Annotated in this window: 51 protein-coding genes, 1 tRNA gene, 1 other RNA gene and 1 pseudogene (1 of these 54 running past the window's edge); 18 read left to right on the forward strand and 36 right to left on the reverse strand. The window is 64.3% G+C overall.

Annotated elements, in window-relative coordinates; translation table 11 throughout:
• Window positions 1-336: 336 nt before the first annotated feature.
• The 6 genes from Q4E25_RS05295 to Q4E25_RS05320 form a co-directional block, all read right to left on the reverse strand.
• Window positions 337-1092 carry an ABC transporter ATP-binding protein gene (locus Q4E25_RS05295; RefSeq protein ID WP_303154832.1) on the reverse strand — a complete coding sequence of 252 codons (756 nt, stop codon included), beginning with the start codon at window positions 1090-1092 and terminating at the stop codon, window positions 337-339.
• Entirely contained in the window at window positions 1089-2147 is a 1059-nt protein-coding gene (locus tag Q4E25_RS05300) for an iron chelate uptake ABC transporter family permease subunit (RefSeq protein WP_303154833.1), read from the reverse strand. The genes Q4E25_RS05295 and Q4E25_RS05300 overlap by 4 nt, the downstream gene beginning before the upstream one ends.
• Window positions 2137-3159 (reverse strand): ABC transporter permease, encoded by a 1023-nt coding sequence (locus Q4E25_RS05305; protein WP_303154835.1) that lies wholly within the window; start codon window positions 3157-3159, stop codon window positions 2137-2139. Before Q4E25_RS05305 ends, Q4E25_RS05300 begins: the two co-directional genes overlap by 11 nt.
• Window positions 3160-3178: 19 nt before the next feature.
• On the reverse strand, window positions 3179-4198 hold the full coding sequence (locus Q4E25_RS05310) for a siderophore ABC transporter substrate-binding protein (protein ID WP_303154837.1): 1020 nt from the start codon (window positions 4196-4198) through the stop codon (window positions 3179-3181).
• 197 nt (window positions 4199-4395) lie between these two features.
• Entirely contained in the window at window positions 4396-5808 is a 1413-nt protein-coding gene (locus Q4E25_RS05315) for a M20 family metallopeptidase (protein ID WP_303154839.1), read from the reverse strand.
• Between the two features lie 50 nt (window positions 5809-5858).
• Entirely contained in the window at window positions 5859-7445 is a 1587-nt protein-coding gene (locus Q4E25_RS05320; protein ID WP_303155009.1) for an AbgT family transporter, read from the reverse strand.
• Between the two features lie 352 nt (window positions 7446-7797).
• On the opposite strand from Q4E25_RS05320, the gene Q4E25_RS05325 reads away from it, so the two are divergent.
• Complete coding sequence (locus tag Q4E25_RS05325) at window positions 7798-8349, forward strand: hypothetical protein (RefSeq protein ID WP_303154840.1); 552 nt, start codon at window positions 7798-7800, stop codon at window positions 8347-8349.
• Window positions 8350-8415: 66 nt separating this feature from the next.
• Here Q4E25_RS05325 and Q4E25_RS05330 read toward each other — a convergent pair whose 3' ends face one another.
• From Q4E25_RS05330 to Q4E25_RS05345, 4 genes are all read right to left on the reverse strand, one after another.
• Entirely contained in the window at window positions 8416-8787 is a 372-nt protein-coding gene (locus Q4E25_RS05330) for a PH domain-containing protein (RefSeq protein ID WP_303154842.1), read from the reverse strand.
• Window positions 8788-8818: 31 nt separating this feature from the next.
• Complete coding sequence (locus Q4E25_RS05335) at window positions 8819-9226, reverse strand: phage tail tube protein (protein ID WP_368502608.1); 408 nt, start codon at window positions 9224-9226, stop codon at window positions 8819-8821.
• Window positions 9151-9921, reverse strand: a complete 771-nt coding sequence (locus tag Q4E25_RS05340) for a hypothetical protein (RefSeq protein ID WP_303154846.1) — start codon at window positions 9919-9921, stop codon at window positions 9151-9153. Before Q4E25_RS05340 ends, Q4E25_RS05335 begins: the two co-directional genes overlap by 76 nt.
• A gap of 395 nt (window positions 9922-10316) precedes the next feature.
• Window positions 10317-10577 (reverse strand): hypothetical protein, encoded by a 261-nt coding sequence (locus tag Q4E25_RS05345; protein WP_303154848.1) that lies wholly within the window; start codon window positions 10575-10577, stop codon window positions 10317-10319.
• 310 nt (window positions 10578-10887) lie between these two features.
• On the opposite strand from Q4E25_RS05345, the pseudogene Q4E25_RS05350 reads away from it, so the two are divergent.
• Window positions 10888-11019: pseudogene (locus Q4E25_RS05350) on the forward strand (IS256 family transposase); the annotation flags it as partial.
• Window positions 11020-11143: 124 nt separating this feature from the next.
• On the opposite strand, the gene ssrA reads toward Q4E25_RS05350, so the two are convergent.
• Window positions 11144-11522: a transfer-messenger RNA gene (gene ssrA / locus Q4E25_RS05355) on the reverse strand.
• Window positions 11523-11844: 322 nt separating this feature from the next.
• On the opposite strand from ssrA, the gene Q4E25_RS05360 reads away from it, so the two are divergent.
• The gene (locus Q4E25_RS05360) at window positions 11845-13044 is read left to right on the forward strand and encodes a septum formation initiator (protein ID WP_303155011.1); all 1200 of its coding nucleotides are present in this window, start codon (window positions 11845-11847) and stop codon (window positions 13042-13044) included.
• 23 nt (window positions 13045-13067) lie between these two features.
• On the opposite strand, the gene Q4E25_RS05365 is transcribed toward Q4E25_RS05360, so the two are convergent.
• The 5 genes from Q4E25_RS05365 to prfB form a co-directional block, all read right to left on the reverse strand.
• On the reverse strand, window positions 13068-13427 hold the full coding sequence (locus tag Q4E25_RS05365) for a DUF488 domain-containing protein (protein WP_303154849.1): 360 nt from the start codon (window positions 13425-13427) through the stop codon (window positions 13068-13070).
• Between the two features lie 82 nt (window positions 13428-13509).
• Window positions 13510-14013, reverse strand: coding sequence for an SsrA-binding protein SmpB (gene smpB, locus Q4E25_RS05370; protein WP_303154852.1), 504 nt, complete (start codon window positions 14011-14013; stop codon window positions 13510-13512).
• Between the two features lie 82 nt (window positions 14014-14095).
• Window positions 14096-14998 (reverse strand): permease-like cell division protein FtsX, encoded by a 903-nt coding sequence (gene ftsX, locus Q4E25_RS05375; RefSeq protein ID WP_303154853.1) that lies wholly within the window; start codon window positions 14996-14998, stop codon window positions 14096-14098.
• Window positions 14999-15688 carry a cell division ATP-binding protein FtsE gene (ftsE, locus tag Q4E25_RS05380; protein WP_303154855.1) on the reverse strand — a complete coding sequence of 230 codons (690 nt, stop codon included), beginning with the start codon at window positions 15686-15688 and terminating at the stop codon, window positions 14999-15001.
• Between the two features lie 79 nt (window positions 15689-15767).
• Complete coding sequence (gene prfB / locus Q4E25_RS05385; protein WP_303154857.1) at window positions 15768-16883, reverse strand: peptide chain release factor 2; 1116 nt, start codon at window positions 16881-16883, stop codon at window positions 15768-15770.
• Window positions 16884-16943: 60 nt separating this feature from the next.
• On the opposite strand from prfB, the gene Q4E25_RS05390 reads away from it, so the two are divergent.
• Window positions 16944-17780, forward strand: a complete 837-nt coding sequence (locus Q4E25_RS05390; RefSeq protein ID WP_303154858.1) for an inositol monophosphatase family protein — start codon at window positions 16944-16946, stop codon at window positions 17778-17780.
• A complete protein-coding gene (gene hisN / locus Q4E25_RS05395; protein WP_303154860.1) occupies window positions 17773-18552 on the forward strand; it encodes a histidinol-phosphatase in 780 nt (259 codons plus the stop codon). The genes Q4E25_RS05390 and hisN overlap by 8 nt, the downstream gene beginning before the upstream one ends.
• Window positions 18553-18719: 167 nt before the next feature.
• Here the strand turns inward: hisN and Q4E25_RS05400 are convergent, their stop codons facing one another.
• A complete protein-coding gene (locus tag Q4E25_RS05400) occupies window positions 18720-19928 on the reverse strand; it encodes a S1 family peptidase (protein ID WP_303154862.1) in 1209 nt (402 codons plus the stop codon).
• 135 nt (window positions 19929-20063) lie between these two features.
• The gene (locus Q4E25_RS05405) at window positions 20064-21803 is read right to left on the reverse strand and encodes an alkaline phosphatase (RefSeq protein ID WP_303154865.1); all 1740 of its coding nucleotides are present in this window, start codon (window positions 21801-21803) and stop codon (window positions 20064-20066) included.
• A 260-nt stretch (window positions 21804-22063) separates the two neighbouring features.
• Here Q4E25_RS05405 and Q4E25_RS05410 point away from each other — a divergent pair, with 260 nt between their 5' ends.
• Window positions 22064-23857, forward strand: coding sequence for a metallophosphoesterase family protein (locus Q4E25_RS05410; RefSeq protein ID WP_303154867.1), 1794 nt, complete (start codon window positions 22064-22066; stop codon window positions 23855-23857).
• Window positions 23858-23970: 113 nt separating this feature from the next.
• Window positions 23971-24699: a DUF4232 domain-containing protein gene (locus Q4E25_RS05415; RefSeq protein ID WP_303154868.1), complete on the forward strand. Its 729-nt coding sequence runs from the start codon at window positions 23971-23973 to the stop codon at window positions 24697-24699.
• A gap of 29 nt (window positions 24700-24728) precedes the next feature.
• Here Q4E25_RS05415 and Q4E25_RS05420 read toward each other — a convergent pair whose 3' ends face one another.
• Window positions 24729-25169, reverse strand: a complete 441-nt coding sequence (locus Q4E25_RS05420; RefSeq protein ID WP_303154871.1) for a cupin domain-containing protein — start codon at window positions 25167-25169, stop codon at window positions 24729-24731.
• Between the two features lie 268 nt (window positions 25170-25437).
• Between Q4E25_RS05420 and Q4E25_RS05425 the strand changes: the two genes are divergently transcribed.
• Window positions 25438-27021 (forward strand): alkaline phosphatase, encoded by a 1584-nt coding sequence (locus Q4E25_RS05425; protein ID WP_303154874.1) that lies wholly within the window; start codon window positions 25438-25440, stop codon window positions 27019-27021.
• Window positions 27022-27165: 144 nt separating this feature from the next.
• Here Q4E25_RS05425 and Q4E25_RS05430 read toward each other — a convergent pair whose 3' ends face one another.
• The 4 genes from Q4E25_RS05430 to Q4E25_RS05445 all read right to left on the reverse strand — a co-directional run bounded on the left by Q4E25_RS05430 (window position 27166) and on the right by Q4E25_RS05445 (window position 31973).
• Window positions 27166-27588: a pyridoxamine 5'-phosphate oxidase family protein gene (locus tag Q4E25_RS05430; RefSeq protein WP_303154876.1), complete on the reverse strand. Its 423-nt coding sequence runs from the start codon at window positions 27586-27588 to the stop codon at window positions 27166-27168.
• A 143-nt stretch (window positions 27589-27731) separates the two neighbouring features.
• The gene (locus Q4E25_RS05435) at window positions 27732-28634 is read right to left on the reverse strand and encodes a Sir2 family NAD-dependent protein deacetylase (protein ID WP_303155013.1); all 903 of its coding nucleotides are present in this window, start codon (window positions 28632-28634) and stop codon (window positions 27732-27734) included.
• A gap of 120 nt (window positions 28635-28754) precedes the next feature.
• Window positions 28755-28831 (reverse strand) — tRNA-Met (locus Q4E25_RS05440).
• 172 nt (window positions 28832-29003) lie between these two features.
• Entirely contained in the window at window positions 29004-31973 is a 2970-nt protein-coding gene (locus Q4E25_RS05445; RefSeq protein WP_303154878.1) for a UPF0182 family protein, read from the reverse strand.
• A 123-nt stretch (window positions 31974-32096) separates the two neighbouring features.
• Between Q4E25_RS05445 and Q4E25_RS05450 the strand changes: the two genes are divergently transcribed.
• Complete coding sequence (locus Q4E25_RS05450) at window positions 32097-32627, forward strand: PPA1309 family protein (protein WP_303154880.1); 531 nt, start codon at window positions 32097-32099, stop codon at window positions 32625-32627.
• Between the two features lie 160 nt (window positions 32628-32787).
• Window positions 32788-33417, forward strand: a complete 630-nt coding sequence (locus Q4E25_RS05455; protein ID WP_303155014.1) for a beta-N-acetylglucosaminidase — start codon at window positions 32788-32790, stop codon at window positions 33415-33417.
• 6 nt (window positions 33418-33423) lie between these two features.
• Here the strand turns inward: Q4E25_RS05455 and Q4E25_RS05460 are convergent, their stop codons facing one another.
• Window positions 33424-34491, reverse strand: coding sequence for a PDZ domain-containing protein (locus tag Q4E25_RS05460; RefSeq protein ID WP_303154883.1), 1068 nt, complete (start codon window positions 34489-34491; stop codon window positions 33424-33426).
• 108 nt (window positions 34492-34599) lie between these two features.
• On the opposite strand from Q4E25_RS05460, the gene Q4E25_RS05465 reads away from it, so the two are divergent.
• Window positions 34600-36057, forward strand: coding sequence for a zinc-dependent metalloprotease (locus Q4E25_RS05465; RefSeq protein WP_303154885.1), 1458 nt, complete (start codon window positions 34600-34602; stop codon window positions 36055-36057).
• Between the two features lie 3 nt (window positions 36058-36060).
• On the opposite strand, the gene Q4E25_RS05470 is transcribed toward Q4E25_RS05465, so the two are convergent.
• The gene (locus Q4E25_RS05470) at window positions 36061-36573 is read right to left on the reverse strand and encodes a M48 family metallopeptidase (RefSeq protein WP_303154888.1); all 513 of its coding nucleotides are present in this window, start codon (window positions 36571-36573) and stop codon (window positions 36061-36063) included.
• Between the two features lie 108 nt (window positions 36574-36681).
• Between Q4E25_RS05470 and Q4E25_RS05475 the strand changes: the two genes are divergently transcribed.
• The 3 genes from Q4E25_RS05475 to Q4E25_RS05485 all read left to right on the forward strand — a co-directional run bounded on the left by Q4E25_RS05475 (window position 36682) and on the right by Q4E25_RS05485 (window position 39041).
• Window positions 36682-37509, forward strand: a complete 828-nt coding sequence (locus Q4E25_RS05475; protein WP_303154890.1) for a TOMM precursor leader peptide-binding protein — start codon at window positions 36682-36684, stop codon at window positions 37507-37509.
• 695 nt (window positions 37510-38204) lie between these two features.
• Window positions 38205-38483, forward strand: a complete 279-nt coding sequence (locus Q4E25_RS05480) for a hypothetical protein (RefSeq protein WP_303154892.1) — start codon at window positions 38205-38207, stop codon at window positions 38481-38483.
• 21 nt (window positions 38484-38504) lie between these two features.
• A complete protein-coding gene (locus Q4E25_RS05485; RefSeq protein ID WP_303154894.1) occupies window positions 38505-39041 on the forward strand; it encodes a hypothetical protein in 537 nt (178 codons plus the stop codon).
• Window positions 39042-39400: 359 nt separating this feature from the next.
• On the opposite strand, the gene Q4E25_RS05490 is transcribed toward Q4E25_RS05485, so the two are convergent.
• The 8 genes from Q4E25_RS05490 to Q4E25_RS05525 all read right to left on the reverse strand — a co-directional run bounded on the left by Q4E25_RS05490 (window position 39401) and on the right by Q4E25_RS05525 (window position 51905).
• On the reverse strand, window positions 39401-41455 hold the full coding sequence (locus Q4E25_RS05490) for an ATP-dependent DNA helicase UvrD2 (protein ID WP_303154896.1): 2055 nt from the start codon (window positions 41453-41455) through the stop codon (window positions 39401-39403).
• A complete protein-coding gene (locus Q4E25_RS05495) occupies window positions 41448-42167 on the reverse strand; it encodes an NAD(+) diphosphatase (RefSeq protein ID WP_303154899.1) in 720 nt (239 codons plus the stop codon). Before Q4E25_RS05495 ends, Q4E25_RS05490 begins: the two co-directional genes overlap by 8 nt.
• A complete protein-coding gene (locus Q4E25_RS05500; RefSeq protein WP_303155016.1) occupies window positions 42168-43274 on the reverse strand; it encodes a TrkA family potassium uptake protein in 1107 nt (368 codons plus the stop codon).
• Between the two features lie 52 nt (window positions 43275-43326).
• Window positions 43327-46557 (reverse strand): ATP-dependent helicase, encoded by a 3231-nt coding sequence (locus tag Q4E25_RS05505; RefSeq protein ID WP_303154901.1) that lies wholly within the window; start codon window positions 46555-46557, stop codon window positions 43327-43329.
• Complete coding sequence (locus Q4E25_RS05510) at window positions 46547-49726, reverse strand: ATP-dependent DNA helicase (protein ID WP_303154904.1); 3180 nt, start codon at window positions 49724-49726, stop codon at window positions 46547-46549. The genes Q4E25_RS05505 and Q4E25_RS05510 overlap by 11 nt, the downstream gene beginning before the upstream one ends.
• A complete protein-coding gene (locus Q4E25_RS05515) occupies window positions 49723-50502 on the reverse strand; it encodes a hypothetical protein (protein WP_303154907.1) in 780 nt (259 codons plus the stop codon). The genes Q4E25_RS05510 and Q4E25_RS05515 overlap by 4 nt, the downstream gene beginning before the upstream one ends.
• A 110-nt stretch (window positions 50503-50612) precedes the next feature.
• The gene (locus Q4E25_RS05520) at window positions 50613-51578 is read right to left on the reverse strand and encodes a DUF3152 domain-containing protein (protein WP_303154909.1); all 966 of its coding nucleotides are present in this window, start codon (window positions 51576-51578) and stop codon (window positions 50613-50615) included.
• Window positions 51579-51680: 102 nt separating this feature from the next.
• Window positions 51681-51905 (reverse strand): DUF3107 domain-containing protein, encoded by a 225-nt coding sequence (locus Q4E25_RS05525; RefSeq protein WP_303154912.1) that lies wholly within the window; start codon window positions 51903-51905, stop codon window positions 51681-51683.
• A gap of 196 nt (window positions 51906-52101) precedes the next feature.
• On the opposite strand from Q4E25_RS05525, the gene Q4E25_RS05530 reads away from it, so the two are divergent.
• Window positions 52102-53421 carry a DEAD/DEAH box helicase gene (locus Q4E25_RS05530; RefSeq protein ID WP_303154915.1) on the forward strand — a complete coding sequence of 440 codons (1320 nt, stop codon included), beginning with the start codon at window positions 52102-52104 and terminating at the stop codon, window positions 53419-53421.
• A complete protein-coding gene (locus Q4E25_RS05535) occupies window positions 53418-54656 on the forward strand; it encodes a hypothetical protein (protein WP_303154917.1) in 1239 nt (412 codons plus the stop codon). Before Q4E25_RS05530 ends, Q4E25_RS05535 begins: the two co-directional genes overlap by 4 nt.
• Here Q4E25_RS05535 and Q4E25_RS05540 read toward each other — a convergent pair.
• Window positions 54653-55150: a hypothetical protein gene (locus tag Q4E25_RS05540; RefSeq protein WP_303154918.1), complete on the reverse strand. Its 498-nt coding sequence runs from the start codon at window positions 55148-55150 to the stop codon at window positions 54653-54655. The two genes, Q4E25_RS05535 and Q4E25_RS05540, sit on opposite strands and share 4 nt — an antisense overlap.
• Before the next feature lie 494 nt (window positions 55151-55644).
• Between Q4E25_RS05540 and Q4E25_RS05545 the strand changes: the two genes are divergently transcribed.
• A complete protein-coding gene (locus tag Q4E25_RS05545) occupies window positions 55645-55905 on the forward strand; it encodes a WhiB family transcriptional regulator (protein WP_303154921.1) in 261 nt (86 codons plus the stop codon).
• 304 nt (window positions 55906-56209) lie between these two features.
• Here Q4E25_RS05545 and rsrA read toward each other — a convergent pair whose 3' ends face one another.
• Together rsrA and Q4E25_RS05555 are read right to left on the reverse strand one after the other, a co-directional pair.
• On the reverse strand, window positions 56210-56482 hold the full coding sequence (gene rsrA / locus Q4E25_RS05550; protein ID WP_303154923.1) for a mycothiol system anti-sigma-R factor: 273 nt from the start codon (window positions 56480-56482) through the stop codon (window positions 56210-56212).
• Entirely contained in the window at window positions 56482-57093 is a 612-nt protein-coding gene (locus Q4E25_RS05555; RefSeq protein WP_303154926.1) for a sigma-70 family RNA polymerase sigma factor, read from the reverse strand. The genes rsrA and Q4E25_RS05555 overlap by 1 nt, the downstream gene beginning before the upstream one ends.
• 72 nt (window positions 57094-57165) lie before the next feature.
• Between Q4E25_RS05555 and ybaK the strand changes: the two genes are divergently transcribed.
• Window positions 57166-57332: the 5' portion of a Cys-tRNA(Pro) deacylase gene (gene ybaK / locus Q4E25_RS05560; RefSeq protein WP_303154928.1), read on the forward strand. 337 nt of this gene lie beyond the right edge of the window; the window shows 167 of its 504 coding nt (coding positions 1-167); its start codon is at window positions 57166-57168; its stop codon lies off the right edge, out of view.

Below are 57332 nucleotides of genomic sequence, written 5' to 3' on the forward strand. Positions count from 1 at the left end.
ACACACCATCACAAAAAGTACATTGGCACACTATTGAGTTCTCAAACATCATCCGTACGCTCCGATTGAAACCTCAATTAAATCTCTGCGGTTTCTCTCTTGAGCGACTCGAACTAACTTAGCCAATTCATTGAGCTGTGTCAAATCCTTGACCAGAAGTTCTTGTTTGCCACCGGCCGTTAACCTCTCGGCTACCTCGCGGCGACGTGGATTAATGTAGCCCGTTTGCTCAACAATAAGCAAATCCCCAGCACAACCTTGATTTCCGCACCGCCTGGAAGGGCATGAAATGAGCTGTACTGGGGACGTCGTCAAGCACCGTCGTCATGCGGTGCGTCAGTGATAGCAGGCCAACAAGCCATCGGGGCCATCGATGACCGTAATCGGCGTGCCGAAGATGGGCGTGAGCACCTCGTCGCGCATGACCTCATCCGGAGAACCGAAGGCAACTATCTGCCCCTTCTTGGCCGCGCAAATGTAGTCGGCGTAGCGCGCGGCGAAGTTGATGTCGTGCAAGACCACGATGATGGTGCGGCCAAACTCCTGCGCGGCGCTGCGCAGATGCTTCATCATCTCCACGGAGTGGGCGATGTCAAGGTTGTTGAGGGGCTCGTCGAGAAGCACATAGTCAGTCTCCTGGCACAGCACCATCGCCACGTAGGCGCGCTGGCGCTGGCCGCCGGAGAGCTGATCCAGGTAGCGATCCTCCAACTCCTCCAGGTGGAGGAAGTCAATGTAGCGGGAGATGATCTCCTCGTCCTCGGCAGTGAGGCGGCCCTGTGAGTAGGGAAAGCGCCCGAAGCTGACCAGCTGGCGCACCGTGAGCTTGGTGATGAAGTGGTTCTCCTGGCGCAGGATGGACAGGATCCGCGCAAGATCCTGGGACTTGGTGTTGGAGACGTCGTAGCCGGCGACTTCGATGCTGCCGGAATCGGCGTCGAGAAGCCTGCCAATCATGGTGAGCAGGGTGGACTTGCCGGCGCCGTTGGGCCCGATGAGCGCGGTGACCCCGCCCTGGGGGATCTCCAGATCGACCGGGCCTATCTGGGTGTTTTCCGAGTAGGCCTTGGATACCTGCGAAAGCTTAATCACAGTCGCCCCTTTCTCATGATGACGTACAGGAAGAGCGAGCCGCCGACGAGCTCAATGATGATGGAGACCACACCCTCGGCGTAGAAGACGTGCTTCATGAGGAAGTACGCGGCGGTGAGGACGGCAAACGCGGTGGCGGCGGCCATCGGGAAGAGCAGGCGGTGATCGTAGGTCTCCGCGAACTGATAGCTCAGGGTGGCCACGAGGAATCCCAGGAAGGTCATCGGCCCCACCAAGGCGGTGGAGGTGGCCATGAGCAGGGAGATGAGCACCAGAGTGTAGACGGCGTTGAGCCTGTGGTTCACGCCCAGGCTGGTGGCGGTATCGCGCCCCAGGGCCAGCACGTTGAGCTTGCGCGAGTTGAGGTAGAGCCCCGCGCTGGCCAGCACCACCAGTGGAATGGCGATGGGATAGTAGGCGCTATCCGCGTTGTTCACCGAGCCGAAAAGCCGGGCGGTGAGGACATCGAACTCGCTCGGGGTGAGCAGGCGCTGCATGAAGGAGGACAGCGATGCCAGCCCGCCGCCGATGACGATGCCCACCAGGAGCATCGCGTGCATATTGTTGGCGCGATCCGTGAGCAGCCAGGTGTAAAGCAGCAGCGAGAGCAACACCATCAAAAGCAGCTGCAGCACGAAGGTGCCCAGATGGCGGGCCGCGGTAAAGCCGGCGGCGCCCAGCAGGAAGACGGTCGCGGTATTGATGGCGGTATAGAGGGACTCAAACCCCATGATGGAGGGGGTAAGAATCCGGTTGTTAGTCACCGTGTGGAAGGCCACGGTGGCCATGGCCTGGCACACCGCCACGATGGCCATGGCTGTCACGGCCTCCGCTCGGCGCTCGGCAATGAGCCACCACTTGCGGGTTCCGAAGTCCATGGGGTTGCCGTAGGCCAGAAGCCCCAGCGCGCAGGCGGCGCCGATGAGCACCACGATGCCCAGGATGATCCAGTACTTCCGGGCGGCGGCCTGGGACTGGAAGCTGCCTACCGCGCGGTTCTTCGCGCTGCTTGGCCCAGCCTCCTCCTGACCCACCAGCACATTCTCAGCGTCCACGGGTCGACCTCACAATCAGGTAGACAAAGACCGCCGCGCCGACGATGCCCAGGATGACTGACACGGGCATCTCGAAGGGCGAAATCACCGTGCGGCCAATGAGATCGCATACTGTCACCGTGCCGATTCCCAGCAGGCACACCCACGGCAGGTTGGAGCGTAGATCGTCGCCGCGGAACATGCTCACAATGTTGGGCACGATAAGCCCCAAAAAGGGCAGGGAGCCCACGACGACGGTCACCACGCCGGTGGCCACGGCCACCAGGCCGGTGCCCACCAGCAGCACGCGCTTGTAGTTCAGGCCCACGTTGGTGGCGATCTCCTCTCCCAAACCTGCCACGGTGAGCTTGTCGGCGTAGAAGAAGACGGCGATGACCACCAGCAGCACCACCCACAGCACCTCGTACTGCCCGGAGTAGACCGCGGTAAACGATCCCATGAACCACATGCCCAGCTGCTGCAGGGTGTCGGTGGCCAGGGCCACGTAGGAGGAGATCGCGCTGATGACCGCGCCAAGCATGATGCCGATCACCGGCACGATGAGCGAGGAGCGCAGGGTCACGCGACGCAGGAACGCGAAGAAGACCATAGTTCCTACAAAGGAGAAGACCACGGCCACGACCATGCGCACGTAGACCGGCGCGCCCGGCACCAAGATCAGCGAGCAGACCAGGCCCAGCCCAGCCCACTCGGTGGTGCCGGTGGTGGTGGGCTCGACAAAGCGGTTTTGCGTGAGAAGCTGCATGATCACACCGCACATCGCCATGGCCGCGCCAGCGAGAACCAGCGCGATGGTGCGCGGAACACGGGTGGTGAGGAATATGTGGGAGCCGTCCTCTTGGGAGAGAATGCTGTACTCCCCCACCATGAGGGAAAGGATCAGCAGGGCCACCACGGCTACCACGCCGAGTGTCAGCTTCCACGACCACAACGGCGTACGCGAGACTCGCCTCGGGGCGCGGGTGGCCGCGGTGCGAGGCGAGTGCGCGACTTTCAGTTCAGTGTGCGTCATGAATTCCTATGGAGAGGATCTAGTTGCCCTGGGCCTCGAAGGAATCGGCCAGCGCGTTGAGGATCTCGGTGTAGGTGATGATGGATTCGTTGATGTAGGTATCGCCCGGGGCGACGTAGATCTGGTTCTCCTTGACCGCGGTGACGTTCTTCAGCGCGGCGTTGTCCTTGACCAGCTTCTCGCCCGGGGTCACCTCCTCGCCTTCCTTGCTGATGGCGGCGTCGCGGTCCATGACCAGAATCCAGTCCGGGTTGGACTCAGCGATGGACTCCACGGAGATGTCGTCGCCCTCGTGGTCATCGGAGGCGTTGGCGACGGTCAGTGCGGGCTTGAGCCCCAGCAGGTCAAAGACCGGGCCGTAGGTGCGGCCGACGCTTGGCGCGATGTAGCCGATGTCACCGCCAGTAGTGGTCACGGCCATGACCTTCTTTGAAGGGTCGTAGGCCTTCTTGGCACGCTCGGCGGCGGCGTCGAAGTCCTTGATGAGCTGGGCGGCGTCCTCCTCGTGGCCGAAGACCTGGCCCAGGGCCTCGGTGTGGCGCTTGAGCTCGGCAAAGAAGTCCTTGCCTTCGCGCGGCTCGAAGTCGAGGACCGGGGTGCCCTCGACAAGCTTCTCGATGTCCTCCTGGTGCTGCTCGAAGCGCTGACCATTCCAGACCACGTCCGGCTCGGCCGCCACGAGGCTTTCCAGATCCGGCTCCTTATGGGAGCCCAGATCGACGGCGACGGTGTCGGCGTTGTAGGTATCGCGCAGCGGCTTGGGCACCAGGCGCAGGGGCGCGGCGGTGATGTCCACTCCCCACTCGGCCAGCACGGCGAAGGCGCGGTTATCCGTCACCGCCGCCGAGCCCACCGGGATGGGCACGCTCTTCTGCCCCAGGTTGTCCTCGATGGTGAGCTCGCCCTGCTCGCCGGCCTGCGAGGAGGCACTCGACGAGCTCGAGGAGCTCGAGGAGTCTTCGGCGGCAGCGCAGCCGGTCAGCACCAGCGAGGCGGCCAGAACGGAGGCACCAAGTCCACGGCGGAAACGAGAGAGCATGTCTGTTTACCTTTCTTTACGCGCACCCGCGGGGTGCGCACGTCAAATCAATACCCGCCTAGCCTAACCTAAGTTAGGCATGCCTTTCAATCATGCAGGTGTTTCCTAATTGTCCCCTCCCCCGCGCCTGCTCACGCAGAAACGCCCCACGCTGCGCTTAACTGCTGCAACGCGGGGCGTATCAACGAGAAAGCGGGCTAGCGCTCTTCCTGCATAAGCAGCTCGTCGATGCCCACCGGCCCCGCGGCGTCGAATTCCGCGCGTACCTGGCGGCGGAAGCGCTCATCGGCAAGGAAGTCAATGGCCACCTGGGCCAGCCCGATGGCGGAATCCACGGCGGCGTCGACAGCCGCGGGCGTGGCCGCCCAACGTGCGAAATCCTCGGTGTGCAAAGCGACCTCCGCCGGTGAGACCTTGACCATGGGGTGCAACCCTGGCACCAGGTGGGAGACATTGCCAAAATCAGTGGAGGCAGCCAGCGAGTCCGGCACCGTGCCCGCCGGCAGCACCGTGCGCCCGCGGCGGGCCTGGGACTGCGCCCAGCGGGCGACCAAAGTCTCGTTATTGCGCACGGGCAAGGTCATGGGATGCTCATCCCACTCAATATCCACCGCCACCCCGGCCATGAGCGCGGCGCCGCGCAGGATCTCATCAATGCGCGCGGAGAGATCCATGAGCGTGCGAGTACCCAGGGAGCGCACGTAAACCTGCATGTGCGCGGAGTCCGGAATGATGGAGGGCTGCTGCCCGCCGCGCAGGATGGCGTGCACGCGATCCGAGGGCGGCATCTGCTGGCGCATGAGCCCAATACCCTGGTAGGCCAGCGTTGCCGCGTCGAGCGCGTTGCGCCCCATGAAGGGCTGCGAGCTGGCGTGCGCAGCAACCCCGCGGAAGGTGACGTTGATGATCCGCCTGCCCACCCAGGCATGGGATCCGATGTCATAGCCAAACCCGTGGATCATGATCGCTGCGTCCACCCCGTCCAGACTGCCCTGCCGGATCATGTACTCCTTGCCGGAGTGCCCCTCCTCCGCCGGCGTTCCCTGCAGAACCACCCGCCCCTCGATGCCGGTGCGCGCCAGCGCCTCCGTGGCGATGAGGTAGGCCTCCACTCCGGCCGCAGCGATGACGTTGTGCCCGCAGGCGTGGCCGAGGCCGGGAAGGGCGTCGTATTCAGCAAGGATCGCCACCGTGGGGTGGCGCTGCACATCGTAGCCAGGGCTGGCCCACTCGGCCTCAAAGGCAGTCTCCAGCCCGTAGGCCCCGCGCAGCGTGGCGTGCCCGTGCCCCTCCACGAGGTCAGCGAGCTTTTGCATCGAGCGATGTTCCTCGAAGGCGGTCTCCGGGTGCGCGTGCAGATCCATCACAATGCGCTCCGCCACCGCCTCACGGTGGGCCTCGCCACGCTTGGCGACGTCCTCCCATACCTCCCGCTGCCCCTCATAGGCCTCCGCGCCCGAGTCACTCGCGGGCTGGCTGGCCTGCGCAGATGGTGCTTTCACCGGTTCCGCCTGTGCTCGAGCGGAGGCCACGCGCGCCTGGATGAGCTTCGTGGTGCTCTCCAGGTAGGCCGTGGAGGGCTGGAGTGCTGTGTCCTGTTCTTCCGTCACTGTCCGTGATTCACCTCGGTACTTATTTGCGCCCGCCTGCGCTTGCCTGCTTATCCGATCATGATGTTATTGCCTGGCCCCAGCGGGAGATCCGCGTAGAACCAAATGGCCAAAAGGATGGCCCAGGCCAGGAAGAAGGGGATGACGAAGGGCATCAGCCGCGACATCAACGTGCCCAGGCCGGCCCCGCGCTCGTAGCGCTGGAGGAAGCCCAGCATGACAATCATGTAGGGGTTGAGCGGGGTGATGATCTGGGTGGCGGAGTCGCCCACGCGGAACGCTCCCTGGATGAAGGCGGGCTCGTAACCCAAAAGGGCGAACATGGGAACAAAGACTGAAGCCATGAGCGTCCACATCGAGGAGCCGGAGATGATGAGCAGGTTGAGCACGGAGGCCAGCACGATGAACGCGAGGATGGCCGGGAATCCCGTCAGCCCGATGGATTCCAGGAAGGCCGCGCCCTTGACCGCGGTGTACGTGCCAATACCCGTCCAGGCAAAGAGTGCCACGAACTGCCCCAGGATGAAGGCCAGGATGAGGAAGCTCAGCATGTCCTTGAGCGCGCCGGTCATCATCTCTACCACGTCCTTAACACCCTTAACCGTTCCCACCACTGCGCCGTAGACGATGCCGAGGATGAGGAAGTACCCAAAGACCAAGAAGACGATGGAGTCCATCAGCGGGGACTTGGGCAGGAAGCCGCCTTCCTCATTGCGCCATGGGGAGGCCGGGGAAAGGGTCACGGCCAGTACAACCACGGTGAGGATGACCATGGCCACCATCGACCACACCAGGCCCCTGACCTCGGTGCGGTTGAGAGTGGCAGAGAGCTCGTTGCCCTCGGCGTCGCGATCACCGCGCTGCGCAGCTTCGGCGGGATCGATCTGTTCCTCGGTGGGGATCTCCTGGCTCCACATGCGCGGCTCAATGATGCGGTCAATGATGTAGCCGGCCAGCACGCCCAAGACGATGGAAGAGGCCACGTTGAAGAAGTAGTTAGACATCGCGGTGACATCGGCCACTTCCGTGCCCGGCAGGGTATCCATCACTGCGGTGGTAATGCCTGCAAAGAGCGCATCCAGGGAGGTCGGCACCAGCGCGGTGGAGTAGCCCGCACCGACGGCCGCGAAACCGCCGATAAGGCCGGCCACCGGGTGACGCCCCGAGGCCTTGAACACCATGGCCGCCAGTGGCGGCACGATAACGAAGGCGGCATCCGCCATGACGGAGGCGGTCACGCCGATGACACCCACCGCGTAGGGCAGCAGCCAGGCCGGTGCGCTGCCGAAGAGCTGGCGGATGAGTGCGGAGAGCATGCCTGAGCGCTCCGCCACGCCGACGGCCAGCAGGATGGGCAGCACGGTCAGCAGCGGCGGGAAGTTGATGTAGTTCGCCGCCATGGTGGTGGTCAGCCAGGTCAGGCCCTCACCGGTAAACAGCCCTTTGACGGCCTGCTCCTCCCCGCTGCCTGGCACGATGACGGAGACTCCCATGGCCGCCATGACCGTGGAGAGCACGCCCGTAATGAGAAAGAGCACGAGGAAGATGGTGAAGGGCTCTGGCAGCTTGTTGCCCACGTACTCGATTCCGTTGAGGAATTTATCCAGCACTCCCCCGTTGGAATCCTTCTTGTGCATTGAGGACCCGCCGCGCGGCGATTCCCCCTGGTTGGGCTCCAGGGTGGGCGCGGCACCCTGGGGCGAATTCTTCGACGTGCTCATGGGGTTCTCCTTCAGGTTGAGCGGAACCTCGTCGAGAGGTCCACGCACGGCGGCGTGGGTGCGATGAGGCCGACTGGGCGTCGATAATGTAATACAGACTACACAGTAGCGTGTCCCATGTCACACATTTTTCACCATCTTTTCACCTGTGGCTCACGCCCCGGTGCCTCCCCGCCGAATCACGGAATGTGAACAGTTTCATACATTTAGCCAACATTTCTACAAAGACGCTGGACACGCCTCCACCGGCCATGCATAGAATCGCGGCATGTCACGACTTCCCGCACTCATCCTCTCCCTCGGCTGCGTCAGCTGCCTCGGCCTCAGCGCATGCGGCTCCGAGGACGCAAGCACCGACAGCCCCCAAGCCGCTTTCGCCGCCGAGGACTCCAACGTCGGCGCCGCCAACGAGGCGGCCACGAACGACTCCCCCAAGGACGAAGGCCCCGGGGACGCAGACTCGAAACAGGAAGCCCCCGCCGCGGACGGTGGCGATCTTGAGTCCCTCACCGCCGCATTTGACGCACTGAAAGCCGATGGTTACGCCTGCGACACCAGCGACGCCGCCAACACCCCGCCGGAGGAGACAGCCGAAACCGGCCTGCCTCCGGTCGTTGAGACATCAGTGTGCGGCAATAATGCCGGCGCCACCATCGTGGGCTACCTCACCGACGGCCCCGTCGATGCCCTCCTTCCAGCCTACGAGGAAGAATCACCCCTCTTTGACAGCCTCGTCCACGGCACGAACTGGGTCTTCGGCTGCGACGAGGAAGAAGCCTGCCACACCATCGTCGACGCACTCGGCGGCACCGAGATGTAGAAGGCTCACCCCTCTCCTCCCCCAAAAACAAAGAAGAGGGGCAGCCAAAGAAGTGGACAGCCGGGCTTAGTGGCTCAGCACCGCAGTGGCAATCAAAGAATCAATCCGGCGCACGTCAATCTTCTTGCCCAGCTTGATCTTGATATGCCCCGCACGGGTCCACAGCTCCACCTCCGCGGAGAGGTCAAGCAGCTTTCCTGCGTTCTCAGTCGACCACATATTGATCGCACTGTAGGGCAGCGAATAGATTTCAATCTTCTTGCCGGTCAAACCTTGCGAGTCCCGGACGATGAGCCGGTGGGAGGTAAAAATGGCCGAGTCCCGGAAGGTCTTGAAAGCCGCGTACGGCTGCTCCCCCGGAACGAGTAGCTCATTCACATCGTCCGGAATTGCTACCTCTTCCACGAACATCCACTCGGTGATTGCTGCTGCCTCCATGCGTTGTCTCCTTTTCTCGCAGCCGTTCTTTTCAGCGCCCCAAGTGTACAAACATCCCCCCGCGCACGCGGCGCCCTCGCATAGATTCTTGTGACTCTTCCTCACTACAATCTTCGCCAACCCCGCCAGAACCGCGCTCACTGTAGTGAGGAAAAGTAAAAAGCTGCCGCTTGGTCAGGGTTGCGGTGAAGGTGCGCAGATCCTCACGGCCACCAGCTGTGCTGAACTTGTTGGTCGCGGTGAGCCCCATGCCCTCTTCCACATCGGTGCGCCACACACGCACATCGACGGAACCGCGGGCGCCGATCTCCTCACCGGAGACCTTGAGAAGCTCCTGGGACTTCTCCAGGACCGGCAGGTTGTTCATGATAACGAACTTGCACTCCACAGTGATGGTGAGGGAGCGGGTGACCTTAGTGGTGCCGGTCCAGCCGTCCATATCAATGGTGGTGGAGTCGGTGTCATTAGTCTCGAAATTGACCTAGAGGTCACGGACACCGCGGACGAACATGTACTTGGAGGGGTCAGCGGCGGTAACTTGGAGGGGTCAGCGGCGGTAATCTGCCCCTGCTGCTTAGTCGGTGTAGGTGTGCCACCGGAAGATTGGGCGGGCATGTTAGCCCGCATCATCGGCAGCGTGGTCAGGGTGTTGGCGATAATCTTCTCGGCCTTGTCGTCGAAATCGTCTTCTCCCCACTTGGGGAGCTTACCGGTGCCTTTGAGGTAGGGGATCAGCACATTCGGGTTAGCGCCTGTCTTGCGGGCGAGGGTGCGGAGGGTGTCGGTGGCGCCTAGCTCGTCGAGCTGCGCCTCAGCCTGCGCGGCCTTCAGCATCGCCTCCGGGTCATCGTCGGCGGCTTCGAAGCCGAGTGCTTGCGCCACCTGGCGTAGCTTCGCGGCCTGCTCCTTGGCTTCCCTGGCGGTGACTCGGCGCTCGGCGGATTCATCCTTCAGCTTGCGGTTCTCCGCGCGCATCTTCTCAAGCTCAGCGTGGAGGGATTGAATCTCCTCATTGGGCGTGCCGTCAGCTGCGGTCGGCTGAGTGGTGTCCTCGCCAGTGTCCTGCACGGTGGTGCTGTTGTCAGCTGCTACCGCGTCGGTGGTTGCCTGCTCCGAGTTCTCCGTGGTGTCCATTGCCTCCCCTTTTGTGCGCTGGTCATATGCAGTGTCCCGCGCCTTGGCGGTGACACGCGTGAGTTTCACACACGTGGGGTGGCGGTCAGTCTCTACTGGGTGCGGGCACCACGGCTAGCACACCGGATCCTTCCTCGCTGGCATCATCCCCCGCCTCATCAGTCACAGCCAGGGCGATTTCCTGCACTTCCTTGGGCCACTCATCAAAGCACGAGCCGTACATGACTGTCTCAACGGCGGTCACTACCACCGGGCCAGGGCCCAGAGCACCGCTGCTAGGCCACACGACCCACGCACCAGACGGCAGCCTATCAGCCTCACCGAATACGCCTCCGTACTCGCGCCTAGCCCTGCGTAACGCTTCATGTTTATCCATCGCTCAATTGTCCTTCTCGTCACCCGGGTAGGGTCGGATCGCCCAGCACGAACAGCACTTCCTCAGTCGGCGTCATATCGTCCAGCCGTACCACGCGGATTCTGCCAGCCTTGAACGGCCGTAATTTACTCGCGACATCTACCTCACCTTGGCCGGTCTGGAACTCGAAAAACTTGATTTCACCATCAACCTTCTCCCAGTTCCAAATATGACCATAGTCAGCCCTCTGGTACACACCATATATCACGCCGCGCGCCCCATCTGGCACATTGTCAGCCACTACCTGCACTGTTTCACGATTAACGGCGGCTTTTCTACTCCCAACCTCGGGGGCTGGAAGAAACGGCGGGTCTTACCGTCAAGGGTACGCCACCCATAGGCTAGCGCTGTACCGCCATTACTACCGCCTATTAACTTTTGCGTGCGGATGTCTACCGGCGCCGCCCCGGCACCGACGATGAGGTTATAGCCCCTGGCCTGCATCTCCGCGGCGTTACTCACCCTCACGCAATTCTGACTGTAGGCGTTTCCCAGCTCGAAGTTCGGGGTGACGCTACTAGTAGATCATTCTTCGACCTCGGCATTGCTGAGGCCAGGACCAACTCGCCAAAGTACAAACCCTGCCCCACAACGAGAACCAAGCCAACCCTGACACAGGACGACCAGCCCTCTACGACAACGCTATCGACACCAACTACACGCACTCAATCGGCATCCAAAAGGCCAAATCTAACCCCCTGCGACACGCCGGCCGGACACACATTTTGCCGTTTAACCCAGAAAGCGGCTTAAGCGAAACGAAAAGAAAGCCCCTCACCTGCATCAACAGCAAGTGAGGGGCCTCATCGGTGGAGCCGCCGGGAATTGAACCCGGGTCCTTCGCCACCTCGCCAGGGCTTCTCCGTGCGCAGTCTGCGCGGGATCTCTACTCGGCCCTCCGGCTCGGGCAAACACGCTCCGGATGATGGGCCCAGTTGCTCTGAAAGTCCCCCACCGGCGGAACAACACGCCGGCGGAGCAAGTTCCTTAGTCGATGCCAGGATCCAGGTCAGGAACTAAACCTGGGCTGACAGACACGCGTCGCTGAAATTAGGCAGCGAGGGCGTAGTCACGCTGAGAGTTCTTCTCTGCGTTTATTGGTTGCTACGACGCTTACGGTGGTCTCTAGCCTGCACCGGCACGCTTCCCCTGGCTCAGTGTACGAAGTCGAAACCAAGTCGACCCCAGTGCACTTCTGTAGAGCGGGATTGTGCCTTCTCTACAGTCCGTATAACGCTAGCCCACCACCGGGCATTCCCGCAAGAATGCGCCCCGGCGCCTCAACGCACCCCCGCTAGGGTGGCAGCAGAAACAATTGTTGAACAAAAGAGGTCTTGCTCACATCCCACCTGCTAGCATTAAGCGGTCATTATCGTTCTTGCCCCACGTTCAAAGGAGAATTCGTGGATAAAGCTCCACAGCACACCGGCGCACACGCCGAGACAGCCACCGCAGACGGGACCACCACGACGTCATCCGCGCAGCACACCTCCAACTCCGCGTGGGCGATCTCCCTCTTCGGCACCGCCGTCGGCGCCGGCATCCTCTTCCTGCCCATCAACGCGGGCAGCTTCGGCTTCTGGCCGCTGCTGGTGGCCACCATCCTCATCGGCCCCATGACCTACTTCTCCCACCGCGGCCTCGCGCACATGATCTGTGCCTCCCCGCGCCAAGGCGAGGACATCACCGCCGTGGTCACCGATTACTTCGGCAAAACCGCCGGCTTCATCATCTCCGTCATCTACTTCCTGGCCATCTTCCCCATCGTGCTCATCTACGGTGTCTCGATCACCAACACCGTCGATAGTTTCATCGTCAACCAGTTCCACGGCCCGAGCATCCCGCGTCCGCTGCTCTCCTTCCTCCTGGTGGGCATCATGACCGTGGTCTTCGCCTTTGGCCAGCGCATCGTACTCATCGTCACCCAGTTCTTGGTCTACCCGCTCATCTTCTGCCTGGGCGCGCTCTCGCTCTACCTCATCCCGCGCTGGGACATTGATTCCTTCATGCAGGTGGGCAACAACGATTGGCGCATCGTCGGCGCCGTGGCGCTGATCATCCCTGTACTGGTCTTCGCTTTCAACCACTCCCCGGCCATCTCCCAGTTCTCGCTGGCCATGGTCAACACTCACGGCAAGGAAAAGGCGTCAGCGAACGCGTCACGCACCCTGGCCATCACCGCCATCCTGCTCACCGTCTTCACCATGTTCTTCGTGTGGTCCTGCACCCTCACCCTGGGCGCCGACGGCCTGGCCGAGGCCCGCGAGCAGAACCTGCCGGTCTTGTCCTACCTGGCCAACGTCACCGGTGTTCCTGTACTGGCCTTCCTCTCCCCCATCATCGCGATGATCGCCATCATCTCCTCCTACTTCGGCCACGTGCTGGGTGCTACGGAGGGCGGCAGCTACCTCATACGTGAAATCATCCCGGGCGCCCAGGAGAAGCTCAGCGACAAGGCTGTGACCTCCATAATGCACGGCTTCATCTTCATCACCGCGTGGATCGTAGCCATCCTGGATCCCTCCATTCTGGGCCTCATCGAGGCCATCGGCGGCCCGTTCATCGCCTCCATCCTCTACCTGCTGCCGATGTACGCCATCCACAAGGTCGACGCCCTGGCCCGCTTCCGCGGCCGCGTCTCCAACTACTTCGTGGTCATCACCGGCCTAGTGGCCGTCGGCTCCGCGGTGTGGGGCCTGTTCAACTAAAGGGCCCAACGAGGCCTGTTGAGCTAGGAGCGCTCCTCCAACCACGCCTTGAGCACCGTGGCGTGGTTGATCTCCCTGTCCTTGGCAGCAAAACAGAGGGTGAGATTGGCGCGGGCAAGCTGCGCAAGCGTGGCCACATCTCCATCATCGCCCGCCTCATCCAGCTCCGCGCGGTAGCGCCGGGAAAACTCCTCGAAGCTATCGGCGTCGTGATTCCACCACTTACGCAGTCCCGGAGAGGGCGCGACATCCTTGAGCCAGTGATCGTAGTGGAAGTCCTCCTTGGATACCCCTCGCGGCCAGAGCCTATCCACCAAGACCACGGTGCCGTGCGGGGCGTCCTCCCCCTTGATCAGATCATGAACCTTTGCTGTATAGATCATGGCCCCACCCTACGCCCGCGGGCGTAGGCCTTCGACGTACTGGGTCGAGCCGTGCGGGGCACTGGGTGGGAAGTATGGCCCCCTAGGCGTTGATGCCCTTGACGCGGCGGCCGAGTTCGCGGGTAATTTCGCGGTCTTGATCGCGGCGCTTGATGGCCTCGCGCTTGTCGTAGTCCTGCTTGCCCTGGGCCAGACCCAGCTCGCACTTGGCGCGGCCGTCCTTGAGGTAGACCTTGAGCGGGATAAGCGTCTTGTTGCCGTCGCGCACCTGACCCATGAGCTTGTCAATCTCGCGACGGTGCAGCAACAGCTTGCGGGTGCGCTTGGGCGAGTGATTGGTCCACGTGCCCTGGGAGTATTCGGGGATGTGGAGGTTGCGGATGAAGACTTCGCCATCGTCGATGGTGGCAAAGGAATCCGCCAGAGAGATTTTACCCTCGCGCATCGACTTGATCTCCGTGCCCACGAGCACCATGCCGCACTCGAGAGTGTCCAGAATCTTGTAGTCGTGGCGGGCACGGCGGTTTGTGGCCAGGGTTGCATTGTTGTCCCCGGCCACCTTTTTCTTCTTTGCCTTCTTCGCCATAGTGCAGGTCATTATACGCACGCTGCGCGCAGCAGCCTAACCTGCGTGGCGGGCCCCTTGACCCCGCGCCTGGGCCCTGCCCCTAGGCCCTGACGTAAGCGCGCATGGTCACCTGCGCCGTGAGCGCGGCGATGATCAGCGCAACCACGCCCACCAGGGGCAGGGCCACCCACAGGTCGGAGCTGTGCATCGGCGCAATGAGCTGCTGGCGGTAGAGATTCTCCAGGGCGGGATCCAGCACGAAGGCCTTGCCGGCCAGTACGCCGGCGCCGGCCACCACCACGCCGATGAGCGTACCCAGCACGGCCTCAAGGACGAAGGGGGCCTGCGTGATCCAGCGGGAGGCACCCACCATGCGCATGATCGAGGTCTCGCGCTGCCTGTTGAAGGCGGCAATCTGCACCATGTTGGCGATGAGGAAGATGGCGGCAACCGCCATGACGGCCGCCAGGATGAAGGTGGCGTTGCGGATGGCGTCCAGGTTGCTCGCCGCACTGTTGACCTCGTCCTTTTGGTCCACGATGCCGGCTACGGCGGGGTCTTCGGCAATCGCGTCGATAGGCGCGGAATCCGTCGGATCCTTCAGCCGCACGTGAAAGGCCGCAGGCAGGGCGTCGGGGGAGGTCTCCTTGACCAGCTCGGGGTCAGACTCAGAGAACATCTGCACGAAGCGCTCGTAGGAGGCCTGCGCGTCGCGGTACTCCACGGACTCGACGCGATCGTCTCCCTCCAAGGTGGCGCGCAGGTCCGCGCAGGCCGGGGTGGCGCAATCGGGGTCGTTGACGGTGATGTCGTCGTTGAGCTGAACCATGACCTCCACGCTGTCAAGGTACATGTCCTTGGTGTCGCTGGTCATGGTGGTCACCAGCACGCCGGCGACGACAAGGGCCACCGAGATCGCGGTGGTGATCACCATGGCGATGGTCATGGTGAGGTTGCGGCCCAGGCCCTTGAGGGCCTCGCGCAGCACGAATCCTGTCTGCATTTAGATCGCCTCCCCGTAGAGCGCGTTGGTTTCATCGCGCACCAGCGTGCCGTTGTGCAGCTCCAGCACGCGCTGGCGCGCCTCGTTGACCGCGCGGGCGTTGTGGGTGGACATCACCACGGTGGTGCCGCGGCGGTTAATGTGGGCCAACAGCGCCATGATCTCCGCTGCGGTGGCGGGATCGAGGTTGCCCGTGGGTTCGTCGGCAAGCAGCAGCTTGGGGCGGTTGACAAAGGCGCGGGCCACGGCCACGCGCTGCTGTTCACCGCCGGAGAGCTCGTGCGGCATGCGGTGCTGCTTGGAGCCGAGGCCCACCATCTCGAGCACCTCGGGCACGGCCTTGGCAATCTTGTTCTTCTTCTTGCCAATCACCTCCAGCGCGAAGGCCACGTTTTGGTAGACGTTGAGCTTGGGCAGCAGGCGAAAGTCCTGGAAGACGTAGCCGATGGATTGCCGCAAGGCATTGATCTCTTTGCCCTTGAGAGCATTGACGTGGAAGCGATCGAAGTGGATGTTTCCGGAGCTGAGGTTGGTCTCGCGGACCATGAGCTGAAGGAAGGTGGACTTGCCCGAGCCGGAGGGACCGATGAGAAAGACGAATTCTCCGTCCTCGATTGTGAAGGAGACATCATCGAGCGCCGGCCGCGTGGAGGTCGGATAGATCTTGGACACATTCTCGAAGGTGATCACTTTAGAAACATTAGCAACATGAGTTAACAAGCGAAACCGCCGAGACGTCGCGGCCAGCCTTCCCCGCTAGTCTTCCCTGCTAGTTTTCCGCAGCCTGCTCCTGCGCCACCCGCCAACGGATACCCGCCTCGAGGAAACCGTCGATATCGCCGTCGAGCACCTTCTGCGGATCCCCCACCTCGTAGTTGGTGCGCAGATCCTTGACCATCTGGTACGGGTGCAACACGTAGGAGCGCATCTGGTTGCCCCAGGAGGCGTTGCCGCCCGCGCCCAGCGCGTCCATCTCCGCGCGCTCCTCCTGGCGCTTGCGTTCCAAGAGCTTGGCCTGCAGCACGCGCATGGCCGAGGCCTTGTTCTGGATCTGTGACTTCTCATTCTGGCAGGTCACCACGATGCCCGTGGGCAGGTGTGTCAGGCGCACGGCGGAGTCGGTGGTGTTCACGGACTGCCCGCCCGGGCCGGAGGAGCGGTAGACATCCACGCGCACCTCGGAGTCCGGCACCTCGATGGAGTCCGTCTGCTCCACCACTGGCAGCACCTCTACCTCGGCAAAGGAGGTCTGGCGGCGACCCTGGTTATCAAAGGGAGAGATGCGCACGAGACGATGCGCGCCCTGCTCCACGGAGAGCTGGCCGTACATGTATTCGCCGTGCACCACGAAGGTGGCGGACTTGATGCCGGCCTCCTCCGCGTAGGAGATGTCATAGACGTCGACCCTATGCCCGTGCTTTTCCGCCCAGCGGGTGTACATGCGCATGAGCATCTCCGCCCAGTCGGCGGCATCCACGCCGCCCGCCCCGGAGCGGATGTTGATCAGTGCCTCGCGCTCGTCGTACTCGCCGGAGAGCATCGTGGTCACCTCGAGCGCCTCGATGGCGGCGGTGAGCTCATCCAGTTCGTCGTCGACCAACGCCTTTCCCTCGGCGTCTCCTTCCTCCTCCGCCAGCTCCGCCATGACGGGCAGATCCTCCACGCGGCCGCGCAGGGACTCCAGCTTGCGCACTTTGGCCTGGGCGGCCGACAGCGCGGAGGTGACCTGCTGGGCGTGCGCAGGATCATCCCACAAAGAGGGGTCTGCCGCCTGCGCTTCCAGCTCGCGGATCTCCGCGGCCAAAGACGCAGGATCCATGACCTTTTCGATGGTGGTCAGGGTAGAGTCCAATTCCTCAAGACGTGCTGTTTGTTCCGGGCGCATAGCCCCCTACTCTACTGTTTGTGCTGTCTTGATTAGCCATCGGACGCGTTTAGCGGGACAATGAAGCCCATGACTCAACAGCCGAGCTTGAATGAGATGATCGACGCGGTCATCAAGACGTTCATCGTCGCACACGCCGAGGACTCCGATGAGCACCTAGCCCAGGCGCTCGTCTACAACGCCGGGCGCCTGGCCTGGCGCCTGCGCGAGCAGGGCGTCAACGTGGAGCAGAAGACCTCCGTCTCCGACGTGGTCACCGATGCCGACCACGCCGCCGAGCGCTTCGTCGCCGGGGTGCTCGAGGCGCTGCGCGCCGAGGACGGCCTGCTCGGCGAGGAGGGCGCCTCCCGCCCCTCGACCTCCGGGCGCACCTGGGTCATCGACCCCGTCGACGGCACCTACAACTTCGCCTCCGGCTCCGACTACTGGTGCTCCGCGCTGGCGCTGACCGATGACTCCGGCGTGCTCTTCGGCGCCGTGCACCGCCCGGCCATGGGCTACACGTGGTTTGGTGGGCGCGACTACCCCACCCGCCTCGACGGCAAGGAGCTGGGTCAGCTTGCCTGCGCCCCCGCCTCCTCACTCTCCCTGTCCACCTACCTGCACCCCACCTCCATTGCCAACCCGGAGATCCGCGAGGCCTGGCAGAAGGTGGCCTCCTCTTTTGCCACCGTGCGCATGCTCGGCGCGGGCTCGGTGGATCTCTCCTCGGTGGCTGAGGGCACCTGGGGCGCGTGGATGCAGCACTCGGTGGCGGACTGGGACTGGTTCCCCGGCAAGGCGCTGGTGGAGGCCGCCGGCGGCGCGGCCCGCACGGTGGAGGCCGGCGGCACCCGCTGGTGTATTGCCGGAAACAAGCAGGTTGTTGATCAGATGGAGGAGTTGCTCCGTGGGTAAGTACAAAGAAGACCTGGGCCTGGCCCTGGAGATGGCCGGGCACGCCGATTCCATCACGATGCAGCGCTTCGAGGCCAGCGACCTCTCCGTAAAGGAGAAGCCGGACATGACCCCGGTCTCCGACGCCGACCTCGCCTGCGAGAAGGCCGTGCGCGAGGCCCTCAAGCGCTCCCGCCCGCGCGACGAAGTCTTGGGCGAGGAATTCGGCGGCCAGCCCTCCTTCGAGGGCCGCCAGTGGGTCATCGATCCCATCGACGGCACCAAGAACTTCGTGCGCAACGTGCCGGTGTGGGCCACCCTCATCGCGCTGCTGGAGGACGGCGAACCGGTGGTCTCCGTGATCTCCGCGCCTGCTTTGCGACGCCGCTGGTACGCCGCCAAGGGCGCCGGTGCCTACCGCGTTTTCGGCGGCGAGCCGCGCCGCCTGCGAGTTTCTGAGGTCAAGGACCTGGAGCACGCCTCGCTGGCCATGAGCTCCCTGGCTGGCTGGGAGGAGCGCGGCAAGCGCGATGCCTTTGTCAGCCTCACCGACGAGACCTGGCGCCTGCGCGGCTACGGCGACTTCTGGAACTACTGCCTCGTGGCCGAGGGCGCGGTGGATGTCGCCGCGGAGCCGGAGGTCTCCCTGTGGGATCTGGCCGCCCCCGCCCTGCTGGTCACCGAGGCCGGCGGACGCTTTACCAACCTCGCCGGCGAGGACGGCCCGCACGGCGGCTCCGCGGTGGCCTCCAACGGGCTGCTGCATGAGACAGTACTCAAGGCACTGGGTTAGCCCCAGGCCCCGGAGCCGAACAGGCCCCAACCTCAGCCCCAACCCCAGCCCCGAGCAGGGGCAAGAAGCAGGGGGGGGGAGAAAAAGGAGGGTGTCGCCAAGCTTGGCGACACCCTCCTTTCTGTCATTTCAGCTCTTCAGCTTGTACTCATCTCACCCGGTGCGTACTAATCGCGGGCCAGCGTGAAGCCTGCGCCCACGCCACCCTTGCGGTTGAGGTCAGCAACAATGGCATCCGTGTTGGTGGCCACCGTGGGGTTGTGCAGCACGCCCTGCCACGGGGTGGAGCAGCCCGGCAGGCCCGGGAAGAGGCCGCGGGTCACGGAGCCCACGATGCGGCCATCGCGCATGAGCGGCGCGCCGGAATCACCCACCATGGCGCATACCTGGTTGACCTGAACTTCCTTGCCCTGGGTGTAGGTCATGCCGCAAGTGGTGCCGGTGGCCACGCCGCGCTTGCAGGTGACGGTGCCCGGGGCAACGGTGCCGCCGAACTCGGAGGCGGTCACGCCGTTGTAGCTGCGGGTGACGGTGGCCTTGGAGCCGAGCTCGATGACGGAGTAATCCAGGTAGTCATTGCGGGAGACCACGGTGCCGGTGGGTCCGACCTGCCAGGAATCAGCGGAGGAGACGGAATCGCCCACGTTGCCGCAGTGGCCAGCGGTAATGCCCACCTTGCGGCCCTCGGCGTCGGTACCGGCGGCAGTCAGCGTGCACATGGTGTCCTGGCCAATGTAGAGCGGGGTGCCCGGCCCGTAGACCGAGGTGCCCTTGTTGAGGCCTTCGGTGGATTCGTCTGCGATGCGCGGGGCATCGAAGAAGGAGCCCGGAACGCGGTGCAGAATGTAGTCCGCCTGCGGCTTGCCGGCGGCCAGCTTGGAGAAGCCGTCGTTCTTCCACACGTAGTTCGGGTCAGTGCCCTGCGGCTTGAACTCAGGCTGGGTGGCCTGCTCGAGTAACCCGATGGGGTGTGGGTTGGTCAGCGGCTCCGCGTACTTCTCGGCGTACTTCTGCGCGGTGTTGGCGGCGTTCTGTGCAGCACTTTCAGCCGCGCCCTGGACGGCGTCCTCGGCGTTGACGGTCAGCGGCGGGAAAGCACCGGCCTGTTGTGCGGAGGCGGCAGCTGCGGCGGCGCTGGCGTTGCGCACGGCGCCGTTGACGGCGGCATCAACGCTATCGGTCAGTGCGGAATCCACCGGCGCCGTCTGGACGCCGACGCTAGCAAGATCAGAGCGCGCCTGTTCCACGAAGCCCGCGGAGTCAATCTCGGGGAGGGTGGGAAGTTCCTGGGCGCCCGCGGCCGGACTGCCCAAGAAAAACGCACCCGCGAAAGCCGAGCCCACGAGGACTTTCTTAAGGTGCGGAATTTTTCTCATAAAAGGAGACCTCTCTTCAATTATGTCGAAGCTGGATGACGGTACTCATCCATAGTGTCACGCCTCCCCCAGCGTGGACACGCGTGCGCGCAGACTGTGTCCAAGCCGTTACACGATTGCCAGACTTCGGGTGTATTAGGCGGTAAACCCCTCCTCCGGCTTCCACGTCTTGGTCACGGCGAGGGACACGCTGGCCTCGGGGTCCTCAACATCGGAAACACGGTAGTAGTTCATGTCAACGTGGTCCGCGTAAAGGTTCGCCACAGCGTAACCGTGGGAGTCATAGTCGAGGTGCTTGACCCAGGGGTTGGCGCTTTTAATCGCGTCCTCCACGATGTGAGAAGTGGAATTGTCTTCCGCGTGATAAACGCCGGTATAAGTGGTCAGAATTTCATCGACATTTGGTGCAGAAATGGACGTGGTCACCATTTCGCACGCCACGCGCTTCTCACCGAGATAAATGTCATTTGCCCATTCGGAGTGAATATCGCCGGTGACAAAGAAGGAATACCCCTCACGGGCGTCGAGGGCCTCGAGGACGCGGTCGCGCTCCGCGGTGTAGCCGTCCCACTGGTCGGAGTTGAGGGCGAAGCCGGAGGTGCTGCCCTTGATGTACTGCAGGCCGTGGTTGGCCGCGTCATTGCCCGGGATGGTCAGCAGGCGCATCGGGGCCATCATCACGGAGTTGCCCATGACCATCCAGGTGGCATCGGACATGGAGATGGTATCGCGCAGCCACGCCAGCTGCTCGTTTCCCAGCAGGGTGCGGTCCGGGTCGTTGAAGTGCGCGGAGGTGGTCTCCTCATCGCGGTAGCTGCGCAGATCCATCATGGTCAGTTCCATGAGCGAGCCGAAGCGCAGGTTGCGGTAGAGCTTTCCGCCCTCGCTGAGCTGCTTCTGGCGCAGGGGCATCCACTCGTAGTAGGCCTGCAGCGCGTCGTTCCAGCGGCGGGTCCACTCGCCTTCGGCCTCGCCGGGGGTGTGGTTCTCCGCGCCCTCGCGCCAGTTGTTGTTGGCCACCTCGTGGTCATCCCAGACCACAACCCAGGGGGCAGCGGCGTGGGCGTTCTGCAGGTGCATATCGGTACGGTAGCGCCCGTAGCGGATGCGGTAATCCTCCAGAGTCGTGATCTCCCACACAGGGTGGTGTGGGCGGGCCACGCCCTTCTTACCCGCGTATTCGCCGGTGGGGTACTCGTAGATGTAATCGCCCAGGAAGACCACGAAGTCGATCTCCCCGGCGCGGCCGCGCTCGGCCATGTCCTTGTACGCGCAGAAGAAGCCAGACTCGTAGTTGGCACAGGAGGCCACCGCAAAGTTGAGGCGCTCCGGGGTGGAGTTGACGTCCGGGGCGGTCTTGGTGCGCCCCACCGGGGAGACGGCACCAGCGTGCGCGCCGGAGGCCACGCGGAAGCGGTAGTAGTACACGGTCTCCGGGCTCAGGCCGAAGGGATCGACGTGCACGGTGTGGTCATGCTCCGCGGTAGCGGTTTCCTCGCCGTTGTCCACGATGTTGCCGAAGCCCTCGTCGGTGGCAATCTCCCACTCCACGGTGACGTCCTCACCTAGGCCGGAGCCCGGCAGGGAGTCGCGGTCCGGGGTAATGCGCGTCCACAGCACCACGGAGGTGGGCAGCGGATCGCCGGAGGCCACGCCGTGTAGGAAAGGCAGCGTGGAGTTGGTGTACTTGTTGTACTCCTCCAGCGGCGCAAGGCGGGAGCTGCCTTCCTGGGCGCCGGCGGCGCTGAGACCGTAGCCCGCGGCAAGGGTGGTAGCGCCAGTGGCACCCCAGCGCAGGGCGGTACGGCGAGAGACGCGAGAGGAGCTGGAATTTTCTTCAGAGGTGGCCCGATTCTGGCCGGCAGATTGAGACATGACCGTTAACTTAGGGTTGGCTGCAGCGCCTTTCAACGCGGGCGTTACGGTACATTCCCCCACATCGGGGGCATTTTATTCATAATTCTCGCGGGGTTTTCACGGCATTAACCAAGGCTTCACTTAGCCATGGTCTTGTAGGACGGTCACACCGTGGATCCGTGTGCTGTGCGCCTGTACAGCGCGCGGTTCCGCGTTGTTTTCTGACCTTTCAACTCTTTCGCATAAAGCAACTCATCACAGGAACTCACAAGGGAATAATGAAGCGCTTCAGCATCTCTCCATCCAAGAAGTTCACCGCGGTTATCGCGGCCTCCGCGGTGGCACTTGCCTCTTCTCTCAGCCTCCCGCAAGTGGCCGTGGCACAAACCGACCCCACCTCGCGCGTTGTCCTGCAGCCCGGCTCCACCGAGCGCTCCGTCATGGTCAACTGGCGCACCAAGTCCACCCGCGCCGAGGAAGTCCTCGAGGTCACCGGCCCGGAGGGCTCCCTGGCCTTCCCCGCTAAGCAGAAGGGCAAGGGCGTGGGCTATGTCACCAACTTTGCCGTGGCCGGCGGGCTGGAAGAAAACACCGAGTACACCTACCGCGTCGGCTCCGCCGAGGGCGGCTGGTCCGAGCCGGAGACCTTCAACACCGGCAGCTTCGGCGAAGACTGGAGCTTCATCACCGTCTCCGATGCGCAGATTGGCGTGGACACCGGCATCGCCGAGCAGACCGAGCAGTGGCAGCGCACCATCGGCAACGCTGTGGCCGACGCCCCCGGAGCCAACTTGATCTGGTCCCTGGGTGACCAGGTTGAGGGATGGGGCGCGCTGGACAAGCAGTACGAGAGCTACTTCTCCGCCCCGGAGATCCGCCGCGTGCCCACCAGCGCGCTGCCGGGCAACCACGAGGGCTACCCCTCCGCCGCCGAGTTCCCGCGCTACGACGATCACTTCTCCAGCCCGCACAAGCAGCGCGACATCCGCGACTTCTACTTCGAGCGTAACAACGTGCTCTTCATCGGCCTGGACACCAACGCCAGCGGCGAGGAGGACATCGAGCGCCACGCGGAGTTCATGCGTGAGACCATCGCCAACCGCGGCGCCTTCAACGACTGGGTCATCGTGGGCATGCATCACGCGTTCTTCTCCCAGGGCACCCACTACACCGATGACGATGTCGCCCGCCTGCGTGAGAAGCTCGCCCCCGTAATGACTGAGCTCGACGTCGACGCCGTGCTCAGCGGCCACGATCACATCTACACCCGCACCCACCTCATGAACGGCACCACCCCGGTGCCCACCCCGGGCAAGCGCGGCGACGTGCTCGCGCCCAACGACGGCGAAGTCCTCTACATCACCACCACCACCGCCGGCGGCGGCAAGTACTACGACTTCCAGGGCGAGGACGGCAAGAAGTACCCGAACGCCCGCATGGAGCACATCGATCCTTCGCTGGCGCACCCCTCCACTGCGTTCTGGCGCCAGGACTACGACGAGGACTACATGATCGTCGACGTCACCGGCGAGGAGCTGACCTTCCGCACCTACAACGCCAACAACCCCAACCTGGTGGACAAGGTCACCATCAAGAACAATGACCGCGCCATCGCCGACCCGCGCGAGACCGAGGTCCCGCCGGTGACCACCACCGCGACGGCCACTGCAACCGCCACCCAGACCATCACCACCACGGTGCCCACGACCGTTGCGACCACCATCACCAAGCCGGCCACCACCGAGACCACCACCACGGTGATTCCGACCACCGTGACCACCACGATTACCGGCAAGCCGGAGGAACCGAGCGCGGAGCCTTCCGAGAAGCCCGGCGACTCCAACAAGCCGGGCGATTCCAACAAGCCGGGCGAGCCCACCGAGTGCACGGCCACCTCTGCCTACGCCTGCGGCTCCGTCAAGGGCGGCATGGTTGGCTACCTGCTGGGCGCGATTAGCGCCGTGGTTGTCGCCGGCGGCATCGCTGCCGTGGGCCACGACCCAGCACTGCGCAAGAACATTCAGGCCACCCTGGACCAGCTCTACCGCATGTACCTCCGCCTCTTCCCCTAAGGACTCCACCAGCCGCGTCCTGCCCCGCGTTCCGTGTTTCCTGCACGGCCGCGGGGCATAACTTTTATCTAATCGCAACGTTCATCACGTGCCCCACCCGTTACGCTAGGCACATGAGTACTCCACGCCGAACCCCCGCAACAGCCCATCCTCGCACCTTTACTCGGCGCCGCGCTCTTCCCGTGGTTGCCGCCGTAGCCCTCGCCGCCGGACTCAGCGCCTGCTCTGGAGGCGATGACTCACCTGCTGACTCCTCCGCTGGCGAGGCCGCCTCCACCGTCACCACCACCCAGGATCCCTCCGGCGGCCAGGACTCCTCCCCCGATTCCCAGCGCCCCGACGGCAACAGCGGCACCGAACAGCCAGAGCAGCGCAGCGGCTCGCTCGCCGCACCCGAGGACAACCAGCCACCCCGCGACCCGCGGGCGTGCACCATGGATCAGCTCACCGTCTCCCTCGGCACCCAACAAGGCGCTGCGGGCTCCTCGCTTGTCGACGTCCTCTTCAGCAACACCTCGGACTCCCCCTGCACCCTCACCGGCTTCCCGGGAGTCTCCGCGGTGACCAACAATGACGGCACCCAGCTCGGCCGCGCAGCCACCCGGGAGAACAACGCTCCCGCACAACCAGTGAGCCTCGCCCCCGGCGCGGCAGCAGTGGCCAACGTGAAGATCACCAACGTCGGCCCCATGGATCCCACCCAGTGCCAGCCACAGCCTGCCGACGGCCTCCGTGTCTACCCGCCGGAGGAAACCCGCAGCGCCTTCCTGGAGATCCCCGGACTGCAGGGCTGCGCCGGGGACGTGTCCTACATTTCCGTCCAGCCAGTCAGCCCCGCCTAACCTGCACGCCTAGCCCGCACAGCAGGTGCCTACTGCACCGGATTGCTCCCGTCCTCCATGACGGGGCCAGTAGGCACAGCGGTGGCGCTACCGGGCAGCAGCACGAGTGTGACCACCGCCGGCCCGCCCACCGAGCGCAGCGAGTGCGTAATCCCCTCATCCACCGAGATAGCCGTGCCGGGTTCCAAACGCAGCGTCTCAGCGCCGATGGTGAAATCCACCTGCCCCTCCTGCCCCAGCACCAAGATGGGCCCCGGCGCGTGGTGATCATCCATGACATCGCCCTTGCGGAAAGAGAGGCGGATGACGCCTGCGTGCGCTAGCTTTTCTTGCAGTCTCACCTCGGGAACCGCTCGGCCCTCCCCCGCTTCCGAGGAGTGAGGGGCGTTCAGCTGGGTGAGGTAGGTCCAGCCATCGCCGGCTCGGTTGTAGGACTGCTTGGGAGTGTGCGTGGTCTTTTCAGTGCTCATGATTCCATTCTCTCCCAGTCTCCGGATTTAGCAAGGCTTTATCCGTAGATATTTCTGCAACCCTTCCCTACTTTCACGCAGATGCTCGCAGAGATTAAAGAAGCATTTACTTATATTTATCCGCCGCGACACCTGCACCCACTACCTTGATGGCTGCGGTTAGACAATCATTTCCATCACGCTGGGCGCTCTCCCTGCCGCGATGGGCCTGATCGTTGTGCACGCACCGAAACTGTTCTCCACTTCTCGCACACAAGGAAAACTCTAGATGGCAAAGAAACTGACTGGCCTGCGCGCAGGTAGCGCGGCCCTCATCACGGCAACACTCGTCTCCACCGGCGCAGCCGCCCCCGCCCTGGCACAGGAAGCAACCGGCCCGAAGAACATCATCTTCATGATCGGCGACGGCATGGGCTACGGCCACATTGCGCTCAACAACCTCTTTGAGACCGGCCAGTCCAAGTACACCGTAGAAGGCCCCTTCGCCGCCGAAGGCGCCAAGGAGCTGGAGGGCAAGCCCGTCCAGGCCTTCGAGGACTTCGAGCGCCTGTCCATGTCCACCTTCCCCAAGGGCGGCAGCTATGACCCGCAGAAGGCATGGGCCACCCACGAGTACGTCACCGAGGGCAAGATCACCGACTCGGCTGCGGCCGGCACTGCGCTAGCCACGGGCATGAAGACGAAGAACGGCGTGGTGGGCAAGTCCGATTACGGCCACGCCGAGGAGAACATCTCCGAGCGCGCCAAGGCCCACGGCAAGGCCGCCGGAGTGGTCACTTCTGTTCCCTTCTCCGATGCCACCCCGGCGACCTTCGCGGCCCACAACATGGACCGCAACGATCACCATGCCATTGCCAAGGAGATGCTCAACTCCGATTTGGATCTGGTTATGGGCGGCGGCCACCCGCTCTACGATAACGACAACCAGAAGCTGGCCACCCCGGCCTACGACTACATCAGCGAAGAGGACTTCGCCGCCCTGCAGGCCGGCAACACCGACTGGACCTTCTTCGACTCCAACGACGACTTCAAGGCCCTAGCAGAGGGCAACGTCAAGGAGGACACCAAGTACTGGGGCCTGCCGCAGGTCGGCTCCACCCTGCAGACAGGCCGCGCGGGCGAGAGCACCGTTGCCTTCGAGGATCCCATGAACGACGTGGTGGATCTGGCCACCATGACCACCGGCGCCCTCAACGTCCTGGGCCAGGACGAAGACGGCTTCAGCGTCATGATTGAGGGCGGCGCCATCGACTGGAACGGCCACGGCAACAACGCCGCCCGCGACATCGAAGAGATCCAGGACTTCAACAAGTCCGTCGAGGCGGCCATCGCCTGGGTGGAGAAGAACTCCTCCTGGGACGAGACCCTGCTTATCGTCACCGCCGACCACGAGACCGGCTACCTCTCCGGCGCCGATGAGCCTGCCCAAGGCCAGTGGAACGCCATGGCCGGCAAGGAAGACGAGCTGGCCAAGCACGGCTGGTACTCCGGCAACCACACCAACCAGCTGGTTCCCTTCTTTTACAAGGGCGCCGGCTCGGCCGACATCGAGTCCAAGGTGGTAGGAACCGACCCGGTGCGCGGCGAGTACATCGACAACGTCACAGTGGCTGACCTGGTCAAGACCCAGTGGTGGATCGGCTCCGAGGACGATGACTCCGAGGGCTCCAATGAGTCCGGCAACAACAGCTCCGAGGGCTCCAGCCTGGCCGAGAACTCCGTGGCCGCAGGCTTTACCGGTGCAGGCATCACCGCCGCCCTCATCGGGCTCGTCGTCGCCGCCGCGCAGGCGCTCGGCGTGCTCAAGATCGACATGGGCGCACTGAACAAGCTGATTGAGCGCATGCTCTAAGTAGCAGCGCGCTCTCAACGCTCAGCGCGAGCACACGTAAAGAAGGGATGCCCCCACCGCAAGGCATCCCTTCTGCGTATTCTGCGCTGCCTGGGCTTCGGCCCCCAGTCCGAGCCGGAAGCTCAGGCAGCTGGTGTGCGTGGCTTAGTAGCGCTCCGGCTCCTCACCAAGCTGGAAGCGGCGCCCCGAGATGCTATCCGGGGTAATCTCCACGTAGTTGTACTTGAGGGTGGGCAGCCACGGTTTCAGCGGGAGATCATCGGCCTTGTGGATATCGTCGTTGGTCTCCAAGATGCGGGCGTGGCCTTTGACGATGACCGACCATGCCTTCTCGTTAGTGTGGTCATCTGCCTCGAATAGCACCTTGTCATTAAGCAGCACGTTGACAAGCTTGGAGCCCTCCGCGGTGCGGAAGAAGATCTTGCCCTCGCTCACCACAAAGTTCACGGGGTACAGGTCCATATCCTCATGCATGCGAACAACAAGGCGGCCGAGCTGCTGGGTGCCCATCAGCTCGAGGGCTTCGTCATCCTTCAGTACTTCAATGGGGTTCTCAAAATCAGCCATAGCCCTATTGTGGCACTGTTTCTTCCCCCGCGCTGGGTTGTCTCTATAAATACGTCGATAGATTTATCACCCGGAAATCGGGAATAAAAGGAGCGCACAGCGTTGCAGCGCCCTCACCACTCCTGCCGCGCGGTGGGGCGGGCCTAGAGGAGGGCGTCGATAAGCTGTGCAAAAGCCGGCGCCACCTGAGAGCGCCACAGGGTATCCACCTTCCCGTCCCCGCGTCCGGGCCCTCCGTTAATGACGGCCACGCGCTTGCCCTGCTTCTTGGCGGCAAGCACAAACTGATAGCCGCTCATCACCGCCAGCGAGGACCCCGCCACCAGCAGGCTGTGCGCCTGCCCCAACATGGCATAGGCCGCCTCCTTGCGCGCCGTGGGAACGGGCTCACCGAAGTAGACCACGTGGGGCTTCAACCGCTGCGAACCGCACCGCGTACAGCCCACCATGCGGAACTTATCGACGATCCTCTCGCTCAACGAGACATCACCGTCCGGGTTGACCATGCTGGGGTCCAAACGCACCGCTTCCAAGTAGCCGGGATTAGCGGCGGCGAGGCGGGCGTCGAACTGTTCGCGGTCTTCCGCTGCCCCACAGTCCAGGCATTCCACGGTCTCCATGTCCCCGTGCAGGGCCAGCAGGTTGCGGGTACCGGCGGCCTTGTGCAGCCCGTCAACGTTCTGGGTGAGCACCCCGTGCACGAATCCCTCCTGCTCCAGCTCGGCGATGGCAAAGTGGGTGGAGTTGGGCTGCGCGTGCTCCATCACCCGCCAGCCCACGAAGCTGCGCGCCCAGTAGCGGTGGCAGGCCGCGGGATCGTGGAGAAACTCCTGGTAGGTCATGGGTCGGTGCCTACTGAGGCTGCCCTGCGGGCCGCGGTAGTCCGGGATGCCGGAGTCAGTGGAAACACCCGCCCCAGTCAGCACCATCGCCGGGCCGGCATTGAGCTGCGCTGCAATCTCCTCCAGCGCCTGCTGATCCGGGGTGTGCACGGCAGTCTCCTCCACGACGCGCTCGATGGAGCGGATCGCACTGCGGTGCGCCATGGCCACCGCCGGGTCAGAGAAATTACTCACGCGGCCCATGGTATCGGGGTTAAGTTAAAGGGTTAAAGAACAGAACGAAAAATGACCCTGACCGAGCATCCCCGGTCAGGGTCTGGAAGTTGGTAGCGGGGGCAGGATTCGAACCTACGACCTCTGGGTTATGAGCCCAGCGAGCTACCGAGCTGCTCCACCCCGCGTCGCGATGAACTTCCGAACATCGTACGCTAGCACTCCGGAACCACTCCCTTGCGGGCCGTTCCCTCTGTGCCGGCAACGCATGTAACTATACATAGAGCACGGCGCCTACCCAAATCCCCAGGTAGGCGCCGTGCTCATAGTGCGAAGGGCGAAGCGTCGGTGGACGGAGCGCTACCCCTTCTGCTCGATGGAGCGGTACTCCTCCACTGCCTTGTCGAGCTCGTCGAGAGCCTTGCCATACTCCTCGAAGGAGCCATTCTTGGCCTTGTCCACGCCGTCGAGAGCCTTGTTGATGCGGTAGATGGCCTCACCGGCGTCAGAGGCGCTCGGCGCGGAAGCCGGTGCGGACGGAGACGCGGACGCCTCGTCCTTGGGCTTCGCCCCGTCCTGAGCGGAGTCCTCGGCCTTCTTGTCCTCGCCATCGACCTCAGTGATCTCCTGCGCGGACTTCGGGTCGATGCCCACCTGCTGCAGGGCCTCGCCGACAGTCGGGGCGTAGCCAATGCGCTCCTTATAGGAGACAAGCACGCGCAGCAGCTTCGGGAACGCGGACTCCTGGCCCTTGCGGCGGGAGTAGATGGGCTCAAGGTAGAGAATCTCACCGTCGCCCACCGGCAGCGCCAGCAGGTTGCCGTTGTTGAGGTCGTTGGAGCCCTGCCACAGCGTGCGGTCACGCGCCACCTGGTCAGAAGACATCATGGCGTCCTGCGCCTGCTTCGGCCCCTGGGTCTGGGTGTTCGTCGGCAGCACGCGCACCGTGATCTTGCCGTAGTTCTCCGGATCGGAGGAGGCAGCCATGTGCGCGGAGAGGAACTGACGGTTCAGGCCACGGAACGAGGTGATGAGCTGGAAGCTCGGCTTGCCGGTATCCGGGTCAGCAGCCAGCACGTAGTACGGCGGCTGGTTCAGGCCCTGAGACTCGCCAGCGGTGGGATCCTCCGGGACGGACCAGAAGGCGTCGTTGTTGAAGAACACGCCCGGGTCAGAGACGTGGTACTTGGCCAGCAGGTTGCGCTGAACCTTGAACATGTCCTCCGGGTAACGCAGGTGCTGGCGCAGCTCGTCAGAGATCTCCGACTCGGGCTTGACCACGCCCGGGAACACGCCCTCCCAAGCCTTGAGCACCGGGTCCTCGCTGTCAAACTCGTAGAGATCCACGGTGCCGTCGTAGGCGTCGACAGTAGCCTTGACGGAGTTGCGGATGTAGCCCACACGCTCGTTGATGAGGCGCTGGTTAGTGCCGTTCGGGTTGAGGGCGTCCTGGGTGGTCTCCGTCAGCGAGGTGCGCTGGGAGTATGGCAGGGATTCCAGGGTGGTGTAGCCGTCAACAATCCACTTGATGCGGCCGTCGATGACCGCCGGGTAGGTCTTGGCGTCGGTGGTCAGCCAGGGGGCAACCTTCTCCACGCGCTCGCGGGGATCGCGATCATAGAGAATCTTGGACTCGCTGCCCACGCGGTCGGAGAGCAGGAAGTTGAGCTCCTGGTACTTCAGTGCGTAGGCGGTGCGGTCGATGATGTTGCCGATTTTAACGCCGCCCTTGCCCTCATAGGTGTAGGTGGAGGTATCGGTGTCGTACTCCACCGGGTCGTTGCCGGTCTTGCCCACGATGGCGTAATCGAGGCCGTCGTCAGCGCTGGCGATGACTGGGCCGTAGTAGGTGCGCGGCTCGTCGACCTTAATGCCCAGGGACTCCTCGGCGTTCTTGGTCTCACCCTCGCCCTCGGCGTCCTTGCCGGCCTGGGTCTGCAGGTCAGCCACGGTGAAGATGGGGAAGCCGCCGCGGGCAGAGCCGGCGTCGCGAGCAACCTCGTCCACGGTATTGGCCTGGGCGGCCACAAAGCCGTTGCCGTGGGTGTAGACGGTGTGGCGGTTAATCCAGTTCTGCTGATTCTCGCGCAGGGCGTTGGGGTCCAGCTCGCGGGCGGCAACCACGAAGTCGCGCATCTCGCCGTCAATCTTGTAGCGGTCCATCGCCAGCGCGTCCGGGAAGCCGTAGAAGTTCTTCAGCTGCTGCATCTGGGTGAAGGTCGGAGAGATGATTTCCGGATCCAGCAGGCGCAGGTTGGAGATGGTGGACTTATCGGAGGCGACCTTCTCATCCGGTACCTCGCCGGCGCCCCAGTTCTCCTTGTACTCCACCTTGTCCTCGGTAAGACCGTAGGCGTAGCGCGTGGCCTCGATGTTGCGGGTGATGGACTCGGCTTCCTTGGCCTGGCGGTTCGGGTTGACGGAGAAGCGCTCCATGATGAGCGGCCACGCCTGGCCGATGACCAGGGAGGACAGCAGCATGAGTACCACGGCCAGGCCCGGGATGCGCAGGTCCTTGATGACCACAGCGGAGAAGATAGCGATGGCCACAACCACACCGATGACCATGAGGATGATCTTGGCCGGCAGGTAGGCGTTGATATCGGTGTAGGAACCACCAGTAAACAGGGAGTGCTCGGAGTAGAGCAGCTGGTAGCGCTCAAGCCAGTAGCCTGCGACCTGCAGCAGCATCCACACACCGGCGGTCACGGCCAGCTGGACGCGCGCCGGCTTGCTGATGGAGCCCTTCACGCCGGCGGCGCGATTGCCCACGCGGATGCCGCCGAGGACGTAGTGGCCGAAGAGCGCGATGAGCAAAGAAAGCAGCATCAGCAGCGAGAAGGTGTTCACAATGAGCGACCACGTGGGCAGCTGGAACGCGTAGAAGCCCAGATCGCGGTGGAACTGCGGGTCCTTCACACCGAAGCTCTCACTGTTGATAAAGAGCATGATCTTGCGCCAGTGGGACTGGCCAATAAAACCTGCGATGATGCCCACGATGAAGGGCAGGAACTTGAAGAACACGCCCATGCTGCGCTCGATGGAGCGGCGGTACTGGTAGACGGGGGAATTGAGGTCCGCCATGTCCAGGGAGTCGGGGCGACCGCGCCAGGTGATTACCCCCGCGGCGTAGATCACCGCGCCGCTGACTACGGCGAAGACGAGGAAGAGCGCGATGCGGGCCAGCAGCGTGGTGGTAAAGACGCCGCGGTATTCGATCGCACCGAACCACCTCCAGTCCGTGTAGAAGCCCACCACGAGGGGGCCGAGGAACAACAGGGCGGCGATGATTGTGACTACCCAAGACAAAGCTCGGGGTGGACGTTTCATCGGGGCAGTGGGTCGGTTCAATCCGGAGGCCAACGCCAGCTCCAATCAGAAATCGTGCGAATATTAACAGTGAACGCTTCCAGCTTAGGGAAGTAACCACACCAATAACGAATGAGGATGTTTATGAGTTCCCCCGAGAATTCTCAGCGCGCATTGAACAAAGCCATGCGCGAGGCCGTCGAATTTGTCCACGCCGAGGGTTGGGACGCCGCCCCTACCCTCTTCGCGCTCGTGCCCACCGAGCTGCTCGCTGCGCAGCTTGGCGACGTCGACGATTCCTCCCCGCTGACCCTCGTGGTACAGGACAACCTGCCGGAGAACATTGAGCCCGGCTCCGAGCAACTGGCTGATTACGTCTCCCGCCTGGCCTGGCCGCGGGAGGTGGCCGGAGTGGTCTTGGCCCAGGAGATCGTCTTCGCGGACACCTCGGCGGACAGCCCCGAGCGCCGCCCGGCGCGCCTATTCTCCGGCGTGCTGCGTGAGGAGGGCGTGGAGCTGACTCTGCTGCAGCACCGCCCCACGGAGGAGGAGCTGGAGGCCGCCGGCCTCTTTGCTCAGGACGATATCCAGCTGCGCGGCGGCCCGCAGGTGGCCCCCGGGGTGATCGCGGCGCTGCGCTATGGCCTCGAGCAAGATCCCGACGCAGAGTTCTAGCCCTCCGCTACAGTGGAGGGAAGCTAGACCTTGCGGCTTTCGCGCCGCAAGCGCCTTCATTCCGCCGTTTCATTCAGGCTTCCATTGATTCAGGCTTCATTAAAGGAGTTCCTTCGTGCGTTCGACTGCCCGCCTCGCCATCGTCGCTTCGGCATGCCTCATGGCCGTAACCACGCTCACCGCCTGCGGCAAGGATGAACCCGCTCCGGAGGCACCGAGCGCGGCGCCGGAAACCACCGCCTCTACATCCGCCTCGCAAACCTCCACCCAGCCGAGCACCACTGTGAGCTCAACGAGCGAGGAGACCTCCGAATCCAGCACTACCTCAGAGTCTGAGTCTGAGTCTGAGCCCGGCTCCGCCTCAGACAGCGCCCAGACCTCCGGCAGCGCGGGCACCGATCCTTCCGCTGCACCGGAGCTCAACGCCTCCGTGGAGGAGGCCTACGCCGTCTTTGGCGGCCTGGTGCCCGGGGAGATCTTTGCGCAGTTTGATCGCTGCGATCCCAACGGGGTGAAGGACTCCTTCAACTGCTCGGGTTCCGAGGTGGGCCAGTTCCAGTTCTTCAAGAGAAAGGCCAAGGCCTCGCAGACCACCCAGGTGCTCACGGAGCTGCGCAGCTCCCGCGTGGTGGAGGACAGCGGCGACCGCGTCGTCGGCTGGTCCATGCTGGGCAACACTGCGATCCTCACCGTGGTGGATAACAAGGACGGCCTCATCATGCAGCAGATGATCACCACGGATCAGGACGATCCGGAAGAAAGGCTCAAGGAGCTCGGCCTTGTTTCCTAGGCCGTCTTAGGGCTTACAGGTCTCGACCTCACCGCCGGCGGCGAAGGCGTCCATCGCCTCGATGGCGTCCTCCAACGTGGAGACCTTGGCCACCACCATGTCGCCGGTGTCGCGGCGCACCGCCTCGGCACAGTTATCCGCCGGGGCCAGGAAGAGTTCAGCGCCCGCATCCTTCGCGGCCTGCACCTTGTGCATGATTCCGCCGATGGGGCCTACCTCGCCGTCCTCCTCGATGGTGCCGGTGCCAGCCACGAACGCGCCGCCGGTGAGGTTTTCCTCGGTCAGCTTGTCGATGACCGCCAGGGTAAACATCATGCCCGCCGAGGGGCCGCCGACGTCCTGCAAGTTGTACTCGACGGAGATGTCTTCCTTGGGCTCCGAGGTCATGCTCACGCCCAGCAGGGCCTGGCCCTTGGCGTGCGGGTTCTCTCCCAGCACGATCTCCTTGTGCAGGGGCTTGCCCTTGCGCAGGACGCTGAGCGTGATGGCGTCGCCAGGCTTCTTGCCCTGGATGCGTTCCTGAACCTGGCCGGGCTCGCTGACCTCCTCACCGTCGATGGCGGTGATGACATCCTCCGCCTCAATGGCGCCCGCGGCGGCGGAGTTCTCCAGCACCTGCGCCACCACAATCTTGACCGGAATGTCCAGGTAGTCCATGGCCGCGACGGTGGCCGCCGACTCCGACTGTGTGAAGGCCTGCTGGTTGAGCTCGTTAATCTGCTCGTCGGTCTGGCCCTGAGGGATGACGGTGTCGATGGGCACGATGGTGTCATCGGTGAGGAGCCAGCGGCCCAGCGCTTGGGCCATGGTCATCCGGGTGCGCACCGAGACCGTGGTCATGTTCAGCTGGCCGGTGGTGGCGTAGGTATGCGGCGCGTGCACGTCGACTACTTGCGTGCCGTCCACCTCGCCCAGGGTATCCACTGTCGGCCCCGGACCCTCGGCGGCATAAGGCACGGTCAGCGCGATATCGGTGCCGGGGATGTGGTCGATACTCAGCAGAGCACCGGTCAGGACAACGGGGATCGCGCCACCCACGAGGGTACGGAGGCGACGTTTTGCGGGTGAATTCACGAGGAAACAGCCTACAACGTTTCCCTCCACGATTGTTCACGGCCTGTTCGCTCACAGCGTTGCGCGGATCGTGGAACTCGCCCCCTGGCTGTCGGTAGATTGGACGGCATGAATAGCGGATTCGGTTTTTCTTTCCCCTCCAACGATGACGGCGATGACGATGACAAGAATCGTCGCGATCAGAATCCTTTCGGGGCCTTCGGTTTCGGGGGCAACGGCGCCGGCAACGGTGGGCTTGGTGACTTGCTGAATCAGTTCGGGCAGATGCTCTCCGGCATGGGTTCCTCCATGAACTCGCCGGAGGGCGCCGGCCCGGTGAATTATGACCTCGCCAAGCGCATCGCGCTGCAGGAGATCTCGCGCGACAAGGACGTCAGTGCTGACGATTCCAACGCCGTTGCGGAGGCCGTGCGCCTGGCGGAGCTCTGGCTTGACGACGCCACCTCGCTGCCCACCGCCGGCGGCTCCGTGCGGGCATGGAACTCCGCCCAGTGGCTGGAGGAGACCCTGCCCATGTGGAAGCGCATGGTCTCCCCTGTGGCCGAGCACATGAACAACGCGCAGCTGGAGTCCCTGCCGGAAGAGGCCCGCGAGATGATGGGCCCGATGCTGAAGATGATGAACCAGATGTCGGGCATGAGCTTCGGCATGCAGCTGGGCCACGCGTTGGGTGACTTGGCCTCCCAGGCGCTTACCGGCGCGGACTTCGGGTTGCCGGTCTCCCCCGCTGGAACCACCGCCCTGCTGCCGCACAACATCCACGCCGTGGCCAGCGAGCTGGACGTTCCGGCGCAGGAGATCCTGGTCTACGTCGGCGCCCGTGAGGCCGCCCGCCAACGCCTCTTTAGCCACGTGCCGTGGCTGGTGGAGCGCCTGGTCTCCTCCGTGGAGGAGTACGCCATGGGCCTGGTCATTGATACCTCCCACATCGAGGAGGCCGCCCGCGAGCTCAACCTTGAGTCCGGCGACCCACAGGCCATCCAGGAGGCGATGAGCAAGCTGCAGGGCATGGATCTCAGCCCGCGGATCAGCTCCCGCAACGCCGCGGCGGCCTCCCGCCTGGAGACTCTCCTGGCGCTGGTTGAGGGCTGGGTGGAGCACGTGGTCAACGAGGCTCTGGGTGAGCGCCTGCCCTCCACCGCGGCGATGAACCGTGCATGGGCGCACCGCCGCTCCACCGGCGGCTCCGCTGAGAAGGCGCTGTCACAGGTGGTCAGCATTGAGCTCGACGCCCCGAAGGTGGAGGCCGCCGCTGAGCTGTGGCGCCGTGCCACGGTGGCGGTTGGCGCCGATAAGCGCGACGCCGCCTGGGATCACCCGGATCTGCTGCCCACCGGCGAGCAGCTGGATAACCCGGCCTCCTTCATCGACAGCCTGCTCGACGAGTCCACGGACAGCGGCTTCGAGGAGGAGTTTGCCAAGCTGGAGGAGATGCTGCGTAACACCGACAGCGACAACACCAACGGCAAGGACAGCGATGAGTCCGACGGCACCAAGGCCGACGGCAACGACTCTGAGGACGACAAGAAGGACACGCAGGACGGCGACGAGCAGGAAGAGTCCTAGGCGCTAGCTCGAGGGCCGCTGGCCAAAGCGCTGGTAGGCCTCGAGGTAGCCTTTGGCCCGCTCCGCCTTCGGCGCGCGGTCTGCCCACTGCCAGAACTCCGGGCCGTGCCCCGAGATGAACGTGTGGGTGAGCTCGTGGACGATCACCGCGTCGAGCACGTAGTCCGGCACGTCCCGCAGCCTATCGCTAATGCGAATATCTCCCGTTGAGGTGGTGCAGCTACCCCAGCGGGAGTTCTGATTGCTCACCCACCGAATCGAACCGATCCGCGCGCGTGACTCCAACACGCGCTCATTCAGGGCGGCAGCCCGCCGCTCCAAGTCCGCATCCGTGGCCGCCGCCGAGGTGTGCTTCTTGGCCACCCGGGCCAGCATGTCAGCCACGGCCTTGTCTTCCTCTGCCTGGGACATCCAGGCCGGAATGCGCACCTCCAGGACTCCCTCCACCATGCGCGCCTGCACGGTGCGCCGCCGCCTGGCGGAGCGAATCACGCGTACCTGGGGAGAGCTCGACATGACAAAGGATCCTACCTGTGCTGCAATGGTGGCACTGCCTCAGGGGAGACATCACCACGGGGGAAGGGCATGGTGAAGAGCCATGCCCGGGGATAGCAGGGGGAAGCCATGAACACACCGCTTTACGCGCTCTCACCCTACAGCGCGCTGTACCAGCGCGAGGAGGGCGTACTCCAGTGCGGCATGGATGCCACTCGCGTCGGCGTCATCGAGGGCAGGCCCGGACTCGCCGCGGCGCTCAACGCGGTGCGCACGCCGCTGACCAGGCAGGAGATCGAGGCGCGCCTCCAGCGCGCCGGCATTGGGGTGGAGGCCGCGCGCAGCATCGTTGATGATCTCATCCACTACAACGTGCTCTGGCCTGCGGGCAAGCGCGCCTCCGTTGTGGTGATCGGCACCTCCCCTTTGGCACAGATTCTGCGGCATGTCCTGCGTGAAGATGGTTTTAACGTGCGCGGCCCGTTGGGGCACGAAGAGGAGAAGGCCTACCTGGCCAGTGTGGCGGGCCACTTCCCCATCGTTACCGTCGACGCCTTCGCGCGCGCCGTGGAGCTGGCCGAGGTCCTCCGCGGGCGCGGAGCCACCGTGCTGCCGGTTGCTGTGCTCGACTCGCGTGGGGTGGTAGGCCCGCTGCTGGACGCTGGCCGCGGCCCCTGCCCGCTGTGCGTTCACCTTCACCGCATCGATGCCGACGAGCACTGGCACACGGTCACTGAGCGGGTAGCCGAGCACCCGGCGCCTGGCGATGACATCGTGCGCACCGCCGTGGCCATGCGCGCCGTGGCCACTCTGCGCAGGTTGGTGGGCCGGCCCAGCCCGCCCGGCGCACCGCAGCACAAGCCCCTGGCCGGGGAGCTCGTCGAGGTGGATCTGTACGGCCACAACCAGCAGCGCTACGTCATGGAGCACCCGTGCTGCCCGCACTGCAGGTTCTAACCGTTCAGTGTTTTATCCAGAAACATCGTGAACCCGGAGCCCAGATAGCTTTTGGACTGCATCTAGCTTTGGCTTAGTCCCGCCTTTGCGATGGGCATAGGCGCGAAAACCGGGGATTTAATCGGCCTGAAACCGCCGTTGTCGATCAATATCCGATAGAAATTATGGAGTTGCCCGCGCTGTGGGTACGGTACGTTCGATGTGACCATGCCCTTTAATCGTGCAGGAATGTTGAGCCCACACATACTATCGAAATGCAATCGCGAAATGCAATTGCCGGACCACAAAGCTTGATGACATGATCGCCTCGTTGAATGCTGGGAGCATGACGGTGCGCGATATCCAACACCCCCTTGCACCCACCTTGAGGGCGGAAATTCTGGATACCATCAGCACAATTACCATTACTGTGCTAGAAGCGCAATTTTATTGCCACACATTGCCGCCGACGATGGTCTGGCACAACCGGCCTATACGGTTACACAATTAGCTGATCTCAGAAATCTGTACCTGGTTAAGCCCATCAGCATTGCGATTACACTAGAAAAGTACTTCAAAAAGGTTGCCAGAACCGTTAAATAAGTCTACACTTATACGGTGCCGCCATTAGAAGATCAGTGGATCTATTTCGAATATCTGAAATCTATAGGCGACGCCCATCCAGTCAGCTATTTTTTATTTTCCACGGAGGGAAAATGAAGTTCTCTTTCCCACGCAAGTCTGTAGTTTTGCTTTCGACATTAGCCCTAGCCAGCAGCGGGGCATCCCCCGCATCCGCAGAGGATAACGATTCAATTTCAATCCAAACAGTACAACAGATTGTCGACCAAAATACGCTATCTCCAGCAACTGCCGCCGGCCATAAATGGGTAAATACCAATCATAACATAAATGTTCAGAAAATAGGTGAAGAGCGGTACGTAAATCAGATCGTTTCTGAACAAGGGGAAATATCCACTACTTCTGGCGAATAACTCGCTCAAGTGATTGACAGAGTGGATGGAAAACAAATTGTCACAATTTCCCCTGGTGAGAGTGAACAAGAGTTTCGATTCGACTTTGGCGGGAAATTCTTAGAAGAAAAAGAAGGTTACATCCTCGTGCGTAATGAACAATTTGAGGATCCATATCAAATAATCGATCCGGCGTGGGCAGAAGACATAAATGGGAACAAGATAGAAACTCGATATGAAATCGAGGGAGACACTCTGGTTCAGCACATTAACGCAAGCATAACGGGCGATTTGATCGTTGCAGATCCCTATATTCGTGACGTTTATGGGTGGGGGAAGAAAATTGGTCAAGAATTGGTCTTTAGCAAAGATGAAACAAGTCTTGCAGCCATAGGAACATCTTACTGTGCCGGAAAAATCCGAGGAGCAGGTCTGGTCTCGTGGATTGCCAAGGGGGCATGCGCGGGTGCAGCTGCTGTAGCTGCACACGCAACTAACACCGGCCGATGCCTTGCAATTCGAGCTCTAGGCGGAAAATACACCCCGAATATCGTATTCCCCTACGCAACTCGGTGCTAGAAAAAGAATTCTTCACTAAGGGGTAGATATGGGAATCGGCTCGGTTCTTACTCAAGTCGGAATTATTTCAATCGTTTGGAGTGCCTTATTCTTCCGTAGAAGAACTACTTCCAGGTGGGTTTTTACTGCTGCAGTTTTAAGCACTTGCTTGGCCGCACTCTTAGTATCGTCTGCATTTTTTAACCTTTCTGATGAGGCGGTCGAGGTTTTGTCTTTAGCAAACGTATTCTTGAATATGTTCATCCTGTTGGCGATCGGACAGTCCAAAGATCGGCCCAATCCTAAGGGGTAGTTTTATTAGCGGATATCCCCGCTGCCCGCACTGCAGGTTCTAGCCGCACGGTCGCCACGGCGCGGCCCTAGCCGCGCAGTGAGGCAATGATGCTGAGCACCTCCGCGCCGTAGCGCTCCAGCTTGGAGGGGCCCACGCCGGAGATGCTGAGCAGCTCGGCCTCGTCAGCAGGCAGCTCCTCGGAGATGGCCCGCAGGGTCGCATCAGAAAAGACCACGTAGGCCGGTACCTGCGAGTCGCGGGCCACGTGGGCACGCCAGGCGCGCAGAGCCTCGAAGACCTCCTCATCGCCCTCGTACTCGCAGTACTCGTGGCGGCCCAGGACTTTCTCCGCGGGGCTCAGCAGCTCACCGGAGCACACGCGGCAGCGGCGCTGCCGGTACTTCCGCCCGGAGCCGGGGGTCTGCTCGATGCCGGGCACGAGGCCGTCGACGAAGCGGGTGCGCTCACGCGAGGGGCGCGAGCCGGTGGTCTTGGCCAAAGCCCAGGACAGCGCCAGGTGCTCGCGGGCGCGGGTGATGCCCACGTAAAACAGGCGGCGCTCCTCCTCGATGTGCTCGTCGCCGGCCTTGATGGCGTAGTTGATGGGCAGCAGCTTCTCCGTGAGGCCCACGAGGAAGACCGCGTCCCACTCCAGGCCCTTGGCCGCGTGGATGGTAGCCAGGGTAACCCCCTCCATGGTGGGGTTCTGCTTGTTATCGGAGCGGCGCTTGAGCTCGCCGAGCACGCCGGCTAAGTCGATGCCCTCGTGGTCGCGCACGATCTGCTCGATGAGCCCCACCAGCGCGTTGAGGGACTGCCAGCGCTCACGCGCCTGCGCGCCCTGCGGTTCGGTGGCGCTGAGCCCCAGCTCCACAAAAGCAGCGCGCGCAATGGCCACGGGATCATCCGGCAGATCCTCGCGGCGCGTGGCGGCAATGAGCACGCGGATGGCCTCCAGAATCTCCGGGCGGCGGAAGAAGCCCTCGCCGCCGCGGACTTGGTAGACCACGCCGGCGTCGGCAAGCGCCTGCTCAAAGTGCTCGGACTGGGCGTTGATGCGGTAGAGGATAGCAATCTCGGAGGCCTTCACGCCCTGGTTGAGCAGGGTGAGCACCTGCCCGGCCACCTCCTTGGCCTCGATCTCCTCGGACTCGTAGGCGTGGAAGGTGGGCTCCGGGCCGGGCTCGCGCATGCCCTGCAGCTCCAGGCGAGTGCCTGCAGCCCGGCCCTTGGCTTTGCCAATTACCTTGTTGGCCAGGTCCGTGACCTGCGGGGTGGAGCGGTAGTCACGCTGCAGCTTGATGAAGGTGGCGTGCGGGTAGGTGCGGGAGAAATCCAGCAGGTAGGACGGGGAGGCGCCGTTGAAGGAGTAAATGGTCTGGTTGGCATCACCCACCACGGTGAGATCATCGCGCTCCCCCAGCCAGGCGTTGAGCACCCGCTGCTGCAGCGGGGTAACATCCTGGTACTCGTCCACCACGAAGGTGCGGTACTGCTCGCGGAAAACCTCCGCGATGGCGGGGACATTTTCGATAGCACCGGCGATGTGCATGAGCAGATCGTCGAAGTCCAGATACATCATGTCCGGGGTGGACTTCATGGACTCGTAGCGGCGGAAGACCTCCGCCACCTTGGCGGGATCCGCCGGTGCCTCGCGCTGGATGGCGGCGATCTTCTCCGGGTAGCCATCCGGGCTGACCAGGGAGGACTTGGCCCACTCGATCTCGGAGAGGAAATCCCGGATGGTGTCCTTGGAATTATCCAGGCCCAAGGAACGCACCGCGCGGGCCACCAGGGAGAACTTGTTATCCATCAGCTGCCAGGGCAGATCCCCGGCCACCTGCGGCCAGAAGTAGCGCAGCTGGCGCAGCGCCGCGGCGTGAAAGGTCTGGGCCTGCACCCCGCCCACCCCCATGTGGGCCAGGCGGTCACGCATCTCACCGGCGGCGCGGTTGGTGAAGGTCACCGCGAGTACGCGCTGCGGGCTGACAAAGCCCTGGTCCACCATGTGAGCGATGCGATAGGTGATCGTGCGTGTCTTACCCGTACCCGCGCCCGCCAGGATGCACACCGGGCCGCGGGGCGCGGTGGCGGCAGCGAGCTGGTCTTCATCCAGCAGGGACAAATCGGGCCTAAGCACCGTGATACCACTCCATAATCATCGTGTGAGCAATCGTGCCCTTACGGGCAATGGGGAAACCGGGAAGCTCCTCGCGGCTAAGCCACCGCGACTCCGCCAGTTCCCCGTCAGTATCGCAGACGGGCTCGACATCCTCGGTGAGCGCGCGAAAGCCCACCATAAGGGAGCCGCTCGGCGGCCACGGCTGCGAGCCCCAATAGGAGATATTGCGCACGCGGCGGCCGGTTTCCTCCAGCACCTCCCGAGCGAAGGCTTCCTCCAGGGTCTCGCCCGGATCAACGTAGCCCGCGATGAGCGAATAGTAGCCGCGGCGGCGCCGGTTGGCCCCCAGCAGGATGCGCTCCTGGCCAGCCAGCTCCACCAGGCCAATCACCGCGGGATCAAGGCGCGGGAATACCATGCGGCGCTCGTCGGCAGGATCGCGCCCCACGATGCCCGGCGGGGCGTAGTCCAGCTCACGGCCGGTGCGCGGGTCAAAGCGGGTCTCCCGGCGGTTGCGCACCAGGTGGATGGCCTTGAGGATGAGCGGCTGGCCGGCGAAGAAGGTGGCGTCACGCAGGGTGCCCAGCGCGGAGGCGGCGGCCTCTTCCATGAGCACCGCGGTGAACTCGCCTACGCGGACCTGGAGGGAGGATGGGGCGTTGGTGACAAGCACGGCGGCGCCCGCCGCGTCGACGGGCACCCGCCCGCTCTCAGTGACGGGCAGGAACATCTAGGCGCCGTGGCCTTCGCTGCCCTCGTCCGCGGAGGCCTCGACCTCGTGCTTGATGTAGAGCAGGCGGTCCCCCGGCTTGAGCGAATAGGCCTCGGCGGTATCCACGCGGTGCAGCTCGTTGTTGCGCAGCACTGCCAGGACGATATCGGCGAGGTGGCGCGGGTTGGAGCCCACCTCAAACTCACGCACGGGGCGCTCGGCCACGGAGAAGCCCTCGTTCGGGGAGAGCAGATCCTCCATCATCTCCACCACCGTCGGCGTCACTGTGGCCAGGCCCAGCAGGCGGCCGGCAGTCTCGGCGGAGGTCACCACGGAGTCCGCGCCGGATTGCAGCAGCAGGTGGCGGTTTTCGGACTCGCGCACCGAGGCCACGATCTTTGCCTTGGGATTGAGCTCGCGCACCGAGAGCGTGCACAGCACCGCGGTATCGTCCGTGGACGGGGTAACCACCACGGACTCGGCGTGCTCTACGCCGGCGATGCGCAGGACGTCCTGCTTGGTGCCGGAACCGTAGATGGTGACCAGCCCGTGGTGCTCGGCGTTGGCCAACGCGGCGCGGTTGGTATCAACGACCACAATCTTGGACGGGGGTACATCGTCCGCGATGAGGGCGGCCACGGCGCCGGCGCCCTTGGTGCCGTAGCCGATGACAACGGTGTGGTTACGCAATTGCTTTCTCCAGTTCTGGACTTCGAAGGTGCGGCGGGCGCGATCGGTGAGAACGGACAGCGTCGCGCCGACCAAGAGCACAAGGAACGCCAGGCGGGCAGGTGTAATAACGAGGACGTTGATGAAACGGGCTTGGGGCGTGACCGGAACGATGTCGCCGTAGCCCACCGTGGTCAGCGAGACCACCGAGTAGTACGCGGAATCCAGCAAGGAGAGATCCTCGCTGTAGCCTTCCCCGTCGAAGTACACCACGATGGTGACAAAGACGATGAGGCTGAGCGCCCAAGCCACGCGCCGGCCCAGCTGCTTCCAGGGGCTGACGCTTTCCGTGCGCGGCAGCGTGATGACGTCAATGAGCGCGTGCGCGGGCTGGGTACTCAGATCAGCCTGGGAGAGAAAACGCGCCCGAAAGCGTTCACCGATGTGCGAAGCCACGAAGCTCACGCCCCTTTCCCAAACCAGAATTCAATAAAGCCAGGTCACTACCTTAACCCCTCGGCGGCAAAACCGAAGAGTCGAGGAGTTGTGCCAGGGTATCGCCCGTGGGCAGATCACGCGGCTCGAAGAGGTAGCCGTCCTGCACGTAATAGAATGCCGCACGAAGCTTGTCGACGCCATGAATGCGCCGCCAGGCCTCCGCGTACACCGCAAGCTGGATCTCCGCCGAGCGCATCGCGGCGCCCCGCGGCGGGCGGCCCGTCTTCCAGTCGATGATGAACCAGGTGCCATCGGGCTCCCGGAACACGGCGTCCATGCGCCCGCGCACCACGGCGTCCCCAATGGTGATCTCGAAGGGCGCCTCGACGTACTGCGGGGTGCGCTGCGCCCACGGGGAATCAAGGAAGGCCTGCTTGAGGGCGGCGAGATCCTCACCGGGCTCCTCCCCCATGCCGGGCAGCTCGTCCTCACTGAGCAGGGCCGGGGCGCCAAAGCGCTCCTCCAGCCAGGCGTGGAAGGCGGTCCCGCGCTTGGCGTAGGCGTTGGGCTTGAAGGGAACCGGGCGGCGCTGGCGGCGAGCGAACTGCACGGGGTCTGCGGAAAGAGCCACCATGTCGGAGGCCGTGAGCTCGCTGGGCAGCTCTACCTCCACCACCGGCGACTGCAAGGCGGTGTACTCCTCAATGAGAGCGCTGGCCTCGCGCTCCCACACCTCGAAGGTCTCCCCGGCGCGGTGCGCGGGCAGCTCTTCCAGCGCGGCGAGGACCTCCTCGGCGGCCGCGACGGCGCGCGGTGCGGCCTGAAGCGAGGGAAAGAGCGCTTCCTTGGGCGCGGTGGCAGAGCCCTCGGCCGGTTCGACGGGGTTCTCGGGGACCTCCCAGTGCACCACGAGCTCCGGGTGGCGCTGCGCAAGCAGCTCCAGGTAGCGATAGGGCCCCTTCTTGGCTTTGCCCGAGGACTTGTTGGTGCCGGAGCCAGTAATCGTCAGCGTGGACTCGGTGCGCGTCATGGCCACGTAGAACAGGCGGGCGGCCTCCTCCGCCTGGTGTTCACGGTCCGCGGCCAGGAAGGTCTCGCAGGCCTTGCCGAACTCCGAGCGCTTGGTGGCATCCGGCGGCAGCTCGATGGTGTCCTCCTCCCCCGGCACCTTCTCAATCTTGGTGAGGAAGGTCTCCGCCTGGGCCTTGTAGCTCACCGAATCCGCGTGCACCACGCACACGTGCTCCCATTCCAGGCCCTTGGACTTGTGCACCGTCATGATCTGCACGCGGTTTGTGGCCGCGGGCACCTCGCCCGGGGTGAGCCCGGATTCCTCGTCTCGGGCCAGCTGCAGATAGTCCAGGAAGGAATAGAGGGAATCGCCGTGGAAGCCGGCCACCAGGTCCGCGAAGGCATCGAGGTGCGTGGCTCCCCCGGGCCTTCCGGTGGCGAGCACCTCGGTGCGGATGGTGAAGAGCGCTTCGATGTCCGCGAAGATATCACTCATGGATTTGCCCAGCGAGTAGGTGCGCAGGTGACGCAGCTTGGCCGCGACCTCCTCCATGCGGGCCAGGCCCTCGGGGGTGTAGCGCTCGCGCTCGCCGAGGTCCGCGAGGGCGTCGGCAAGCCCCAGCACCTGGTCCGGGCTGTCCTGGGTGAGCTGCTCCAGCTGGGCGCGCAGGTGTTCCATGGGATCGCCTCCCTCCCAGCGCACGCGCCCCTCTCGCGCCCCGGCTAAGTTGCGCTGACGGGCGTGCAGGGCCTGGATATCGGCCAGGCCGATGCCGCACATGGGGCCGGTGAGCACACGCAGCGCGGCGTTGGTGTCCTGCGGGCGCACGAGGATGGTGGCCACCGCGATGAGATCCTGAACCTCGGGCTGCCACAGCAGGCCGCCCACGCCCACGATCTCGTTGGGCACCCCGGCGGCGTCAAGCGCCGCGGCGATGAGCGGGGCCTGGCGGTTGGTGCGCACCAGCACGGCGGCGCTGAACTCCTCGCCCTCCGGGGTGGCGTCATAGAGCGCGCGCAGGCGCTCGGCCACGAAGGCACGCTCCTCGTCCTCGGAGGCAAAGTAGGCCAGCTGCACATCCCCGCCCGGGGCGCCGGCGCGCGGTGAGAGCTCGTCGACGGGCCGCGGGCCGGGGTTGGCGGAAAAGACGTCGGCGGCCACGTCATTGGCCAGCGCCAGCGCGGTGACGGGGTTGCGCCAGGAGGTGGTGAGCTGATCCTTCGGGGCATCGGTGCCGTCCTCCTGGGGGAAGTCCTCCACGAAGGCCGCGAGGTTTTCCGCGGTGGCACCGCGCCAACCGTAGATGGCCTGCATGGGATCCCCCACCGCGGTTACCGAGAGCCCTTGGCGCTGGCCGCCGAAGAGGCTGCGCAGCAGGATGCGCTGGGCGTGGGAGGTGTCCTGATACTCGTCGAGCATGACCACCGTGTAGCGCGAGCTCTGCTGCCGGCCCAGCAGCGGGAACTTCTGCGCCAGGGTGGCGGCGATGGACATCTGCTCACCAAAGGTGATGACCCCCAGCTCCGCCTGGCGCTGCTTGAGTGCCTCCACCAACGGCAGGTACTCCAGGCGCAGGCGTTGGGTGTCCAGATAGCCCTGCACCTTCTGGCTGAACTCCGGGCCGTTCTTGCGGGTCTTGTCCAGGTCTTGCGCAGTCGCGCGGAAGATGTGCTCGTGCTCGCGCAGGCCAGCGGTATCCATAAGCGCGCTGTCCAGGGCCTCCGCCAGGGCAAGGACGGTCTTGGTCACCGTGGCCACGGAGTGCTTGGCGGAGAGCTCCCCGCCGACGTTGTGCACCACCTCGTGCGCGATGGCGTAGCGCTCTGCCTCGGTGATGATGCGTGCGCTGGGCTCGACCGGCATGAGCAGGCCGTACTCGCGCACGAGCTCGCCGGCATAGGAGTCATAGGTGGAGACCACCGGGGCGATGTTCTCCACGGCCTCCGCCGCCGGGGAGCCCGGTTGCAGGATCCCGGATTCGCGCAGCGCGGTGAGCTGGCGGCGGATGCGCTGCTCCAACTGCTGGGCGGCCTTGCGGGTAAAGGTCAGTCCCAGCACCTGCTCTGGGCGCACGTGCCCGTTGGCCACCAGGGAGACCACGCGCGAGGCCATGGTCTCGGTCTTGCCCGCACCCGCGCCGGCCACCACCAGCTTGGGCCCGAAGGGGCCGTCGATGACCACGGCCTGCTCCGCGGTGGGCGGGAACTTCTTTCCTAGCGCCCGCGCCAGGGCCTCCGGGCTGTGGTGAGTGCCGTGTGCCGCGCGCTCTCCTGCTTCATTACTCAGCATCAGTGACCTGACCTCCTTCATTCTTCACCGGGCAAATACTGCGGATGGCGCAGCGCTGGCACGTGGGGTTCTCCCGCGCGCTGACGCGGGGACCGCGCATTTCTTCCACGAGTGCGGGCAGCTGGGCGGCGAACTCCGCCAGTTCCTCGGGCGGGATGGCCGCCTGCTCGCGCGTGGTGATGGAGGCGGAATCCTTGGCCGGATAGACCAGCACCCCGCCGCCGCGCGGCAGGCCCTCACCGGTGCGCACGGCCACGGGCTCCATCCCGGCTCCGCGCACCAGCTGGCCGTGGGCCAGCGCAAGCTGATAGGTCATAAGCTGCGGGTTCGCCTGGGCTTCGGCCCGGCTGGGTGCGCTGGATCCGGTTTTGAGATCCACCACCACGTAGTCCTGCCCGGCGCGCGCAAGGCGGTCAATGTAGCCGCCGATGCTCACCCCCGGGGCCACTTCCACGGTGACGGGGACTTCCACTCCTTCCAGCTCAAGGGCCGAGGCAGACTGCTGCGCCCAGAGATAGGTGCGGTCCAGCAGAGTGTGGAAGGATTCCATGTCCGTATCCCGCTTCCACTGCGGGGAGTCCAGGATGCCCTCGTAGGCCCGTGCCACGAGCTCATGGGCCTGCGCCGGATCTGCCCCGCGCCCCAGGGCTTCGAGGAAGGCGTGCGCCATCGTGCCGCGCAGCAGAGCCAGCGGCGTGGATTCTTCCTCCGCGAGGTTGCCCAGCACGGCGTTGAGCGGGCAGTTGAGCAGGGCCTCCACGCGGGAGGGAGAGACCCGCCCGGAACCGTGCAGTTCCACGTTGCCGGCCACCGAGCGTGCCGCCCACCACTGCTGCGGGTGAGCGCCGGGCACACCGGCCTCGGCCAGGCGGGCCAGCTGGCGCGCCGCCTGGGAGCGCTCTGCCTCTCCAGTTTCGGGGTCGGTGAGCACGCGGCGCAGGGCCGCCACGAAGGAAGGCACCGAGAGCACGGAGACCTCGAGTGGATCGAGCTCAGCGTCCTCGCCCGTGCCGCTGCCTGCGCGCAGCGCGACTGGCGCCACCCCGGCCGCCTCCGGCAGGTCCAGGCCGAGCTCGCGGGGCAGGTGCTGCCGGGCCAGCCTGCGGCCGGCTTCCGCCCGGGCGAAGGCTCCGGGCACGTCTACCCTGCCGGCGGAGAGGAACTCGGAGACAAACCGCGAGGGCTCCTCCACCCTGTCCCCGTCAGGGCAATCCACCGAGACGATGAGCAGGCGGTGGCGGTGGCGAGTGGTGGCCACGTGGAAGAGGCGGCGCTCCTCCGCCAGGCGGGAGGCCACGTGGGAGACCGGGGTGCCCGGCGCGATGCCGCGGTCGAGCAAATCCACGAGATCTTCCTGCCCAAAGAGCGAGCCGGTCTCCCCCAGCGAGGGCCAAGTCCCCTCCTGCGCACCGGCCACGATGACGGTGTCCCACTCGCGGCCCACCGCACCGTGGGCGGTGAGGATCTCCACCGCCTGCGGCACGGCGGCGCGGCGGTCACGCACGCCCGTGGGCAGCTCCTGTTCCAGGATGTGGCGCAGGAAGGCCTCCAGCGAGGCTCCGGGCCGGCGCTCGGCGTGGTCACCGGCGGCGTCAAACAGCGCCATCATGGCGTCCAAGTCGCGGTCTGCCTGCGAGCCGGTGGCACCGCCGCGCAGGGCGGCTGCCTGCAGGCGAGCATCCAGGCCGGTGGCCTGCCACACTTCCCACAGCACCTCCTCCACCGAGCCACCTGCGCGCAGCGCCTGCCGGCCGGCCTCCAGCACACCACGGATGCGCTGGACGATGCCCTCCTCGCGCTCCGTGAGCAGCCCTTCAAAGTCCGGCAGATCGCCACCGAGTACGTCACGCAGGGAATCGATGCCGCGGCTGTGTGGGCGCCAGCGGCGCAGGCCGCGGATGAGCCGGCGCAGAGTAACGGGATCAGCGCCGCCCACCGGCCCGGTGATGAGCTCTTCTAATTCGGCGTTGCTCAGCTCCTCCTGCAGGGCGCGCAGCGCCAGCAGCACGGCCTTGACCAGACGCTGTTCCGCCAAGACGACGTCCGTGGGGTTGATGTGCACCGGCACGCCCGCAGACAGCAGTGCCCGGCGCAGCGGACCGATATCCCCTGTGGAGCGCACGATGACGGCGATCTCGCGCCAGTCCACGCCCTCTTCCAAGTGGCGGCGGCGCACGGTGTCCGCCACGACGTCGCGCAACAGTCCGCGCGAGTCCACCACGCTCACACAGGCCGGGGCGGGCCGACGCTGCGGTGCCTCCAAGCGCAGCTCGTGCTCTGCCGGGAAGTCACTGAGGAAGCGCGAATCCGCGCCGCGGAAGGCAAAGACCGCCTGATCCGGGTCCCCGCCCACCACACACAGGCGCGCGGAGCGCGAAAGCTCCTCGATGAGCCGGCCGGACATCGGATCCAGCAGCTGGGCGTCATCGACGATGATGGTGTGCCACGGGTGGTTGTGCACCAGTTCCGGGCGCATAAGCACCTGACTGACCAATTCCGCGGCTGAGAGCGAGTGGGAACCCGCCAGCAGCTGGGTGCGCTCGTATTCGCGCAGGAACTCCCCGGCCGCGGCCCACATGGGCCGGTGGTGCGTGCGCCCCAGCTCCTCCAGATCCCCTGGCCCCAGCCCACGTTCGATGGCGCGCAGCAGGAGATCACGCAGCTGCCGGGCAAAACCCACGTAGGTCAGCGCGGGGCGGATCTCCTCCGGCCAGCTCCCGCGGCCGTCTTCGGCCTGGCCCTCCAGCAACTCGCGAATCACGGCGTCCTGCTCCGCGCCGGTGATCAGACGCAGCTCCTCGTCCACGCCCTGGCGCAGCAGCGCAAAGGCTAAGGAGTGCACCGAGCGCACCATGGAGGCTTGGGCGGCAAAGTCAGCGAGGCGCTCCGCCAGCTCCCGGCGCAGCAGCGAGCCGGATTCCTTCGAGGGGGCCACCACCAGGATCCCGCCGGCCTCGGCGCCGGTGGCGAGGGTGTTCAAGACGACGTCGACAAGCAAGCTCGACACCCCCGCCCCGGCGGTACCGAGCACCCGCCAGCGACCCTGACGCGGCAGATCGAAATCCCACGTGCGCGCGGTGGCGCGGTGGGTGCGCGGAATGAGGCGCACCTCCGGGGAGGGCGGAAGGACTACTCCTGCGCGGGCTGTGGACTGCGGATTGTAACTCACGCAGACAGTGTCTCAGACGCCCTGGACACCATCATCTCCTCCACCCGTTCAATGTTCGAACGCGTCGTGGATTGGGACTGCGGGTGCAGGTTATTGACATAGCGGCGGTAGGCTGCCGCGCGCAAAAGCAGCTGGTCGATGCCCGGCACGTGGGCAAATCGCGCGCAGATTCCGTCGTCCACGGCCCCGGCGATGAGGCCGTCCACCATGACCAACGCGGCGGTCCACCCGGCCGGGCGCGGCACGCAGGAGGGCACGAGGTCCACGATGGCCGGCGGGTTGGCGCCGGAAAACAGGGTGGTGCCCAGCAGATCCATGTGGGCGGTGACCAGCGGGCGCCCGGCCAGCGCACGCATATCGTAGGCCTCGCCGTCCTCTTCCCAAGCGGCGTTCTCAGCGCGGGCGAAGACATCGCTGCGTTGTCCGCCCGCCGGCAACGGCGCGGAGCTCATCGCAGTGTCCAGGCGCAGGGCAAGCTGCACGGCCTCGTCGATGCGCCCGCGCACCTGGCCGGGAATGAACTGGGTGGCTTTCCAGCCCGCCGCGGTATAGCGCCCGTCGGAGGCCAGCACCGGCCGGGCCACGCGCGCGCCCGGCACCGCGAGCTTCTCCCGCACCCGCGCCGACCACGCCGTCCACGCGTTAGCGTGCGCGTAGACGGTATCCCCCACCTTGATGCCGTTATCCCAGGCAGGCCCCATGGCCTCGCCGCTGGCCCCACGCGTGGTGGTCTCAGCGTGAAAGGCGGAAAGGACGGGTTCGGGCGGTAGCATCATCGCAGGCCTCCTACCTGAAAATCTTCCTTCGAACGAGAGCAGAGCTAAAGCAAAACTAAAGCGAGAGTGGCGCTAAAGCGAGAGCGGACCCTAGCTGGCTAAAACCTGCCTTAGCCCACGGCCTCCGGGTTGTGCGGATCCCGGCTGGCCGGGGTGGGATAGGGCCACGGGTTGGGCTCACATGTCACATCCTCCTCAGGATAAACCTCCTCCGGCTCCTTCGCGTGCAGCTCAGCGTTGTTGAGGCTCAGCGTCTGCTGCATCATCACCGGTGCGAGCTTGCCCTGCCCGCCGCAGGACTGATGCGCGGCGTAGCCGATGGCGTGACCAAACTCGTGGTTGATGAGGTACTGGCGGTAATTGCCCACGTCGCCCTCAAAAGGCACGGCGCCGCGCACCCAGCGCGACTCGTTGAGCACCGTCACCGATTCCCCGGTGATGGTGGTGTGGCAGGAGGTCTCCGTTTCCAGGCTCACCCCGCACAGCTCCGCGGTGGTGCCCAGGGAGGTCAAGCGGATACGTGTATCGGGCTCCTCGCTGGCCTTGACGTGGATGAATTCAAACTCGCCCTGCGCGGTCCAGCCGCGGGGATCCGCCAGGGTTGCGTCCACCAGGGTGGCCACGGCGGCATCACCCCCGTAGGCGCTGGTGTCGATGCCGTCCTCGATTTCCACCGAGTAGCGCACGGTCTTCTCCCCGCCCTTGCCCACGTGGGCGCCGGCGGGGCCGGCGTCGCGGTAGGTCTTCTTGCCTTGCTCGGTGAACTCCCCGCCCATGGGCAACTCGTCCTTGGCCTGGGCCACGGCGCTGGCCTGGGCGGGATCGGGGCCCAGCGGGGCCTCGGTGGAGGTCGGCGCGCCGGTGTCCTGGCCCTGTGCTTCCTGGCTGGACTCCTCGCCGCGCGGGGTGGTGGCGATGTCCACGATGAGCCAGATGGTGAGCACCACCATGACCGGGATCGCCACAACGCGCCACCACCCGTATTCATGCGCAAAGCGGACCAGCGCGGAAGGCTGATCCGGAGTGTGATGCGCGGGGCGGTGGCGTTGCGGCGGGTAGCCCGTGGGGTTTTCCATGACCCATAAGGCTACCCTTTGGGGCTAGTTAAGCCTCAATTTCAGCCCTCATGTCACGTGTCTCACGGCACGCCCCAGGTTCTGATGCGCCTCGTGGTGCGACTAGTGGCCGGCGAAGCCCACGGTGTGGGTCTTGACCGCGCCAATTTCCACGTAGACCACGCGCTCGGTGCGCACGATGTACTTGCGGCCCTTGGTGTCCTCCAGCTCGAGGGTGGAGTTATCAGCCAGCGCAGAGTTGATCTTCGCGGCGAGCTCCTCCTGGGTGCCCTCAGCGCTAATGACCAGCTCGCGGGCGGTGTCAGCGAAACCAAACTTGATGTCCATACTGTGCTCCTAATCCGTTGATGTAGGTCTTTTCGGTTCTCGCGGGGTGAGGTCTCCCCCGGGGATTTTCCTCTAATGGCCCCACTATAGTCACGCCCGCTACTATCAAGATGTGTCTGCCTCTCAATCTTCACGAGGTGGCCTGCATCAGGGCGCCTCTGCTTCATCGGTTCCAAGTTTGTCGGTTCCAAGTTCGTTGGCTCCCGAAACCTCCGCGTCCCCCACCTTCGTGGGGCTCGGCGTCGCCGTTGAGATTTGCGAAGCCCTCGCCGCCCGCGGCATCACCCATACCTTCGCCATCCAGGAGCTCACCCTGCCCATCGCCTTGGGCGGCCAGGACGTCATCGGCCAAGCGCGCACTGGCATGGGCAAGACCTACGGATTCGGCGTGCCGGTGCTGGATCGCGTCTTCGATGACGCGGACATCGAGGAGCTCGACGGCACCCCCCGCGCACTGATCGTGGTGCCCACCCGCGAGCTGGCAGTGCAGGTCACCGAGGACTTGCAGGTTGCCGCCGCGAAGCTGCCAGTACGCGTCCACGCGCTCTACGGCGGACGCCCCTACGAGGAGCAGATTGCGCAGCTGAAGAAGGGCATCGACGTCGTCGTGGGCACGCCGGGCCGCCTGCTGGATCTGGCCCAGCAGGGCCACCTGCACCTGGAGCACGTGGCCATTTTGGTGCTCGATGAGGCCGACGAAATGCTAGACCTGGGCTTCTTGCCGGACATCGAGAAGATCCTCGCTCTGCTGCGCGGCAACCCGCACCAGACCATGCTCTTCTCCGCCACCATGCCCGGGCCCATCCTGACGCTGGCGCGCACCTTCATGAACAAGCCTGTGCACATCCGCGCCGAATCCGCCGATTCCAGCCAGACGCATTCCTCCACACAGAAGATCACTTTCCAGGCCCACCGCATGGACAAGATCGCCATTCTTGCCCGCGCACTGCAAGCCCGTGGGCGTGGGCGCACCATCATCTTCGCGCGCACCAAACGCTCGGCCGCCGAGGTAGCTGAGGAACTGGCTCGCCGCGGATTCCACGTCGGCGCAGTGCACGGTGACCTGGGCCAGGCCGCCCGTGAGAAATCTCTCCGCGCCTTCCGCGAGGGAGACGTGGACATCCTGGTGGCCACCGATGTAGCCGCCCGCGGCATCGACGTCGATGACGTCACCCACGTGTTCAACTACCAGGTCCCGGATGATCCCATGACCTTTGTCCACCGCATCGGCCGCACCGGGCGGGCCGGGCACACCGGCACCGCGGTGACGCTGGTGGGCTACGACGAGCTTGCCAAGTGGAAGGTCATCAACGACGAGCTCCAGCTTGAGCAGCCAGAACCACCGCAGTGGTTCAGCACCTCACCGGAGCTGGCGGAGGCGCTGGATTTTCCCGAGCGCATTGAGGAATCCGTGGGTCCGGCGACTAAGGTGGTCGGAGCAACGCGCATGCGGGAGAAGTCCCCCACGCGCACCACGACCACCCGTTCCCGCCGCACTAGGAGCCGCCGCCGATGACCAAGACTCCCCGCCTTCGGGCCACCGCGAGAGACTGGCAGATCACCGGCGCCATCAGCGCGGTGTGCCTCATCGCGGTGGGGGGAGCCTTCGCCACCGCCAACATCCGCCAAGCCGAGCTCGTCCCGGCTGCCTCGCCGGCCGCCGACGAGGTAAAGATCCTCGCCCAGCCACCCGTGCGCCTGACTGAGGCCTACTCCTTTGAGAACCAGCGGGTCCCTGGCCAGTACCGCGCGGTCTCCGCGAAGGGCCTGCTCATCACCCATGAGGGCGATACCATCACCGCGCGCGATACCGCGGGCGAGGAGCTGTGGCACTACACCCGCACCGACGCCGAACTCTGCTCCCTGGGCACAGCCTGGGACAAGGTGGTGGCCACCTACCGCACCGGCGTGGGCTGCGGCGACGTGGTAGCAATTTCCGCGGCCACCGGCCAGTACTCCGATACCCGCAGTGCGGGAAGCTCGGAGGAGGTCGCGCCGCTGAGTTCCAATGATCGGGTGGGCACCGTCTCCGCCCAGCGCGTGGAGCTGTGGCGCTCTGACATGGTGCGCACCGTCGAGTACGGCGACGTGGAAGCCAAGCAGGAGCCGGACATGCAGCCCAACGAGGACTGCACCATCAACTCGGCGATGACCCGCACGGAGAACCTCGCGGTCACGGAGTCCTGCCCGGCGGATTCCGAGGTCACGTGGCTGCGCCTCATGCAGACCACGCCCGAGGATTCGCGCAAGCCCGAAGTAGACGCCAACGTCAGCGTGCCTAACGGCGGCGCGCGCTTGGTCGCGGTGGGCCAGCAGTCCGCGGCCGTCTACATTCCGGGTGAGACCCCCCGCATCGAGGCCTACGATAACGACGGCATCAAGATCTCCAGCTCCGAGGTTCAGCCCTCCCCCGCTGTGCGCGACGCCGCCTCCCCCTTCGTCGCGGCCACCGCCGACCTCCCCCACCACATGTCTTGGTTCGACGGCGAGCGCCTCTACCTCTTCAACCCCTCAAACCTCAAGGTAGAGCATTCGCTTGACGACGCCCTCGGTACCGGCATCGCGCTCGGCGATAGGCTGCTTGTGCCCGTGGCGGAGGGCATCGCGGTGGTTGATTGGTCCACGGGTGATACCGAGCGGGTCATCCCCGTGGATCGCGGTTCCTATTCCGGCCCCGTCTACCTCACTGTGGCCGGCACCACGCTGGTGGAGCAGCGCGGCGATACCGCGGTGGGCCTGCGCGCTGATTAGAAGTGGCTTTCTGCCCACTGCGCCGTGGCGGGCACGAACATGAGCAGGTAGAGCGCGGCCACCGCGCTGGCCAGGGTCACCGCACCAAGGATGGGCGAGCCGCCGCTAAACATCTGGAAGGAGCTGGCGGCCAGGATGAACTCCACGAGCACCACTGCGCCGCGCCCCCAGCGCTTGCCCTTAACAAAGGACCACGCGCCGAGGATGACAAAGCCAAAGACGATAAAGATGAAGATCGCCGTGCCCAGGCCCACGAAGTTGGAAGCGCCAGACTCGGAGACCATCGACTCGTTCTCAGCGCCCATCAGCTCGCGGACGATGAGGAAGATGCCGAAGATGATGACGGCCACGGACTGCACCACAGCAATGCCCGCTGCCGCGAGAACCGAACGCGGGGCGCGGGACTGGCCGCTGCCAGCCTGGCCGCCGCGGTTCTTGGGGGTGGCGGCCGCTGCGGCCGCGCGCTTTTTACCGGAGGAGTTCGTGCTATTCACGCCGGTCAGTTTACCTAGCCCCCAGTGCAACACCCAGCAGCGGCCGGGCAGCGGGGCCAATGGGGGCACTAGGATTGTTGAAGGATTTGACGGGATCCAGGTCACCGCACTCACGTCATTTTTTACTACCCTGCAGGTCAGAGAGTTTCTCACAGGCAACTAGCAGCACCGCCCCGAAGGAAAATCTCAGCCCACGTCGAAACCTACGTGTGAGTTTGAACACTTTTTGCACTGTAACCCTAGCGGGAAGTGAGTAAACATGCCATGATTCTCAGGTAGCACAAACAAAGAGCCGTTAACACGGTTCTTAACTCGGAGCAAACTTCGAGTTAACTCAAAGTAAACCATGGCGGCGTCGACGCTGGCCCGACCTCGAGACCGGGCCCCACTGACCGCAGACCAGTTTGCTTCACCTTTTCACCACGTGTTGTGACTCACCTCGTGAGCCGCAGCCTTTCACTCTGCTGTCTTAAATTTGTTAGGAGATTTCAATCATGGATTGGCGCCACGAAGCTGTATGCCGCGACGAGGACCCGGAGCTCTTCTTCCCCGTCGGTAACTCCGGCCCCGCACTCACCCAGATCGCAAAGGCCAAGCTGGTCTGCAACCGCTGCCCCGTTGCTTCCTCCTGCCTCAAGTGGGCTCTCGAGTCCGGCCAGGATGCCGGCGTGTGGGGCGGTATGTCCGAGGAAGAGCGTCGCGCTCTCAAGCGTCGCCGCAACCGCGGCCGCGGCCGCGCCCGTGTGACTGCTTAATCACACCCATACCCCAATTTCATTACCGGCATCCCTTGCCGCTACAGTTGAATAAGTTCATTCACCCTCAACAAAGGAGTACGCGATGAGCAAGCGTGGTCGTAAGCGCAAGGATCGCCGTAAGAAGTCCGCTAACCACGGCAAGCGTCCTAACGCATAACGTCAGCATGAAGGCCCGTTTCCACTTCAGGAAACGGGCCTTCACTATTTCTCACCCGGGTTTTTAACCCGAGTCTTACTCAGAGTGCCACGGTGCCACGCCGATTGTCGTGTCGCGCTGATTGTCACGCTCATGGGCGTCCACTCAGCTCCAGGAAATCTCCGTGCGGGTGATCTCAATTGTGATGCGCTGGCGCAAAGACTGCGGGGCCTTCTGCCCTGAGCAACACTTGCGCACCATGGCGCGCACCACCTCTTCGCTTTCCAGGCGGGCCTGACAGCCATCGCACTGCGCGATGTGCTCGCGGATCTCCAGTGCGCGTGCGTAACTGGTGGCGTCATCCAACAGCTCGCACAGCAACGCCTCCACCTCGGGAGAGTTGCACGCACCGCAGTTACATCCCGTTGCGCGTTCCATTACTTCTCCTCCATATCCGGGTGGTCGAGTCCAATGCCGTGTTCGCGTGCTACGTCCTTCAACGCGGCGCGCAGCAATTTTCTTCCACGGTGCAACCGGCTCATCACCGTTCCCAGCGGAGTGCCCATCACCTCCGCGATCTCCTTGTAGGCCAATCCCACGACGTCCGCGTAGTAGACCACCATGCGGTAATCCTCCGGCAGATCGTTCATCGCATCAGAAATCGCCGAGTCCGGCATTTGCTTGAGCGCGGCCACCTCCGCCGACTCCAAGCCCGTCGAGTCATGGCCCGCGGTGGTGTAGAGCTGAAAGTCACTGAGCTCATCCGCCGAGGACTCCACCGGGCGGCGCTGCGCCTTGCGGTAGGAGTTGATGTACGTGTTGGTCATGATGCGGTACAACCACGCCTTGAGGTTGGTGCCCTGTTTGAAGGAACCGAAGTTGCTGTACGCCTTGAGGTAGGTCTCCTGGATGAGGTCCTCGGCGTCCTGGGCGTTGCGGGTCAGCCGCATCGCACCGCCGTAGAGCTGATCCAGCAGCGGCAATGCCTGCTCCTCAAAAAGGCGCTGCTGCTCCGCCTGCGAGGTCGCGCTCGTCGTATCTGTGGCCATGCGTTCCATCCTAGCGCCTTGCTCCCACCCTTCCGCCTGGCGCCTACCTCCTGCGGACTAGGCTTGGCAAACATGGCAAAGAAAGCTCCCAAGGCCGCTACCCCAGCGCTGAAGATCCTGGAAGAGGCAGGCATCGAGCACCGTGTGTCCACCTTCGACGGCGGGCATGATCACTTTGGCGATACCGCCGTGGCCGCACTCGGCGTCGACGCCGACCGCATCTTCAAGACCCTCGTCAT

Origin of the sequence: Corynebacterium sp., assembly GCF_030532325.1 — a bacterium.
GTDB lineage: Bacteria > Actinomycetota > Actinomycetes > Mycobacteriales > Mycobacteriaceae > Corynebacterium.

Excerpts from the sequence above, each read along its gene's own strand:
- Q4E25_RS05305 (WP_303154835.1), bottom strand. The coding sequence starts at position 3,159 with ATGACGCACACTGAACTGAAAGTCGCGCACTCGCCTCGCACCGCGGCC.
- Q4E25_RS05310 (WP_303154837.1), bottom strand. The coding sequence starts at position 4,198 with ATGCTCTCTCGTTTCCGCCGTGGACTTGGTGCCTCCGTTCTGGCCGCC.
- Q4E25_RS05320 (WP_303155009.1), bottom strand. The coding sequence starts at position 7,445 with ATGCACAAGAAGGATTCCAACGGGGGAGTGCTGGATAAATTCCTCAAC.
- Q4E25_RS05325 (WP_303154840.1), top strand. The coding sequence starts at position 7,798 with ATGTCACGACTTCCCGCACTCATCCTCTCCCTCGGCTGCGTCAGCTGC.
- Q4E25_RS05330 (WP_303154842.1), bottom strand. The coding sequence starts at position 8,787 with ATGGAGGCAGCAGCAATCACCGAGTGGATGTTCGTGGAAGAGGTAGCA.
- Q4E25_RS05335 (WP_368502608.1), bottom strand. The coding sequence starts at position 9,226 with ATGGACGGCTGGACCGGCACCACTAAGGTCACCCGCTCCCTCACCATC.
- Q4E25_RS05340 (WP_303154846.1), bottom strand. The coding sequence starts at position 9,921 with ATGGACACCACGGAGAACTCGGAGCAGGCAACCACCGACGCGGTAGCA.
- Q4E25_RS05365 (WP_303154849.1), bottom strand. The coding sequence starts at position 13,427 with ATGATCTATACAGCAAAGGTTCATGATCTGATCAAGGGGGAGGACGCC.
- smpB (WP_303154852.1), bottom strand. The coding sequence starts at position 14,013 with ATGGCGAAGAAGGCAAAGAAGAAAAAGGTGGCCGGGGACAACAATGCA.
- ftsX (WP_303154853.1), bottom strand. The coding sequence starts at position 14,998 with ATGCAGACAGGATTCGTGCTGCGCGAGGCCCTCAAGGGCCTGGGCCGC.
- prfB (WP_303154857.1), bottom strand. The coding sequence starts at position 16,883 with ATGCGCCCGGAACAAACAGCACGTCTTGAGGAATTGGACTCTACCCTG.
- Q4E25_RS05390 (WP_303154858.1), top strand. The coding sequence starts at position 16,944 with ATGAAGCCCATGACTCAACAGCCGAGCTTGAATGAGATGATCGACGCG.
- Q4E25_RS05400 (WP_303154862.1), bottom strand. The coding sequence starts at position 19,928 with ATGAGAAAAATTCCGCACCTTAAGAAAGTCCTCGTGGGCTCGGCTTTC.
- Q4E25_RS05405 (WP_303154865.1), bottom strand. The coding sequence starts at position 21,803 with ATGTCTCAATCTGCCGGCCAGAATCGGGCCACCTCTGAAGAAAATTCC.
- Q4E25_RS05410 (WP_303154867.1), top strand. The coding sequence starts at position 22,064 with ATGAAGCGCTTCAGCATCTCTCCATCCAAGAAGTTCACCGCGGTTATC.
- Q4E25_RS05415 (WP_303154868.1), top strand. The coding sequence starts at position 23,971 with ATGAGTACTCCACGCCGAACCCCCGCAACAGCCCATCCTCGCACCTTT.
- Q4E25_RS05420 (WP_303154871.1), bottom strand. The coding sequence starts at position 25,169 with ATGAGCACTGAAAAGACCACGCACACTCCCAAGCAGTCCTACAACCGA.
- Q4E25_RS05425 (WP_303154874.1), top strand. The coding sequence starts at position 25,438 with ATGGCAAAGAAACTGACTGGCCTGCGCGCAGGTAGCGCGGCCCTCATC.
- Q4E25_RS05430 (WP_303154876.1), bottom strand. The coding sequence starts at position 27,588 with ATGGCTGATTTTGAGAACCCCATTGAAGTACTGAAGGATGACGAAGCC.
- Q4E25_RS05435 (WP_303155013.1), bottom strand. The coding sequence starts at position 28,634 with ATGGCGCACCGCAGTGCGATCCGCTCCATCGAGCGCGTCGTGGAGGAG.
- Q4E25_RS05445 (WP_303154878.1), bottom strand. The coding sequence starts at position 31,973 with ATGAAACGTCCACCCCGAGCTTTGTCTTGGGTAGTCACAATCATCGCC.
- Q4E25_RS05450 (WP_303154880.1), top strand. The coding sequence starts at position 32,097 with ATGAGTTCCCCCGAGAATTCTCAGCGCGCATTGAACAAAGCCATGCGC.
- Q4E25_RS05455 (WP_303155014.1), top strand. The coding sequence starts at position 32,788 with ATGGCCGTAACCACGCTCACCGCCTGCGGCAAGGATGAACCCGCTCCG.
- Q4E25_RS05465 (WP_303154885.1), top strand. The coding sequence starts at position 34,600 with ATGAATAGCGGATTCGGTTTTTCTTTCCCCTCCAACGATGACGGCGAT.
- Q4E25_RS05470 (WP_303154888.1), bottom strand. The coding sequence starts at position 36,573 with ATGTCGAGCTCTCCCCAGGTACGCGTGATTCGCTCCGCCAGGCGGCGG.
- Q4E25_RS05475 (WP_303154890.1), top strand. The coding sequence starts at position 36,682 with ATGAACACACCGCTTTACGCGCTCTCACCCTACAGCGCGCTGTACCAG.
- Q4E25_RS05480 (WP_303154892.1), top strand. The coding sequence starts at position 38,205 with ATGAAGTTCTCTTTCCCACGCAAGTCTGTAGTTTTGCTTTCGACATTA.
- Q4E25_RS05495 (WP_303154899.1), bottom strand. The coding sequence starts at position 42,167 with ATGTTCCTGCCCGTCACTGAGAGCGGGCGGGTGCCCGTCGACGCGGCG.
- Q4E25_RS05505 (WP_303154901.1), bottom strand. The coding sequence starts at position 46,557 with ATGCTGAGTAATGAAGCAGGAGAGCGCGCGGCACACGGCACTCACCAC.
- Q4E25_RS05515 (WP_303154907.1), bottom strand. The coding sequence starts at position 50,502 with ATGATGCTACCGCCCGAACCCGTCCTTTCCGCCTTTCACGCTGAGACC.
- Q4E25_RS05520 (WP_303154909.1), bottom strand. The coding sequence starts at position 51,578 with ATGGAAAACCCCACGGGCTACCCGCCGCAACGCCACCGCCCCGCGCAT.
- Q4E25_RS05525 (WP_303154912.1), bottom strand. The coding sequence starts at position 51,905 with ATGGACATCAAGTTTGGTTTCGCTGACACCGCCCGCGAGCTGGTCATT.
- Q4E25_RS05535 (WP_303154917.1), top strand. The coding sequence starts at position 53,418 with ATGACCAAGACTCCCCGCCTTCGGGCCACCGCGAGAGACTGGCAGATC.
- Q4E25_RS05545 (WP_303154921.1), top strand. The coding sequence starts at position 55,645 with ATGGATTGGCGCCACGAAGCTGTATGCCGCGACGAGGACCCGGAGCTC.
- rsrA (WP_303154923.1), bottom strand. The coding sequence starts at position 56,482 with ATGGAACGCGCAACGGGATGTAACTGCGGTGCGTGCAACTCTCCCGAG.
- Q4E25_RS05555 (WP_303154926.1), bottom strand. The coding sequence starts at position 57,093 with ATGGCCACAGATACGACGAGCGCGACCTCGCAGGCGGAGCAGCAGCGC.